This is a genomic window from Glycomyces algeriensis, from assembly GCF_027622855.1.
Classification (GTDB): Bacteria; Actinomycetota; Actinomycetes; order Mycobacteriales; family Micromonosporaceae; genus Glycomyces; species Glycomyces algeriensis.
This window is the reverse complement of record NZ_JAPZVR010000020.1, coordinates 1-40,553: the sequence shown is the minus strand read 5'-3', so window position 1 is coordinate 40,553 and position 40,553 is coordinate 1. Positions and strand designations below refer to the sequence as shown.

Annotated in this window: 37 protein-coding genes; 24 read left to right on the top strand and 13 right to left on the bottom strand. The window is 70.5% G+C overall.

What is annotated here, in order from left to right; all coding sequences use genetic code 11:
• Nucleotides 1–196: 196 nt before the first annotated feature.
• The 8 genes from O2L52_RS22900 (at nucleotide 197) to O2L52_RS22865 (ending at nucleotide 9,407) form a co-directional block, all read left to right on the top strand.
• On the top strand, nucleotides 197–946 hold the full coding sequence (locus tag O2L52_RS22900; RefSeq protein WP_270116065.1) for a LytR/AlgR family response regulator transcription factor: 750 nt from the start codon (nucleotides 197–199) through the stop codon (nucleotides 944–946).
• Nucleotides 943–1,293: a hypothetical protein gene (locus O2L52_RS22895; RefSeq protein WP_270116064.1), complete on the top strand. Its 351-nt coding sequence runs from the start codon at nucleotides 943–945 to the stop codon at nucleotides 1,291–1,293. The genes O2L52_RS22900 and O2L52_RS22895 overlap by 4 nt, the downstream gene beginning before the upstream one ends.
• Nucleotides 1,293–2,837, top strand: a complete 1,545-nt coding sequence (locus tag O2L52_RS22890) for a sodium/solute symporter (RefSeq protein ID WP_270116062.1) — start codon at nucleotides 1,293–1,295, stop codon at nucleotides 2,835–2,837. Before O2L52_RS22895 ends, O2L52_RS22890 begins: the two co-directional genes overlap by 1 nt.
• Nucleotides 2,838–3,033: 196 nt before the next feature.
• Entirely contained in the window at nucleotides 3,034–3,852 is an 819-nt protein-coding gene (erm, locus tag O2L52_RS22885; protein WP_270116061.1) for an ErmE/ErmH/ErmO/ErmR family 23S rRNA (adenine(2058)-N(6))-methyltransferase, read from the top strand.
• Between the two features lie 84 nt (nucleotides 3,853–3,936).
• On the top strand, nucleotides 3,937–5,025 hold the full coding sequence (locus tag O2L52_RS22880; protein ID WP_270116060.1) for a DNA-binding transcriptional response regulator: 1,089 nt from the start codon (nucleotides 3,937–3,939) through the stop codon (nucleotides 5,023–5,025).
• A gap of 105 nt (nucleotides 5,026–5,130) precedes the next feature.
• Nucleotides 5,131–6,822, top strand: a complete 1,692-nt coding sequence (locus tag O2L52_RS22875; RefSeq protein WP_270116058.1) for an ABC transporter transmembrane domain-containing protein — start codon at nucleotides 5,131–5,133, stop codon at nucleotides 6,820–6,822.
• Nucleotides 6,819–8,609, top strand: a complete 1,791-nt coding sequence (locus tag O2L52_RS22870) for an ABC transporter ATP-binding protein (protein WP_270116056.1) — start codon at nucleotides 6,819–6,821, stop codon at nucleotides 8,607–8,609. Before O2L52_RS22875 ends, O2L52_RS22870 begins: the two co-directional genes overlap by 4 nt.
• Before the next feature lie 24 nt (nucleotides 8,610–8,633).
• Nucleotides 8,634–9,407, top strand: a complete 774-nt coding sequence (locus O2L52_RS22865) for a protein phosphatase 2C domain-containing protein (protein WP_270116055.1) — start codon at nucleotides 8,634–8,636, stop codon at nucleotides 9,405–9,407.
• A 38-nt stretch (nucleotides 9,408–9,445) separates the two neighbouring features.
• Here O2L52_RS22865 and O2L52_RS22860 read toward each other — a convergent pair whose 3' ends face one another.
• Nucleotides 9,446–9,811, bottom strand: a complete 366-nt coding sequence (locus tag O2L52_RS22860; RefSeq protein ID WP_270116054.1) for a nuclear transport factor 2 family protein — start codon at nucleotides 9,809–9,811, stop codon at nucleotides 9,446–9,448.
• Between the two features lie 126 nt (nucleotides 9,812–9,937).
• On the opposite strand from O2L52_RS22860, the gene O2L52_RS22855 reads away from it, so the two are divergent.
• A complete protein-coding gene (locus tag O2L52_RS22855; protein WP_270116052.1) occupies nucleotides 9,938–10,723 on the top strand; it encodes a helix-turn-helix domain-containing protein in 786 nt (261 codons plus the stop codon).
• 12 nt (nucleotides 10,724–10,735) lie between these two features.
• Here O2L52_RS22855 and O2L52_RS22850 read toward each other — a convergent pair whose 3' ends face one another.
• A complete protein-coding gene (locus O2L52_RS22850) occupies nucleotides 10,736–11,323 on the bottom strand; it encodes an alpha/beta fold hydrolase (protein ID WP_270116050.1) in 588 nt (195 codons plus the stop codon).
• Between the two features lie 378 nt (nucleotides 11,324–11,701).
• On the opposite strand from O2L52_RS22850, the gene O2L52_RS22845 reads away from it, so the two are divergent.
• From O2L52_RS22845 to mgtE, 6 genes are all read left to right on the top strand, one after another.
• A complete protein-coding gene (locus O2L52_RS22845; protein WP_270116048.1) occupies nucleotides 11,702–13,456 on the top strand; it encodes an ABC transporter ATP-binding protein in 1,755 nt (584 codons plus the stop codon).
• Nucleotides 13,453–15,360, top strand: coding sequence for an ABC transporter ATP-binding protein (locus O2L52_RS22840; protein ID WP_270116047.1), 1,908 nt, complete (start codon nucleotides 13,453–13,455; stop codon nucleotides 15,358–15,360). Before O2L52_RS22845 ends, O2L52_RS22840 begins: the two co-directional genes overlap by 4 nt.
• A gap of 353 nt (nucleotides 15,361–15,713) precedes the next feature.
• Nucleotides 15,714–16,013, top strand: coding sequence for an Asp-tRNA(Asn)/Glu-tRNA(Gln) amidotransferase subunit GatC (gatC, locus tag O2L52_RS22835; protein ID WP_270116045.1), 300 nt, complete (start codon nucleotides 15,714–15,716; stop codon nucleotides 16,011–16,013).
• A 41-nt stretch (nucleotides 16,014–16,054) separates the two neighbouring features.
• Entirely contained in the window at nucleotides 16,055–17,521 is a 1,467-nt protein-coding gene (gene gatA, locus O2L52_RS22830) for an Asp-tRNA(Asn)/Glu-tRNA(Gln) amidotransferase subunit GatA (protein ID WP_373897071.1), read from the top strand.
• A gap of 4 nt (nucleotides 17,522–17,525) precedes the next feature.
• Nucleotides 17,526–19,013: an Asp-tRNA(Asn)/Glu-tRNA(Gln) amidotransferase subunit GatB gene (gene gatB / locus O2L52_RS22825; protein WP_270116043.1), complete on the top strand. Its 1,488-nt coding sequence runs from the start codon at nucleotides 17,526–17,528 to the stop codon at nucleotides 19,011–19,013.
• A 340-nt stretch (nucleotides 19,014–19,353) separates the two neighbouring features.
• The gene (mgtE, locus tag O2L52_RS22820) at nucleotides 19,354–20,700 is read left to right on the top strand and encodes a magnesium transporter (protein ID WP_270116042.1); all 1,347 of its coding nucleotides are present in this window, start codon (nucleotides 19,354–19,356) and stop codon (nucleotides 20,698–20,700) included.
• 130 nt (nucleotides 20,701–20,830) lie between these two features.
• Here the strand turns inward: mgtE and O2L52_RS22815 are convergent, their stop codons facing one another.
• The 5 genes from O2L52_RS22815 to O2L52_RS22795 all read right to left on the bottom strand — a co-directional run bounded on the left by O2L52_RS22815 (nucleotide 20,831) and on the right by O2L52_RS22795 (nucleotide 26,866).
• Nucleotides 20,831–22,429, bottom strand: coding sequence for a CotH kinase family protein (locus O2L52_RS22815; protein ID WP_270116041.1), 1,599 nt, complete (start codon nucleotides 22,427–22,429; stop codon nucleotides 20,831–20,833).
• A 2-nt stretch (nucleotides 22,430–22,431) separates the two neighbouring features.
• Entirely contained in the window at nucleotides 22,432–23,115 is a 684-nt protein-coding gene (locus O2L52_RS22810; protein ID WP_270116040.1) for a DUF4956 domain-containing protein, read from the bottom strand.
• Nucleotides 23,116–23,134: 19 nt separating this feature from the next.
• A complete protein-coding gene (locus O2L52_RS22805) occupies nucleotides 23,135–23,986 on the bottom strand; it encodes a polyphosphate polymerase domain-containing protein (protein WP_270116039.1) in 852 nt (283 codons plus the stop codon).
• Nucleotides 23,987–24,094: 108 nt separating this feature from the next.
• Complete coding sequence (locus O2L52_RS22800) at nucleotides 24,095–25,672, bottom strand: metallophosphoesterase family protein (RefSeq protein WP_270116038.1); 1,578 nt, start codon at nucleotides 25,670–25,672, stop codon at nucleotides 24,095–24,097.
• 42 nt (nucleotides 25,673–25,714) lie between these two features.
• Nucleotides 25,715–26,866, bottom strand: coding sequence for a PQQ-dependent sugar dehydrogenase (locus tag O2L52_RS22795; RefSeq protein ID WP_270116037.1), 1,152 nt, complete (start codon nucleotides 26,864–26,866; stop codon nucleotides 25,715–25,717).
• A 153-nt stretch (nucleotides 26,867–27,019) separates the two neighbouring features.
• On the opposite strand from O2L52_RS22795, the gene O2L52_RS22790 reads away from it, so the two are divergent.
• A complete protein-coding gene (locus tag O2L52_RS22790) occupies nucleotides 27,020–27,931 on the top strand; it encodes a 2-hydroxyacid dehydrogenase (protein ID WP_344473142.1) in 912 nt (303 codons plus the stop codon).
• Here O2L52_RS22790 and O2L52_RS22785 read toward each other — a convergent pair.
• Entirely contained in the window at nucleotides 27,928–28,383 is a 456-nt protein-coding gene (locus O2L52_RS22785; RefSeq protein ID WP_270116034.1) for a hypothetical protein, read from the bottom strand. The two genes, O2L52_RS22790 and O2L52_RS22785, sit on opposite strands and share 4 nt — an antisense overlap.
• A 130-nt stretch (nucleotides 28,384–28,513) precedes the next feature.
• Here O2L52_RS22785 and O2L52_RS22780 point away from each other — a divergent pair, with 130 nt between their 5' ends.
• Nucleotides 28,514–29,026 (top strand): hypothetical protein, encoded by a 513-nt coding sequence (locus O2L52_RS22780; RefSeq protein ID WP_270116033.1) that lies wholly within the window; start codon nucleotides 28,514–28,516, stop codon nucleotides 29,024–29,026.
• Between the two features lie 117 nt (nucleotides 29,027–29,143).
• On the top strand, nucleotides 29,144–31,129 hold the full coding sequence (locus O2L52_RS22775) for a beta-galactosidase (RefSeq protein ID WP_270116032.1): 1,986 nt from the start codon (nucleotides 29,144–29,146) through the stop codon (nucleotides 31,127–31,129).
• Between the two features lie 11 nt (nucleotides 31,130–31,140).
• Here O2L52_RS22775 and O2L52_RS22770 read toward each other — a convergent pair whose 3' ends face one another.
• From O2L52_RS22770 to O2L52_RS22755, 4 genes are all read right to left on the bottom strand, one after another.
• Nucleotides 31,141–31,641 carry a hypothetical protein gene (locus tag O2L52_RS22770; RefSeq protein ID WP_270116031.1) on the bottom strand — a complete coding sequence of 167 codons (501 nt, stop codon included), beginning with the start codon at nucleotides 31,639–31,641 and terminating at the stop codon, nucleotides 31,141–31,143.
• Nucleotides 31,638–31,829 (bottom strand): hypothetical protein, encoded by a 192-nt coding sequence (locus O2L52_RS22765; protein ID WP_270116029.1) that lies wholly within the window; start codon nucleotides 31,827–31,829, stop codon nucleotides 31,638–31,640. The genes O2L52_RS22770 and O2L52_RS22765 overlap by 4 nt, the downstream gene beginning before the upstream one ends.
• A 21-nt stretch (nucleotides 31,830–31,850) precedes the next feature.
• Complete coding sequence (locus O2L52_RS22760; protein WP_270116027.1) at nucleotides 31,851–32,531, bottom strand: Crp/Fnr family transcriptional regulator; 681 nt, start codon at nucleotides 32,529–32,531, stop codon at nucleotides 31,851–31,853.
• Nucleotides 32,532–32,634: 103 nt separating this feature from the next.
• Nucleotides 32,635–33,318: a DUF3159 domain-containing protein gene (locus O2L52_RS22755; protein ID WP_344472999.1), complete on the bottom strand. Its 684-nt coding sequence runs from the start codon at nucleotides 33,316–33,318 to the stop codon at nucleotides 32,635–32,637.
• A gap of 111 nt (nucleotides 33,319–33,429) precedes the next feature.
• On the opposite strand from O2L52_RS22755, the gene O2L52_RS22750 reads away from it, so the two are divergent.
• Nucleotides 33,430–34,440: a TY-Chap domain-containing protein gene (locus O2L52_RS22750; protein ID WP_270116025.1), complete on the top strand. Its 1,011-nt coding sequence runs from the start codon at nucleotides 33,430–33,432 to the stop codon at nucleotides 34,438–34,440.
• A 42-nt stretch (nucleotides 34,441–34,482) separates the two neighbouring features.
• Here the strand turns inward: O2L52_RS22750 and O2L52_RS22745 are convergent, their stop codons facing one another.
• Nucleotides 34,483–35,745 (bottom strand): MFS transporter, encoded by a 1,263-nt coding sequence (locus tag O2L52_RS22745; protein WP_270116023.1) that lies wholly within the window; start codon nucleotides 35,743–35,745, stop codon nucleotides 34,483–34,485.
• Nucleotides 35,746–35,828: 83 nt separating this feature from the next.
• On the opposite strand from O2L52_RS22745, the gene O2L52_RS22740 reads away from it, so the two are divergent.
• The 5 genes from O2L52_RS22740 (at nucleotide 35,829) to O2L52_RS22720 (ending at nucleotide 40,305) form a co-directional block, all read left to right on the top strand.
• The gene (locus O2L52_RS22740; protein WP_270116021.1) at nucleotides 35,829–36,383 is read left to right on the top strand and encodes a TetR/AcrR family transcriptional regulator; all 555 of its coding nucleotides are present in this window, start codon (nucleotides 35,829–35,831) and stop codon (nucleotides 36,381–36,383) included.
• A 39-nt stretch (nucleotides 36,384–36,422) separates the two neighbouring features.
• Nucleotides 36,423–37,430 (top strand): threonine aldolase family protein, encoded by a 1,008-nt coding sequence (locus tag O2L52_RS22735; protein WP_344473140.1) that lies wholly within the window; start codon nucleotides 36,423–36,425, stop codon nucleotides 37,428–37,430.
• 123 nt (nucleotides 37,431–37,553) lie between these two features.
• On the top strand, nucleotides 37,554–37,739 hold the full coding sequence (locus O2L52_RS22730) for a (2Fe-2S)-binding protein (protein WP_270116018.1): 186 nt from the start codon (nucleotides 37,554–37,556) through the stop codon (nucleotides 37,737–37,739).
• Nucleotides 37,740–37,930: 191 nt separating this feature from the next.
• Nucleotides 37,931–38,413: a bacterioferritin gene (gene bfr, locus O2L52_RS22725; protein WP_270116017.1), complete on the top strand. Its 483-nt coding sequence runs from the start codon at nucleotides 37,931–37,933 to the stop codon at nucleotides 38,411–38,413.
• A gap of 290 nt (nucleotides 38,414–38,703) precedes the next feature.
• Complete coding sequence (locus O2L52_RS22720; protein ID WP_270116015.1) at nucleotides 38,704–40,305, top strand: endo-1,4-beta-xylanase; 1,602 nt, start codon at nucleotides 38,704–38,706, stop codon at nucleotides 40,303–40,305.
• Nucleotides 40,306–40,553: the final 248 nt, after the last annotated feature.

Below are 40,553 nucleotides of genomic sequence, written 5' to 3'. Positions count from 1 at the left end.
ACGCGAACGCGAACGCGAACGCGAACGCGAACGCGAACGCGAACGCGAACGCGAACGCGAACGCGAACGCGAACGCGAACGCGATTCGTGCTCAGTGGGCGGGGGACCGCACTAATCACTCCCGCCTCGTTCGCATTGCGGCCCTTCCCTCCCGCCCGGTCCGCACTGCGACCCTGCTCCTGAACCGGAGGCGCTGATGAGCCTGCTGCGCGTGCTCGTCGTCGAAGACGAGCCCTCCACCCGCGTCGAACTGGCCGGGCAGCTCGCCGAGCTGCCCGCCGTCGGCGAGGTCGTGGCCGCCGCCGGCGGCGACGAGGCCGTGCGCCTCCTCGGCTCCGGCTCGTTCGACGCCGCGTTCCTCGACATCGCGATGCCCGGCCTCACCGGCATGGACGTGGCCCGGATCCTCCGGCGCCTCTCGGACCCGCCCGAGATCGTGTTCGTCACCGCCTACGACAACCACGCGGTGGAGGCCTTCGGCCTCGGCGCCGCCGACTACCTTCTCAAGCCCTTCCGGCCGGAGCGCCTCGCCGAGGCCGTGGCCCGCATCGGCGGCCGCCGCTCCGGACCCGTGGTGGGGGACAAGTCCGACGACCTCGCCGTCGTCCAGGTCGAGCTCGCCGGGCGCACCGTGTTCGTGCGCCGTGACGACATCGCCTACGCCGAAGCCCACGGCGACTACGTGCGCCTCCACTCCAGCCAGGGCTCGCACCTCCTCCGCCAGTCCCTCACCTACCTCGAACAGGTATGGGACGCAGCGGGTTTCGTGCGCGCGCACCGCTCCTTCCTCATCAACCTCGCCCATGTCACGGAACTGCGCGTGACCTCCACGGCCGGCCTCGTCGCCGTCACCGAACCCGGCGAGGTGCCAGTCAGCCGCCGCCACTCCCGGCTCCTGCGCGAACGGCTCCTCCAGGCCGCCAGGGAAGGCGGCGCGCACCGGTGAACCAGCGCGTGCGCGTCACCAGCCCCCAGACCCGGCTCGCCCTGCGCCGCCGGTCCGACGCCACACGCCGCCTCAGCCGCCTCGCGGGCCGCCCGCCGGTGGGCCGCAGCGCGATCGACCTCGACGACGCCGAACGCGCCCTCCGCCGCCAGCGCCGCCTCGCCGCCCGCACCGCGACCCTGCTCCTGCTCGCCCTCGCCGCCCTGCTCACCGCCGCCGCGATCACTCCGGGCCGCCTCGGCTGGGCCGTGCTCTTCTTCGCGCCCTACCCGGTCCTGCTGCTCCTGGCCGCCGTCCACGTGCGCCGGGCCGAGGCCATCGAAGCCGACTACCGGGAAGGCAGCTGATGCTCGGCCTGGCCGCCATCAGCCTGGTGCTCGCCTCCAGCGTCGTCATCGGCGTCTGGGGCGTGCGCGCCGCACGGTCCACACCGGACTTCCTGGTGGCCTCCCGCAGCATCGTGCCCGGCTGGAACGCCCTCGCCATCGCGGGCGAGTACGTCTCCGCCGCTTCGGTACTGGGCCTCGCCGGGCTGATCGTCAAGAACGGCGTGGGCGCGATGTGGTACGCCGTGGGCTTCACCGCCGGGTACGTGCTCGTCGCCGCGCTCGCGGCCGGGCCGATGCGCCGCAGCGGCGCCTACACGGTGCCCGACTTCGCCGAGTACCGCCTGGGCTCGCCGCGCATCCGCCGCATGTGCGGCCTCGTCGTGCTCGTCATCATGCTGCTCTACCTGCTGCCGCAGTTCAAAGCGGCCGGCGTCGTGCTCGAACTCGTCTCCGGCATCCCCTACTGGGTCGGCGTCGTCGGCGCCGGGCTCGTGGTCTCCTCCACCATCGCCGTCGGCGGGATGCGCTCGGCGACCTACGTGCAGGCCTTCCATTACCTGGTGAAGCTCGTGTTCATCGCCGGCCCCGCGGTCTTCCTCATCGCCCTCGCCGGGCCCGAACGGCGCGAGGCGGCCCTCGACCCGAGCGCCGACGCGGACTGGTCCCGCCCGCTCCTGGACCTCGACGGCTCCGGGCACCCGCTGCTGGCCACCATCTCGGTCCTGGTCGCGACCACCTTGGGCGCCATGGGGCTCCCGCACGTCGTGATGCGCTTCCACACCGTCGCCGGGGCCCGCGCGGCCCGCCGGGTCGCCGTCTCGGTCATCGTTCTGCTCAGCCTGTTCTACCTGTGGCCGGTCGTCTACGGCCTCCTCGGCCGCGTCACCACGCCCGAACCCGAGGAGACCGACGTCGTCCCGCTCCTCGTCCCGGGCGCGATCGTCCCCGGCACGGCCGGCGCGGTCCTCACCGCACTGGTCGCCGCCGGCGCGTTCGCCGCATTCCTCTCCACCTCGTCCGGGCTGCTCCTCGCGCTGGCCGGGGGCCTCTCGCACGACCTGTTCGGCGGCTCGCTCTCACGGCTGCGCCTCGGCGTCGTCGTCGGCACGGCCCTCGCGGTCGCGCTCTCGCTCCCGGCGGCCGATGTGGACATCAACGTGCTCGTCGGCTGGGCCTTCGCGGTGGCGGCCTCCACGTTCTGCCCGCTGCTGACCCTCGGCATCTGGTGGCGCGGCCTCACCGCGACCGGGGCGACGGCGGGCCTGCTCGTCGGCGCCGCCACCTCCACCGGCGCGGCGCTGGCCTCCGTGGTCCTCGACCTCGAACCCGGCATCGTCTCAGTCCTCCTCGCCCAGCCAGCACTGTGGACGGTGCCGCTCGCGTTCGCCGTCATGATCGCCGCGTCCCGCCCCGGATCCGTCCCCGACTGGGCCAGCGAAGCGGTCCTGCGACTCCACGTGCCCGGCCGCTACTCCTCGGGCGGCGGCGCCCACAACGACACCGGTGCGATCCCGCGCGCGCGGCGCGAGAACCGGGTGGACGCCCCGGGCGAAACCGGATAGCCTCGCGGGCATGTACGGGTCACCGGGGCAGTTCGCGTCCACCGCGTCCTGCCCGTGCTTCATGCGGCTGCGCGCGGCGGCCTAGGCCTCCCGCAAGCGCTCCTATCCGACCGCTGCGTCTCGCAGCGGCTGCGCCCCTGCGCGGGCCTAGGCGAATCGATCGTCCTGATTCGACTCGTCCTCATGGAGTACTCCCATGTCCCGCAGCCAATTCCCGCGTGCCCGAGCTCCGCACACCAAAAGCGCACGCGACCTCTCGAACCGCAAAGCCCTGTCCCAGAACTTCCTGCGCGACGCGCACACCGCCCGCGCCTTCGTCGACGCCGCCGACGTCCGCCCGAACGACCACGTGATCGAAGTCGGCCCCGGCGACGGCATGGTCACAAGAGCGCTGCTCGACCGCGCCCGCCGCGTCACCGCCTACGAGAAGGACCGCCACTTCGTCGAACGACTCCACTCGCGCCTCGGCCACCACGAGCACTTCCGCTGCCACCAGGCCGACTTCCGCGACGTCACACCACCGCAAGCACCCTTCAGCGTCGTCGCCAACGCGCCCTTCGGAATCACCACCGACATCGTCCGGTGGTGCCTGCGCGCCCGCACCCTCACCTCGGCCGCACTGATCACCCAGCTCGAGTTCGCCCGCAAGCACACCGGCGACTACGGCCGCTGGAGCCGCCTCACCGTCGCGCACTGGCCCGAGTTCGACTTCGAACTCGGCATGCGCCTCGACCGCCGCGAGTTCCGGCCCGTCCCGCAGGTCGACGCCGCCGTGCTGCACCTGCACCGCCGCACCAGGCCCCTGCTGCCGCCCGACGCCATGGTCGACTACCGCGACCTCGTGGACCTCGGCTTCTCCGGCATCGGCGGCGCGCTCGCCGCGTCCCTGTGCCGCGTCGTCCCCAGGCGCGTCGCGCACCAGGCCTGCGCCGAAGCCGGCATCGCCCGCGACCAAGTCGTCGGACTCGTCCCGCCTGACCGCTGGATCTCCCTGTTCCACGCCCTCACCCGGTGAGACGCCTTGCGGTACCGGGGCCATGGCGTCGGCCGTTTAAGGTAGAGATGCCCGGCCCCGGTACCCCCTTCTTTGGAGCCCACGATGAGCGAAGCCATCTGGATCGAACTGATCAAGGTGCTCCCGGCCTTCCTCTGGGTCGGCTTCGGCTTCATCGCGCTGGCCATCGCCAAGCGGCTCTTCACCGCCCAGGCGCCGCGCATGACCAAGGTCGAGACCCCTTGGGTCACAGTGGAACTCGCCCAGCAGGCCATCGAACAGGCGGCCGTGCGCGACGCCGTGCAGCTCCAGCCGCCGCCCGCCGAGACGGACTGGACCGCGCTCTACCCGCTGCCGACCCAGCAGGTCCGGCCCGGCAACGGCGTGGTCTACAAGATCGGCACCGACCCGCAGTCGCCACCCGCGAAGGACGCCACGGACGACGAACCGGCGGACGACGACGAGACCGTCCACACCGAACCGCCCGCCGAGGCGAAGCCGGACCTCCTCGCCACCCCACCCGTCGACGGGCCCGCCGACACCGCGCAGCCCGAGCCCGACCCCTACGCCACGGTGACCGCCCCCAACCAGCAGATCCCCAACATCCCGCCCACCTATCCCGTTCCCGCGGGCCGGCCCGGCGAGGGTGGCGCCTACTACCCGAACCGGCCCGCCCCCTACTGGGCCCAGCCCGTCCAGCCGGCGTACCGGCATCCGCTCGGGCACCAGTCCCGGACCCAGAGCCTGCGCGCCGCCACGAAACTCGTGCTCGCCGCCTTCGAACTGCGGGGCGGCTCGATCCTGTGGGTCGACGACAATCCGGACGGGAACGACATACTGAGCGGGCTCTTCCGCGCTGTCGGCATCACCGTGGAGCCGGTGCTCTCCACCGATGAAGCCATGCGCGCCTTGGCGAAGCACCCCTACGACCTCGTCATCACCGACATGCGCCGCGAGTCCGAACCCGACGGCGACGCCGCCGGGAGCCGCCTCCTCGACCGCATGGTCGCCTCGGGCATTCCCACGCCCGCCGTGCTCTTCTCCGAGCACCCGAGCGCGCACGCCGCGCTCCACCCGCGCGCGGTCGCCGCCACGGACAGCCCGGAGCAACTGGTGGACGTGGTGGTCGAGTACGTCGGCGACCGCCGCGAGCGGCAGTCCCCGGGCTGGCTCGAACGCCTGACCGGCAACTGAACCCCGCTCGCCGAGCGCCACCGCCGCACCGCTGCTGTCGTCTCATGTCGACTGCACGCTGTTAAACGCTTGCCGATCTGCAGCGGGCGTGGCTACCTTGGCCCTGTGTCACTCCTCCGCGCACCCGAACTGCCCGTAGACGACCCCGGCGAACCCCCGACCACCTCCTGGCGCCTCTTCACCTGGCTCGCCACCCGCCGCAAGGGCCTCGCCGCGGCCGTCCTCGTCTCCGCGGTCTTCTCCCTCGGCCTCGTCCCCGTCATGCCGATCTTCCTCACCGGCGCCGTCGACGACGGCATCCGCGGCCGCGACTGGGGCGCGCTCCTCGCCTGGGCCGGCGCCCTCACCCTCGCCGGATCCGTTGCGGCCGTGAGCATCGTGCTCCACCACCGCCTCACCGTCTGGTGGCGCCACGACGCCCAGTACCGGGTCCTCCAGCTCGCCACCCGCAAGACCGCCCGCCTCGGCTCGCGCCTGCGCGGCCAGACCACCACCGGCTCGGTCGTCAGCGTCGGCGTCACCGACGTGGTCTCCATCGGCCGCGCCATCGAATCGCTCGCGCCCACCGTCGGCTGCGTGACCGGGATCGTCGCGGTCGCCGTGCTGCTCTTCGGCATGTCCGCGTCCCTCGGCCTCACCGTCTTCATCGGCGTCACCGCCGTCGCCGCGATCACCGGCCCGATGCTCCGCCACCTCCATGCCCGGTACGGCTCCTACCGCCGCGACATCGGCGCCGTCACCGAGCGCGCCGCCGACATCGTCGCCGGACTCCGCGTCCTGCGCGGCGTCGGCGGCGAAGCGCGCTTCAACGCCGCCTACCGCCGCGACTCCCAGCACCTCAAGCGCTCCGGCTTCGGCCTCGCCGCCCCGGGCGCCTGGATCGACGCGATCTCCGAAGGCGCCCCGGCGATCCTGCTCGGCGCGGTCGTCTGGATCGCCGCCCGCCTCGTGGCCGCCGACGAGATCACCGTCGGCCAGATGGTCGCCGCCTTCGGGTACACCGCCGCGCTGCTCATGCCGGTGCGCTGGCTCCTGGGCACCGCCATGACCATCATCCAGGGCGAGGTCGCCTGCGCGAAGGTCTGCGAACTCCTCGCCCTGCCCGAGCGCGAGGCACCGCGGGACCCCCTGCAGGGGCCCGAGCGCGGCGCCGAACTCCACGACCCCGAATCCGGACTCACCCTCACGCCCGGCCTGACCGCCGTCGCCACCGCCGACACCGACACCGCCGCCGCGATCTTCGACCGCCTCGCCGGCCTCGCACCCTCCGAAGCCGTGTTCGGCCAGGTCCCCGTGGCCCGCATGGCATCCGAGGAACTGCGCCGCCGCATCCTCCCCGGCGACCACGACGCGTACCTCTTCGCCGGCACCCTCACCGCCGTCATCGGCGGACGCGACGCGAAGGCCGCCGTCACCACGGCCGCCGCGGACGACGTCGTGGACGCCCTCCCCGGCGGCCTCGACGCCGAGATGGACGACCAGGCCCGCACCCTCTCCGGCGGCCAGCGCCAGCGCCTGCGCCTCGCGCGGGCCCTCGCGGCCGACCCCGAGGTCCTGCTCCTCCTCGAACCGACGTCCGCAGTGGACTCCCATACCGAAGCCCGCATCACGGAGCGGCTCACCGGGTTCCGGCACGGCCGCACGACCGCGGTCGTGAGCGCCTCCCCGCTCTGGCTCGGCCGCGCCGACCGGGTGGCCTTCGTCCAGGACCGCAAGGTCGCCGCCACCGGCACCCACGCCGAACTCACCGCGTCCCGCCCCGACTACCGGGCCCTAGTGAACCGGGAGCTCTCATGACCACCGGCCTCCGCACGACATCCCCGGACTCGAAGACCCAAGGCGCCGAGGCGGACTCGACCGAGCTGCCGGTGGCCGAGCCCGACCGGGTCCGCCGGGCCTTCGTCGCACTCCTGGCCTCCGAGCGCTCCCGCGTCGGGGTCGCCGTCGCGCTGCGCGTGGCCGCCGCGGGGGCCTCGACCGCCGCACCGCTCCTGATGGGCCGCATGATCGACGCCCTCACCGCGGGCGAGGGCATCGCCGACATCGACCTCCTCGCCGCCGGCATGGCCGCCGCGATCGCCGCCGCGGTGGCGCTCACCTGGCTCGCGAGCTTCACCGCGAACCGCGTGGGCGAACGCCTCTCGGCGCGGCTGCGCGAGCGCTTCGTCGAGCAGTGCCTGCGCCTGCCGCTCCACACCGCCGAGCGGGCCGGCGCGGGCGACCTCATGACCCGCGCCTCCGTGGACGTCCCGCAGTCGGGCAACCTCATCCGCGACTCGCTCCCGCGCGCGGCCGTCGCGATCCTGACCGCGATCGTCTACATCGGAGCGATGGTCTGGGTCAACGCGCTCCTCGCGCTGTGCATGGTCCTCGCCGTCCCGCTCATCGCGGTGGGCGCGCGCTGGTACCTCAAGCGCGCCCGCGAGGGGTACCTGACGCAGGCCCGCACCGAGTCCCGCTCGGGCGAGGCCCTTGCGGCGACCGCCGACGGCGCCCGCACCGCCGAGCTGTACCGCCTCGAAGCCGACCGGATCGCTCACGGCGACAACACGATCGGTGAGCACTGGGCCGCCAGCAGGTACACGCTGTACCTGCGCAGCGTCTACTTCCTGACGCTCGAGAGCTCCTATGTGCTCCCCGCTTCGGCCGTGCTCGTCCTCGGCGGCGCGATGTACTTCCACGGGACGGTGAGCCTCGGCGAGGTCGCCGCGTGCGCGGTGCTCTCGCGCCAGATCATGACCCCGATGAACTTCCTGCTCATGATGGTCGAATGGCTCCAGCGCGGCTTCGCGTCGTTCGCCCGGGTCGAAGGCGTCGCGGCCATCGACACGGACGAGGCGGCCACCGCCGCGGCCGTCCCCGCCGACGGCACGGTGGCACTGCGCGCGGTCCACTTCTCGTACCCGACCGGTCCCGAAGTGCTCCACGGCGTCGACCTTGTGATCCCCGCGGGCGAACGCCTCGCGGTCGTCGGACCCAGTGGCGCGGGCAAGTCCACCATCGCGCGGCTCGTCTCCGGCGTCGACGCCCCGGACTCGGGTCGCGTCACTGTCGGGGGAGTGGACGTGGCGTCGCTCCCGCTGGGCGAGCGACGCGGCCACGTCACCCTCGTGACCCAGGAGCACCACGTTTTCACCGCGACGCTGCGGGACAACCTCACCCTCGCCAAACCGGACGCCGACGACGCGGAACTGCGCGAGGCGCTCGCCACGGTCGGCGCCGCCTGGGCCGACGACCTCGACACCGAACTCGGCGGCACCGCGAAGGAACTCGACCCGGCCGCCGCGCAGCAGATCGCCCTGGCCCGCATCATCCTGGCCGACCCCGACGTGGTGATCCTCGACGAGGCCACGGCGATGCTCGACCCCCGCGCCGCGCGCGACACCGAGCGCGCCCTCGCGGCGGTCCTGGAGGGCCGCACCGTCATCGGCATCGCCCACCGCCTGCACACCGCGCACGACGCCGACCGCATCGCGGTCATCGAGGACGGCGTCCTCGCCGAGCTCGGCAGCCATGACGCACTCCTGCAAGCGAACGGGCCCTATGCTCGCCTCTGGAACACCTGGCACGGCACCGGTGTCTGACAACATGAGGGAGCAGCGTCCGGCATGACCTTCGAAGCGAAGCACGGCACCGCGATCGGGTCCGGAGCGGAGAACCAGGACCTGGCGCTGACCGGCGCGGACTGGGCCTTGGTCCTCGACGGCGCGAACCCGCCTGCGGGCGTCGACACCGGGTGCTCGCACGGCGTCGCCTGGATCGTCGACCGCCTCGGCGCCCACCTCGGCGCCGGCCTGGACGGCGCAGGCACGCTCGCGGCGATCCTGCGCGAGGCCGTCATCGCCACGGTCGCCGACCACGGACCGGGTTGCGACACCGCGCATCCGCGTTCGCCCGGCGCCACGGTCGCCCTCGCCCGCCTGGTCGGCGACGACCTGGAATGGCTGGTACTCGGCGATGCCGCGATCCTCTTCGAGGACACGACCGGCCGCGTTGCGGTCGAGACCGACCTGCGCGTCAACGAGCTCCCCGAGCCGCCGGACACCGCCGAAGGCCTCGAGGCGTTCATCGCCCGGTACCGCAACCAGCCCGGCGGGGCCTGGTTCGCCGGCGCGGTGCCCGAAGCGGCCGATCACGCCTTCACCGGTCGGCAGCCGATCGCCGAACTTCGGCGGATCCTGCTGTGCACCAACGGCATCACGCGCCTGACCGGCCGGTACGACTACCGCGACGCGGACCTGATGACCCTCGCGACCACCAACCGCGGTCCCGAAGCGCTCATCGACGCCGTGCGCGGCGCCGAACTCACCGACCCCGACCCGCAACGGTGGGAAGGCAAGCGGCACGACGACGCCACCGCCGTCGTCGTCGACCTGCACTAGCTCGCGGGGGCGGGTCGGCGCCCGCCCCCGGGCACCGGCTAAGCGGCGGGCACTTTGTCGAGGAAGCCGAGCACCTGGCCGATGCGGCCCTCGCCGTCGACCACGACCACGTCGAAGCCCACGACCGGCGGCTCCACGCCCTCGGGGCCGAGGCCCCAGCTGAAGCGGGCCTGCTGGCCGTGGCCGTCGACCGGGCCGATGAGGGTGAAGACCCAGCCGGGGAACTGCTGGTGGGCGCCGGCGATGAAGGCGTTCACGCCCTCGTGGCCCTCGACGTCCGCCATGGGGTCGATGTAGCTGACGTCGGCGGTGAACAGGTCGGCCACGAGGCGCTTGCGCTCGGTCTCGTCGGTCGCGTTGAAGGCGTCGAGGTAAGCGGCGGCGATGGCGTTGAAGTCGGTCATGTCGTTCCCTGTCTCTCGGTGTCCCGGCGTCTCCCGGGAACGACACCAGCTTCGCCCGGTTCGCGCCGCCCGTCGATTACCTTGGAGGTAATGAGCGGCGCTACCTGTGGGTTTAGGCTGGGCCGCATGGCAGTACCGCTCTCCGACACCGCAGCCCGCCGGACCCCGGGCGACCTCGTCCGGCACTGGCGCGCGCAGCGCCACCTGACGCAGCAGGAGCTCGCGATCCAGTGCCGCATCTCCGCGCGCCACCTGAGCTTCATCGAGACCGGCCGCTCCAAGCCGACCTCCGCGATGGTCCTCAAGATCTGCGAGGAACTCGACGTTCCCCTGCGCGACCGCAACGACATCCTCATGGCCGCGGGCCACGCCCCGGCCTACACCGAGTCCACACTGGACCAGCCTTCGATGGCGAGCATCGGGCAGGCCCTCATCCAGATCCTCGACGGCCACATGCCCTACCCCGCCGTCGTGGTCGACCGGCAGTGGAACATGGTCGACGCGAACACCGCGATCGACAAGCTCATCGCCGGCAGCGCGCCCGAACTGCTCGAACCGCCCGTCAACGTGCTGCGGCTGAGCCTGCACCCGCAAGGGGTCGCCCCCCGCATCCGGAACCTCTCGCAATGGCGCGCCCACCTCTTCTCCCGCCTCGACCACCAGATCCGGGCCACGGGCGACCCCGAACTGGTGCGTCTGCGCGAGGAGCTGCGGGGCTACCCGGGCGGCATCGACCCCGCCCCGAAGCACAGCCTCGTCATCCCGCTGCGGATCGACACCGGCAGCGGTGTCCTCTCCTTCTTCAGCGCCACAACCGTTTTCGGCACCCCCATGGACGTCACGGTCGCCGAACTCGCCATCGAGTCCTTCTTCCCCGCCGACCCCGAGACCGCCGCGGCTCTGGCCGCCTAGCCCGTTCCCGCGTCAGGCGGCGATGGCCCTGATGTCGTCGGTGAAGCGGTCGGGGTCGCTCAGGTGCGGGTGGGCGCCTTCGGTCCGGTAGCTGGTGCAGGCGGCCCCGGGGATGCGCTCGCCGAGCCAGTCCGGGTAGTGCGGCTGCGGGTCGCCGGCGAAGATCGCCAGGTAGCGGCATCGGAGTAGGCGAGGGCCCGCGGTGATCTCGTGGAGGGCGCGCTCGGTGTCGGGGTCGTGGTGCGGTTCGTCAAGGCGCTGTTCGATGTTGACCACGGCGTGCGCGAGGTAGCGGGCCGCGAACAGGGAGGCGACGAGGGCCGCGGGGCCGTGGCCGGCGATGACCGGGGCGCGGGTGCCCATGGCGGCGACGTAGGCGGCGAGGGTCTCGGCGCGGGAGGTGAGCGAGCGGCTCGGGGAGAGGTCCAGGACCGCGACGGCGTGCTCGTCGGCGAGGCGGGCGGCGACGGGCCACCAGGCCGAGCGGTCGGCGCCCTCCTCGTTGAGGAGGAGTACCGGGCGGCCTTCGGCGCCCCAGCGGTCGCCGTCGTGCTCGCGGTCGGGGTCTTGGAGGAGGTCTTCGAAACGCAGCGCCGGCATGGCGGAGGCTCCTGTCGGATGGTCGGCGAAAAGGTCCTGGGCGGTGTCGTCGGCCGGGCAGGGCAGGGTCAATCGCACCGCAGGTGTTGCGGTGCAAGCGAAAGGGAGCGATGTCGCGATCGGCGGTCCGCCGTCAGCGGTCCGTGGGGGCCGGGCTGATGCAGGATGGCGGTCCTCCTCGTCGGTAGCCGGTACCGGTGCGACGCCGAGAGTCTACGAGTCGATGTGAGGCAATTTCCCGGTGGGTCCGATTCGTCCCTCGCGCTGGGAGATCTCGGTCTCCCACGAGCCGCGACGCACGGTGAAAACGGCTGGTAGGCACCCGTTCGGGGGGTTAATCGATTGCCGGATGTCGGACCCTCCCTTTACGCTCGGCTAGTGAGGTTCCTCCGCGCCCCCGAACTGCCATTGGACGACCCGTTGCTCCCGGAAGGGACGAGGGGCGACCCGTCGTCCCCAGGAACAGCCGAGCCGCCACCGGGCACGCCCTGGCGGCTCCTCATCTGGCTCGCCACCCGCCGCAAGGGCCTCATGCTCGCGGCGCTCATCACCTCCGGGATCGCGCTCGGCTCCCTGCCCGTGCTCCCGTTCTTCCTGACCGGCGCCGTCGACCACGGTCTGCGCGAACGCGACTGGAACGCGCTCGCGTTCTGGTCGCTCGGCATGGTCCTCGCCGGGTTCGCCACCGCCGCGATGATCGTCTGGTCGCACCGGCTCACCGTGTTCTGGCGCGCCGACGCCTCCTACCGGGTCCTGCAGCTCGCCACCAGGAAGGTCAACCGGCTCGGCGACGACCTGCGGAAGAAGGTCACCACCGGCGAGGTCGTGAGCGTCGGCGCCACGGACATCAACCGCATCTCGTGGGCCGTCGACTCGCTCGCCCCCACCGCGGGCTGCCTCGTCGGCCTCATCGCGGTCGGCGTGCTCCTGTTCAACACCTCGGTCGCCCTGGGCCTCACCATCTTCATCGGCGTGTTCGCCGTCGGCCTCGTCACCGGCCCGCTCCTCACCCGCCTCCAGGACCGCCAGGAGCAGTACCGCGAACGCGTCGGCGACATCACCGAGCGCGCCTCCGACATCGTCTCGGGCCTGCGCGTGCTGCGCGGCATCGGCGGCGAGGCCCGCTTCAACGCCTCGTACCGCCGCGACTCGGACGCCCTGCGCTCCGCCGGATACAAGGTCGCCGGCCCCACCGCCTGGCTCAACTCTCTCGGCGAGGGCACGCCCGCGATCCTCCTCGGCGTCGTCATCTGGATCGCCGGACGCCAGGTCGCCTCCGGGGACCTGACGCCGGGCCAGATGGTCGCCGCGTTCGGCTACACCGGCGCGCTGCTGCTGCCCGTGCACTGGCTCATCGGCTGCACCTACCGGATCATCGAGGGCCGCGTCGCCGCCGGCAAGGTCTGCGAACTGCTCAACACCCCCGAGCGCGAGACCGCCGCTGAGATCCTGCCCGGACCCCGCGAAGGCGCCGAGCTCCACGACCCCGAGTCCGGTCTCACCGTCGCCGGCGGCGAGCTCCTCGCCGTCGCCTCCTCCGACTCCGAGCAGGTCGCCGCCGTCTTCGACCGGCTCGGCGGGTTCACCGAGTCCGAAGCCCGCTTCGGCAGTGTGCCTGTGGCGCAACTGGACCGGGACGAACTGCGCCGCCGCGTGCTCGTCGCCGACCACGACGCCTACCTCTTCGCGGGCACCGTCGCCGCCGCGGTCGCCGCCCGCGAGGGGATCGACCGCGTGGAGGCCGCCATCGAGGCCGCCTCGGCGCACGACGTCGTCGAAGCCCTCCCCGAAGGCCTCGACACCGAGGTCGAGAACCAGGCCCGCACCCTCTCCGGCGGCCAGCGCCAGCGCCTGCGGCTCGCCCGCGCCATCGCGGCCGACCCCGAAGCCCTGCTCCTGCACGAGCCGACCTCCGCGGTCGACTCCCACACCGAGGCCCGCATCGTCGAGCGCCTCGCCGAGACCCGCGGCGGCCGCGCCACCGCCATCGCGACCACCTCGCCGCTGTGGCTCGGCCGCGCCGACACGGTCGCGTTCGTCCAGGGCGGCAAGGTCGTCGCCCGCGGCACGCACCGCGAACTGGTCGCCGCGCACTCCGACTACCGCGCACTCGTCACCCGGGGAACCGAATGAGCACCACTGCCACGTCCGAAAAGCGGACGAACCAGCTGCCGATCGCCGACACCCGGACGGTCCGCCGCGCCTTCTTCCGGCTCCTCGCCTCCGAGCGGCGCCGCGCGATCGTCGCGGTCAGCCTCCACCTGGTGGCCGCCGTCGCCGCGGCCGTCGCGCCGATCCTGCTGGGGGACATGCTCGACGAGCTGACCACCGGCTCCGGCGCGGCCGAGATCGACCGGCTCGCGCTCGGCATCGTGGCCGCGATCGTCGTGGTAGTCGCCTTCACCTGGGCCGGCACGTACGTGTCCTACCGCCTTGGCGAACGCCTCTCGGCGCGCATGCGCGTCCAGTTCGTCGAACGCGCCCTGCGCCTCCCGATGCCGGTGGTCGAGCAGGCCGGCTCCGGCGACCTCATGACCCGCTCCTCGGCCGACGTCCCCGAGGCCGGCGTCCTCTTCCGCGACGGCCTCCCGCAGGTCACCGTCTCGATCCTGAAGGTCCTGGTCTTCTTCGGCGCCATGCTCATCGCGAGCCCGCTGCTGGGCCTGTGCATGCTCGTCGTCGTGCCCCCGCTGTGGATCGGCACCCGCTGGTACCTCAAGCGCGGCCGCGACGGCTACCTCGCCGAGCGCGCCGCCGAGTCGGCCATCGGCGACACGATCGGCGCCTCCGCCGACGGCGCCCGCACCACCGAGGCCTACCGGCTGCGCGGGCAGCGCGACGCCGCCGGCGACGCGACCGTGGCCAAGCACTGGAAGGCCGCCCGCTACACGCTCTTCCTGCGCAGCGTCTACTTCCCGTTCCTCGACGGCGCGTACGCCCTCCCGACCGCGGCCGTGCTCCTGGTGGGCGGCGCGTTCTACTTCGACGGCACGGTCTCCCTCGGCACCGTCGCGTCCTGCGCGGTCCTGACCCGCCAGATCATGTTCCCGATCGACCACATCCTCATGTGGGTCGAGAAGGTCCAGCGCGGCTTCGCGGCCATGTCCCGCATCGAGGGCGTCGCCGAAGCCGAGGACGCGGAAGCGGACGCCACCACCGAGCGCCCGGCCGACGGCACCGTGGACCTCACCGAGGTCCGCTACGCCTACCCGACCAGCCCCCGCGACGTGCTCCACGGCGTCACCCTGAGCGTCCCCGCCGGGCAGCGCCTCGCCGTCGTGGGTCCTTCCGGCGCAGGCAAGTCGACGCTCGCGCGACTCATCTCCGGCTCCGACGTGCCCCGCGAGGGCCGCGCCGCGATCGGCGGCGTCGACGTCGCCGCGCTGCCTCTCGACGAGCGCCGCAAGCGCGTCACCCTGGTTACCCAGGAGCATCACGTCTTCACGGCCACCTTGCGCGACAACCTGATCCTCGCCAAAGCCGAGGCCCAGGACGACGAGCTGCAGAGCGCCTTGGCCGCGGTCGGCGCCGACTGGGCCTTCGATCTGCCCGAAGGCCTCGACACGCCGTTGGGCGGCAAGAACAGGGAGCTGGACGCGGCGAGCGCCCAGCAGATCGCGCTCGCGCGGATCATCCTGGCCGACCCCGATGTGGTGATCCTCGACGAGGCGACGGCGATGCTCGACCCGCGCGCCGCCCGCGACACCGAGCGCGCGCTCGGCGCCGTCCTGGAGGGCCGCACCGTGATCGCGATCGCGCACCGGCTCCACACCGCGCACGACGCGGACCGCATCGCGGTCGTGGAAGACGGCCGGGTCGCCGAGTTGGGCAGCCACGACGAGCTGATCGCGCTCGACGGCCACTACGCCGCGCTGTGGCGGGCCTGGCACGGCGAGGACACGAGCCGTAAATTTGCAGAGCACGGCGAGGACACGAGCCGTAAGTCTGCAGAGCACGACACGAGCCGTAAATCTGATGGGAATGCGGCTGAGTCGGCTTCGGAGGGCGAGTTCGCCGCTGCAACGAAGACCTTGTAGCACAAAAAGAACCAGGCCCCGGGCTTCCGCCCGGGGCCTGTACTGGCTCGAGAACACCACCACAAGTCGGAACACCCACCGACTCGTTCTTAGCAAGGAAACAGAAAGGAAACCAGGAAACCCGTTCCGAACCAGTGACGAAAGAGTATCACGTCACATCTCCAGTGGCTAGGGGGCTGTTTCAGGCTCACACCCCCGGTGTCGATCGATTTTCGCGATCCGTCCGTCACACCCATCGGCAACCGCTGAGCAGATCGCCCCACACTGGGCGGTGCCCGCCTCGGGCGCCGACCGCGCACAGCCTAGACTCGACAGGTCTTCCCGCAGCTAGTAACCGTTAGGAAACACCTGTCGTGAGTACGATTTCACGCGAGGAAGTCGCGCACTTGGCGCGACTGGCCCGCCTCGAAGTCACCGATGACGAGCTCGACGCCTTCGCGGGCCAGCTGGACGTCATCCTCGAATCGATGAAGACGCTCGCCGAAGTGAACACGGACGGCGTCCAGCCGACCTCGCACGCGGTGCCGCTGGTGAACGTCTTCCGGGAAGACCAGCCCCAGCCGTCCCTGCCCCGCGACGCCGCACTCGCGGGCGGACCCGACACGTACGAGGACCGCTTCCGCGTTCCGCGCATCCTGGACGAGGAGGCCTAGCCATGACCGGACACCGCGCCGTCGATCAGACCGCCGCCCACATGGCCGAGGCCATCCGCGAAGGCCGCGCCACCTCCTACGAGATCACCGAGGCCCACCTCGACCGCATCGATGCGATCGACGGCACCGTCAAGGCCTTCCTGCACGTCGACCGCGAAGGCGCCCTCGCCACCGCGCGCGAGGTGGACGAGGCCATCGCCCGCGGCGAGAAACTCGGCCCGCTCGCCGGCGTCCCGATCGCCGTCAAGGACGTCGTGGTCACCAAGGGCATGCCGACCACCGCTGCCTCCAAGATCCTCGAAGGCTGGATCCCGCCGTACGACGCGACCATCGTCGAGCGCATCAAGGCCGCGAAGATGCCGATCCTCGGCAAGACGAACATGGACGAGTTCGCCATGGGCTCCTCCACCGAGTACTCCGCCTTCGGCGCGACCCTGAACCCGTGGGACACCGGGCGCATCCCCGGCGGCTCCGGCGGCGGCTCGGCCGCGGCCGTCGCCGCGAAGATGGCCCCCCTCGCGATCGGCACCGACACCGGCGGCTCCATCCGCCAGCCCGGCGCGGTGACCGGCACGTTCGGCGCCAAGCCCACCTACGGGTCCAACTCCCGGTACGGCCTCATCGCCTTCTCCTCCTCGCTTGACACCCCGGGTCCCGTGGCCCGCAACGCCCTCGACGCCGCGCTGCTCCACGAGGTCATCTCCGGGTACGACCCGCGCGACTCCACCGCGATCGACGCGCCCGTACCGCCCGTGGTCGCCGCCGCCAAGGCCGGCGCCACCGGCGACCTCTCGGGCCTCAAGCTCGGCGTCGTCAAGGAGTTCGCCGAAGGCGCCGACGCCGCCGAAGCCGGCGTCATCGCCGCCTACGAGGCCGGCGTGGAGCAGCTCGTGAAGCTCGGGGCAGAGATCAGGGAGGTCTCCTGCCCGTCCTTCTCCTACGCGCTGCCCACCTACTACCTCATCGCCCCGTCCGAGGCCTCCTCGAACCTGGCCCGCTACGACGGCGTCCGCTACGGCCTCCGCGCCGGCGACGACGGCAAGCACTCGCTCGAAGAGGTCATGAGCCTCACCCGCGAAGCCGGCTTCGGCCCGGAGGTCAAGCGCCGCATCATCCTCGGCACCTACGCGCTCAGCGCCGGGTACGTGGACGCGTTCTACGGCAAGGCCCAGCTCGTGCGCACCCTCATCAAGCAGGACTTCGAGAAGGCCTTCGAGCAGGTCGACGCCATCATCAGCCCCACCACGCCGTTCATCGCCTTCAAGTTCGGCGAGCGCACCGGCGACCCGTACCAGATGTACCTCGCCGACCTCTACACGATCCCGACCAACCTCTACGGCGGCCCGGGCGTCTCGGTCCCCGTCGGCCTCTCCGAGGGCATGCCCGTCGGCCTGCAGGTCATGGGCCCGGTCATGGGCGACGACATCACCTACCGCGTCGCGGCCGCCCTGGAGTCCACCCAGGACACCCTGCTCGCCGACACCGCGCCCGAGATCGAAGGGAACTAGCGTCATGACGAAGCTGAACGACTACGACAAGGCCGTCGAGACCTACGAGCCCGTCCTCGGCCTCGAGACCCACATCGAACTCGACACGAACACCAAGATGTTCTGCGGCTGCTCCACCACCTTCGGCGCCGAGCCCAACACGCAGACCTGCCCGGTCTGCCTGGCCCTGCCCGGCGCCCTCCCGGTCGCCAACAAGGCCGCCATCGAGGCCACCATCAAGATCGGCCTGGCCCTCAACTGCCACATCGCCGAGTGGACCCGCTTCGCCCGGAAGAACTACTTCTACCCGGACATGCCGAAGAACTTCCAGACCAGCCAGTACGAGGAGCCGCTCTGCGAGAACGGCTACGTCGACGTGGTCGTGGAGGGCAAGGAGTACCGCATCGAGATCGAGCGCGTGCACCTCGAAGAGGACACCGGCAAGACCCTCCACGTCGGCGGCGCCACCGGCCGCATCCACGGCGCCACCGAGTCCCTCGTGGACTACAACCGCGCCGGCATCCCGCTCGTGGAGATCGTCACCCGCCCCGTGCCCGGCACCGGCGCCCTCGCCCCCGAGGTCGCCCGCGCCTACACCGCCGAACTGCGCGACATCGTCCGCTCACTCGGCGTCTCCGACGTCCGCATGGAGCAGGGGTCGCTCCGCTGCGACGTCAACCTCTCGCTCAACCTGCCGGGCGCCGAATGGGGCACCCGCACCGAGACGAAGAACGTCAACTCCCTCCGCTCGGTCGAACGCGCCGTCCGCTACGAGGTCCGCCGCCAGTCCGCGCTCCTCGACGCCGGCGAGCGGATCTTCCAGGAGACCCGCCACTTCCAGGAGACCACCGGCGAGACCCGCGCCGGACGCTCCAAAGAGGAAGCCACCGACTACCGGTACTTCCCCGAACCCGACCTCGCCGTCATGGAGCCGTCCCGCGAATGGGTCGAGCAGCTCCGCTCCGAGCTCCCCGAGCCCCCGCGCAAGCGCCGCGAACGCCTCCAGGCCGAATGGTCCCTGGGCGACAAGGAGATGCAGTCGGTCGTCAACGCCGACGCCATCGAACTCATCGATGCCACCGTCGCCGCCGGCACCACGCCGTCCGGCGCCGTCAAGTGGTGGCTCGGTGAACTCTCGCGCCGCGCCAACGAATCAGGCGAGGAACTCGCCGCGCTGGCGATCACGCCCGCCCAGGTCGCGCAGCTCCAGGGCATGGTCGACGACGGACGCCTGAACGACAAGCTGGCCCGCCAGGTCATCGACGGCGTCATCGCCGGTGAAGGCGACCCGGCCGACGTCGCCGCCAAGCGCGGCCTCGAGGTCGTCTCCGACACCGGCGCGCTCGAGACCGCCGTCGAGGAGGCCATCGCCGCCAACCCGGCGGTCGCCGACAAGATCCGCGGCGGCACCCACGCCGCCGCCGGCGTCCTCATCGGCGCGGTCATGAAGGCCACCAAGGGCCAGGCCGACGCCGGCACGGTCCGCCAGATCATCCTGGACAAGCTGAGCTAACACCGAACGAGCAAAGGGCCGGACGAGCACGTCCGGCCCTTTCGCGTTCACTGTCCGTTCAGTACCGGTGTGAGCCGCGAGTCTTTGGGCACCCCAGTAAGCGATGTTGTTCACAGATGATTGCTACCCTTGACCGCGCAAGGCTCACCCGCGACCGGAGGAGGTGAGGGCCATGGGCGACGACCCCGGATCTAGTCGAGATACCGACGTGTTCTTCCCATTTCCCTTTTACCGTGCTCCGCGTCCTCTTACATTGAAGCGGGCAGCCTGACCTGCGGCGAACGCGCCGCTGCATGAGGTCGGGGCACGGCCCTTTCCTCATGTAATGGAGGTGGCTGCTATGGCTCAGATCATTCAGCCCATTTCGCCCGCGGCGGTAGACGAGCTCGCGGCGCTCCGACTGGAACTCGCCGACACCTCGACCGTCGTGCTCGCCGAAGAGCTGCCCCGCATGGACCTGGCCGAACAGGCCCTGCGGTTCCGGCTCCTCCCCAAAGACCGCGCGCTCGCCGTCTTCGAAGAGCTCGACACCGTCCACCAGCAGGAGCTCATCGACGGGCTCAAGACCGACACGGTCCGCGAGCTGCTCGACTCGATGGAGGCCGACGACCGGGCCAAGCTCTTCGACGAGATGCCCGCGAAGGTCGCCACCCGGTTCCAGTCCCAGCTGAACGCCGCCGACCGGCGGATCACCGCGCAGCTCCTCGGGTACGAGCCCGAGTCGGCCGGGCGCATCATGACGCCCGACTACGTGTCGCTGCGCGCCTCGATGTCCGCGGCCGCCGCGATCGAGCGCATCCGGCACCTGCGCGAACGCCCCCGGAACATCGACGTGCTGCCGGTGACCGACGGGCACCGCAAGCTCCTCGGCACCGTCACGCTCGCCGACCTCGTGAGCGCCGACCCCGACCTCCCCGTCAGCGACCTCATCGCGGACGAGCACTACCAGGTCTCCACCGACACCGACCAGGAAGAGGCCGCCCGCCTCATCCAGGAGGCCAACCTCATCGCGCTCTCGGTGGTCGACCACGAGGACCGCCTCGTCGGGCTGATCACCTGGGACGACGCCATGGAGATCCTCGAGGCCGAGGACACTGAGGACGCCGCCCGCGCCGGTGCGGCCGAGCCGCTCGAGCGGCCGTACCTCTCGGCCGGCGTGTTCATGCTGGCGCGCAGCCGCGCCGTGTGGCTGCTCATCCTGGCCGTCTCCGCCTCGCTCACCGTTACGGTCCTCAACTACTACGAGGCCTACCTCGCGAACGTCACCGTGCTCGCGGTGTTCATCTCGCTGCTCACGGGCACCGGCGGCAACTCCGGTTCGCAGGCGTCGGTGACGATCATCCGCGCCATGGCGGTCGGCGAGGTCCGGTTCTCGGACGCCTTCAGGATCACCTGGCGCGAATCGCGGGTGGGCTTCCTGCTCGGCTCGATGCTCGCGGCCGTCGGCGGACCGGTCGTCGGCTTCGTGTACGGGTGGGACATCGGGCTCATCATCGCGGTGACGCTCCTGGTCATCTGCACCTGGTCGACGTTCGTCGGCTCGCTGCTGCCGCTCCTGGCGAAGAAGGTCGGCATCGACCCGGCCCTCGTCTCCGCGCCGATGGTCTCCACCCTGTGCGATGCGACCGGCCTGCTCATCTACTTCTCGGTCGCGGCCCTGGTCCTGGGCCCTGCGTTGACCGGTTGATTCCCAAGGAAAAGGCCCCGAAACCGCGCCGTTTCGGGGCCTTCGGCTTGCCGGAGCCCGCGCCTCCCCCAAGGCGCGGGCCCGCACGGGGAACGGGCAGAACGGTGGGAACCGCCCGCTCCCCGTGTGATCACTCCGCAGTGGAGGCTTCGTCGAGCTCCTCGGCGAGGAACTCGGTCCGCTGCTGAATGACCGCTTTGAGCGACTCGGCCGCATCGGCGACGTCGGCGCCGTTCAGCTCGGCCGCGGTCTGCGCGGTGTCGACCGCTTCGAGGGCGGCACCGGAGGCGAACAGCGTCTCGTAGAGCTCGTTGTACGCCGCCATGTACTCGTCCTGGAAGGCCTCGGACGCCAGGAAGCGCTCCTTGAGCTCGTTGCCGCCCATGCCGCCTCCCATGCCCTCCGGCATCTCCATGCCTTCGGGCATCTCGCCGCCGCCGGGCGTCTGGCCCGGCGGCTGCGCTTCCCCGGTCTCGCCGGCCGCCTCCTGCTCGGGAGCCGTGCCGCCGCCGCCCATGCCGCCGCCGATCGAGGCGGTCTCGTCCGGGGCGAGGTCCGCGGTCTGGAGCGTCAGATCGACGTCCCAGGTCACGACACTGATGAGGCCGGTTTCGTAGTCGTACCAGAGGTAGTAGTTCTTCCCTGGGCCCGCCATGTCGTCGCCGTTGGCGAGCAGGTTCTGCAGTGCGGTGTAGTTCGCGAAGGACGCGATGTCGACCCAGTCGCCGAGTTCGGCGTCGAAGGTCGCGTCATCGGCCTCGCCGAGCCACTCCAGGAAGTCCACGAGCGGCTGCACGTCGGCCGAGCCCTCCATGGTGACCTGCTTGAAGTCGTCCTCGTAGTCGTCCGGGTCCTCGCCCTGGTACGCGAAGGTCCCGGTGGAGAGGGCCTTGTAGAGCACGCCGGAGTCCGCGCCGTACTCCTCCCCGGCCCAGGTGACGTCCATGATGTCCACGACCCGGCGGGTGACGCCCTCGGAGCCGTTGACCGACACCGTGGCGTAGTTCCAGTCGTAGGCCGCCTCGCCGCTGGCCTCGATGAGCTCCAGCGCGACGGCCTCGTTCAACGTCGACCCGCCGCCCATCCCGGATTCGACGCGCAGGCTGATCTGCTGGTTGCCCTGGTAGACCTGGCCGTCGACGTACTGCGAGAAGTCGATGAGCCACGGCAGGCCCTCGGGGGAGTCGAAGCTGATCGAGCTTCCGGAGCCGCCGCCCATGCCGCCGGGCATCTCCATCCCGCCCGCGTCCGCAGGCATCTCCATGCCCTCAGGAAGTTCCAAACCCTCGGGCATCTCACCGCCGCCGGGCATCCGCCCGCCTTCGGCCCCTTCACCGTTCGACGTGCCGCCGCCGAGCGCCGAGAGCGTCGAGTTGCCCTTCAACCGGATTCCCACGTCCGAGATCGTGACGCCGTCGATGGTGATGTCGGCTTTGATCCACGACTTCTCGCCCGAGTCCTCGAAGGCCTCCCGCATCTCCGCGAAGTCCGCGTCGCTGTAGGAGAGGCTGATCTCGTGCGCGACCGCGGTGTCGAACAGGTCGACCGTGCCCTGGATGTCGTTGGTGACCACGAATCCCTCGTTCGCGTCCGAGTACACCAGGGCCGTGGCCCGCACCGTGCCGACCACGAGGGTGAGCACCGCGATGAGCCCGACCGAGCCGGCGATGAGCTTCCAATGGTGCCGGAGGCTCACCGGGATCCGGTGACGGATGCTTCTGGCCGCCATGGCTACAGGTCCGTCTGGTCGTAACCGGTCAGGACCGTCACCTGCTGGCCCGAGGTCACGTCGCGCAACTCGCCGAGCAGCCCGGACGGGTTCCTGCCCTTCTTGAGCCGCACGGTGTACGTCATCTCGATCAGGGCGCCGCCGCGGATGGTCTCGATGCTGACCTGCTCGAACTCGTCGGTGTTGCGGATGAGCACGTCGTCGATGCGGTCGGTGTAGTCCTCGTCCGCCGGGACGTGGACCTTGACGACCTGGCGCTGCACGTTGTGCGCGAACCAGTCGAAGCGGTGCATGATGAGCAGCACCAGGCAGACCACGACGGTGGCGATGACCGCCAGCAGGTAGAAGCGGGTCCCGCAGGCCATGCCCACGCCCATCACCAGGAAGATGTACCCGACGTCGCGGGTCTCCTTGAGGGCGTTGCGGAACCGGATGATGGAGAGGGCGCCGACGAGTGCGAACGCGCGCGCCACGTTGGAGCCGACGATGAGCATGATCACCGCGATGACCACGCCCATGATGATGAGCGTCTGCACGTACGACTGGCTGTACGAGACGTTCTGGTGCGTGCGGCGGTAGACGATGCCGATCACGCAGCTGAGCAGGAACGACAGGGTCAGCGAGATGGCGATGTCCGCCACGCTGAACTCGGCCGAGAGGTCGTTGAAGTTCGTCAGGAAGTCCATGGCTGCTTTCTCAGAGTGTTCAGACGGAGGCGGTGCGGGGTGCGGGGTTCGCGCGGACGCGGTAGTCGTCCGCGACGGGCAGGTGGAACACCGAGCGCGGGGCCAGGCCGTGCGCCTCGATGCTCTGGCAGTACTTGGAGATGCGCACGACGGACATGCCGAGGCGCGCGGCGGTGTCGGTGACCCAGTACGGGACCCGCTCGTTGGCCTTGACCTCGACGACCGCCTTGTGGGGCGGGATGATGAGCCGGTTCTCGACCTCGGCGCCGAGGTGGAAGTCGCGGTCGCGTCCGCGCACCCGGTGGTCGATGGTGACGCGCAGTCCGAGGTCGGCGTCCGCTCCCAAGTAGGCCTCGCGGTTGTACGCGGTGATCGCGGTGGGCCGCAGCCCGTGCCCGTCGACCAGGCCTGCGACCTCCTCGAGGAACGGCCGCTGCTCGGGGGAGTGGTCGACCAGTTCGGCGCCGTCGCACAGCCGGCGCGCCGCGCCGTACGGGATCTTCATGCGCCGCTTCTGGGTCACCCGGTTGACCCGCTGCTTGATCTCGACGAACACCGGGGAGTCGTCGCGCAGCTCGTGCCGCTCACCGTAGGCGCGCACCCGCAGCTTGCGGCGGAACCGCAGGCCCTCGATCTTCTCCCAGTAGTACCGCAACGACGCCGAGTCGTAGTAGAGGCTCGTGACCGGGTACCCGCCGCGCGTCGTGAACGGGTCGGCCACCATGCGCGCGGCCAGCTCCTCGCGCAGCCGCGGCACCTCCTCGTACGAGAGGAGGTACTTGATCTCGAACCTGTTGAACGAGTGCAGTGCGCTCGCGGTGCGGCGCAGCTGACCCGATGCGGTGCCAGGCGGCATGCCCGTTTCGCTCATCGGCGCTCCTATTCGTAGGGAACGCGATGAGTGAAACCGGGGCGGCTCGAACTGAACCCCGAGTTAACTCAAGAAGACCTCAAAGTGTCGCCGGGGCCGGAGCAGTGCTCAGTCCCGCTGCGGCGCAGCGGGTTCCGTGCTGCCCTGTATCTCGGCCTCGTTGACCTGGTCCTCGGTCGGGATCACCGTGCGGTCGAGGGTCACGTCCGTCTCCGTGCCCGACCCGACCGAGATCGAGTCGTACGCGGTGAGCGCCTTGGTGACCGGGTCGAAGTAGAGGACGTCCATCTCCATGCGCATCGGGTCGTCGGACTGGAAGTTCCGCAGCCCGGCCGCGCCCGTGGAGCCCTCGACCATGAGCGTGGTGCCGTCGCCGAGGTCGTGCACCGCCCGCTCGTGCGTGTGCCCGGCCAGGACCAGCGGCACCACTCCGGCGAGCGGGTCGGCCATCGCCGGTTCGTGCACCATCGCCACGTCGGCCCCGCCCGCGTCGGTGATCGTCTGCGCCAGGCGCTCTCCGGACTCGGTGAGCATCTGCTGCGCGTACTCGCTCGAGGGCTGCGCGCCCTTGTCCGGCGTGAACCGCGGGTCGGCGACCCCGCCGAAGTTCAAGCCCGCGATCTCCCGCACCTCGCCGTCGAGCACGACCACGTTGTCGTAGGCCGAGAGCGCCGCCACGGTCGTCACCGAGTCGTGGTTGCCCTTCACGAACACGTACGGCACGTTGATCTGCTCCACGCCCTGCGAGAAGATCTCGGCCTCCTGCTCCGAGCCCCAGTCGTTCATGTCGCCGGTGTCGGCCACCGCGTTGATGTCGAACTGGTCGACGACCGACTCCATGAGGTGCCAGGCCGAGGGGTTCAGGTGGATGTCGGAGACGTGCAGCACCCGGATCGAGTCGTCCTGGATGCCCAGCTGCGGCATGTCCATCGCCAGCGCGTAGAACTCGGAGATGTTCGTGACGAACTTCTGCAGGTTCGCCACGTACTCCTCGTAGTTCACGGCGATGTCCTCGGCGTTGCCGACCACGCTGGGCGCGTAGGCGAGCAGGCCTTCGTAGCGGGGCTGCGAGATCGACTCGGTGCGCAGGGTCGTGGCCGCGTACCCCATGAGCGAGGCCGTGACCGCGAGCGAGGTGACGCCGGTGAGGAGCGTGCGCCGCATGGTGCGGAACGCGAGTGCGCCGACGAGGAGGCCGCAGAGGGTGACGATGGCCAGGGCTTCGACGACGACCCGCACCACGGCGTCGGTGACGTCGGAGGCGAGGCTCTTGGAGGCGCTGGTGACGCCGCCGGGGGTGTTGATGATGTCCTGCGCCTCGTTGGGGTCGACGGAGTCGAGGCTGAGGTTGAGGCCGACGGGCCCGTCGTGGCTGTCGAAGATGACGTCGCCGAGGGGCGGGATGGTCACGACGGTCTCGCCGGAGAGGTCGGGGTGGAGCGAGACGGTGGTGTCGAACGGCCCGATGTCGGCCTTGGTGCCGCCCACGAGGGCGAGGCCGCCGGCGGCGGCGCCGGTGCCGACGAGGAGGATCGCGGCGACGACGGCGAACTGCCTGGCACGGTCGGAGCGCCGCAGTCGCGACCAGCCCGCTCTCGATCTGCCCCACAAGGACTTGACGCGCCTCCCGGCGGATCGGGCGGCGTCCTCGGTGCGGTGCAGTGCGGCGGCGAGCCGGTCGTTCATCTAGTGCCTTCCTGGCGGTGGGCTGGTCGGGTGGGTTGCGGCTCAGACCCTTCCCTGGGCCGCGTAGCCGGTGGCGAACCGGATGATCCGGTCGTCGGTGTCGTGGGGGGTGCAGCCGCGTTCTTCGGTGCATTGGCCGTCGCGGTTCGAGGTGGTCACCCAGAGCATCCCGTCCGGACCCATGGTGACCGATCGTAGTCGACCGAATTCGTTGACGGCGACGGCTTGCGGCTCGCCTGCGGGCGTGCCGGAGGCGTCGAACTGGACGGTCCAGAGGCGCTGGCCGCGCAGGCAGGCGGTGACGAGGGTGTCGTCGAGGAAGACCGCGCCGGCGCAGGAGGCCTCGAAGGGCTCCCAGGTGAGGACGGGGTCGGTGTAGGCGTCTTCGGTGTCGGCGCCTTCGAAGTGGGGCCAGCCGTAGTTGCCGCCGGGTTCGATGAGGTTGACCTCGTCGGCGACGTCCAGGCCGATCTCGGTGGCGTAGAGCCGGCCGGCGGCGTTCCAGGCGAGGCCTTCGACGGTGCGGTGGCCGAGGGTGTAGACGGGGGAGTCGGGGAAGGGGTTGCCGGGGGCGGGTTCGCCTTCGGGGGTGATGCGGAGGATCTTGCCGCTCAAGGACTCCGGGTCCTGGGCGGCCATGCCGTCGCCGGCGTCGCCGGTGGCGGCGTAGAGGAAGCCGTCGGGGCCGAACTCGAGGGCGCCGCCGTTCTGGTCGGGTCCGGCGGGGATGCCGGTGAGGATCGGTTCGGGGGCGGCGTCGGTGCTGGTGTCGATCTTGGCGATGCGGTTGTCGGTGGGGGTGGTGTAGTAGGCGTAGACGGTGGTGTCGGTGTCGTACTCGGGGGAGACGGCGAGGCCGAGGAGGCCGCCTTCGCCGAGGTCGTCGATGTCGACGGTGCGCAGTTCCTCGGGTTCGCCGGCGGTGCCGTCCTCGGCGAGGGGGATGGTGAGGAGGCGTCCGGTGGTGCGCTCGCCGACGATGGCGGTGCCGTCGGGGAGGAAGTCGAGGCCCCAGGGGGCTTCGAGGTCTTCGGCGACGACGTCCATGAACGAGGTCTGCTCCTGCGGTTCGCCGGTGGGGGTGGGGAGGTTCGGGGGCTCGCCGGTCTCGGGCTCGGGGGGCTCGCCGAAGGAGCATGAGGCGAGCGTGAGGGCGGCGGCCGCAGCCGCCGCGGCCGAGAGCAACCTGCGCATGGCCCCAAGAGTATAGGTCGGTGCCGGCGGGGCGGCGGCGCAGTTTTCCACGCCCCACGGTTCCCCGATCGGGGGCGCGGCTAACCGCTTTCAGGCCTGAGACCTATATCCTATAGGATACGGACGGTCGATCGGGAGGACGTGACTGTGGCCGTGAAGGTTTGGATCGCACACGAGGAGGGCCGCGCGCTGCTCGGCCCGCTTCCCGAAGGCGTCGAGGTCGAGGTCTACGACGGGCGCGGCGACTACCCCTCCGATCCGGCGTCGCTCGACTTCTGGGTGCCGCCGTTCCTGGCCCAGTCGAAGGTCACGACCCCGCTGCGGGACATGGCCTCGCTCAAGGCGATCCAGCTCCTGAGCGCCGGGGCCGAGGTCTGGGTCCCGGCCGTCCCGCCCGGCGTGCAGCTCTGCGACGCGCGCGGTGTGCACACCGGCGTGACCGCCGAGTGGACGATCGGCGCGGTCATCGCCTCCATGCGCGGCTTCGACGTGTTCGCGCGCAAGCAGTCCCGCCACGAGTGGAAGGTCGAGTGGACGACCACCGTCGTCGGGAAGCGCGCGCTCGTCGTGGGCGCGGGGGACATCGGCGAGAAGGTCGCCGAGGTGCTCACCGTGCTCGGCGTCGAGGTCGAGAAGGTGGCCCGTCGCGGACGGCCGGGCGTGCACCCGATCGACGCGATCGAGACGCTGCTGCCCGAGTTCGACGTGGTGGTCCTGATCCTGCCGCTGACCGACGCCACACGCGGCCTCGTGGACGCGAAGTTCCTGTCCCGCATGAAGGACGGCGCGCTCTTGGTCAACGCCGCCCGCGGCCCGATCGTGGACACGGACGCCCTCGTCGCGGAGGTCGCGTCCGGGCGGCTGCGCTGCGCCGTCGACGTCGTGGACCCCGAGCCGCTCCCGGCGGACCACCCGCTCTGGGACCTCGAGGGCGCGCTCATCACCCCGCACGCGGGCGCTTCGGTGGACGGCACCCTCGACCGCGCCTATGCGCCGATCGGCGCGCAGATCCGCCGCTTCGCGGCGGGCGAGCCGCTGGAGAACGTGGTCAGCGACGGCTACTAGCCGGCTTCGCCCTTCCGGAGCTCCTGGCCGCCGATGGCGAGCACCTGGGGCAGGTTCTCGGGCTTGAGCGGGTCGAGGCGCACCTGGGACTGGTCGTCCAATATGGCCGCCACGCCCTCGTTGCCGTGCGCGAACCCGTCGATGTGCTTCCAGGCGATCGTGCGGCTGGAGAACAGGCCGCGGATCGCGATGCCTTCGCGGGTGACGTCGATCCCCGAGCGCCACGCCCACATGGAGACCGCGACCGGCACGAGCATGAGCGCGAGGCCCGCCGCCACCGAGAACGCGCCCCAGAACGGCCGCTCGACGATGAGGGACACGGACAGCGGCAGCACCGTCAGCCAGGCCACGAAGGCCGCGCCGGTGACCGCCGCCGGGCGGCGGACCCGCAGCCTGCGGCCGCTGCGCGGGCCGGCGAGGATCGGACCGGTGGAGGCATCGGTACTCGTCATGGCACCAGCCTGACACACCCGGGCCCGGGGTACGCAAAGTGGCCGGTCCGGTTTCTGTCGGATTGTCGCTTGACGTGCCCGCGGAACGTGGCACGATCAGCTGTACAGGAGCGGCACAAGCCTGGTGGGGGTGGACGTGGCCGTCAAGATCACATTTCGACCGACGACGCGCCAGGTGCTCGGTCGGGCGCTGTTCCTCTCCGGCCTCTCGCTGTTCGCCGCCCTCGTCCCGGCCGTGGCGTACATGCTCGCCGTCGGCCACTGGTACCACTACACGCTGCTGGCGCTGTTCCTCTTCGCGATCGGCGTCGCGCTGGGAGCGGCGTACGCGGGGGCGCGCGGCCGCGGCGTCGTGCTCGACGAGCGCGGCATCCACCCGCTCAAAGCCGTTGCCTCCCAGAAGCACACTGAGCGCTTCGCCGCGTGGACGGACATCGCGGACATCCGGGCCGAGCGGCGGGCCAGCCGCACCGTGCCCGTGGTGTACCTCCTCGACCCCGAGCAGAAGCCGTGGCGCCTGCAGGCCCCCTACTCGGGCCGCGTGCTCTCGACCGACGACGAGCTCGACGAGAAGATCTTCGTGATGCGCAGCATCTGGGACGCGTACAAGCGCGGCCTGCCGCCGTACCGCCAGGCCCCTTGACCGGTCACTGAAGCCGCCCTTGACTTGCGGAGCCACGAAGGGCAGAATCGCCCCTTGGAAAGCGCTGTCACATCGGCGGCGACCCTCCCGAACGCGGCGAACCCCGAAGGACCACTCGTGGCACCAAGGAACACCGACATCATCCCCACGGTCGAGGGCCTCGCCTTCGGCGGCGACTACAACCCCGAGCAGTGGCCCCGCGAGACCTGGGACGAGGACCTCCGACTCATGCGCGAGGCCGGGGTCAACCTGGTCAGCGTCAACATCTTCGCCTGGGCCGGCATCAATCCCGGCCCGGGGGAGTGGGACTTCACCCAGCTCGACGCCATCATGGACCTCCTCGCCGCGGGCGGCGTGCAGGCCGACCTCGCCACGTCCACCGCCTCACCCCCGCCCTGGTTCTCCCAGGCCCACCCCGAGACCCTCCCCGTCAACCCGGAGGGCGTCAGGCTCAACTCCGGCGCACGCGCCGAGTACTGCCCGCACGCGCCGGTCTACCGGGCGGCCGTGGTCGACATGGCCTCCCGCCTCGCCGAGCGGTACGCGGACCACCCCGCGCTCGCCATGTGGCACGTCGGCAACGAGTACTACCGCTCCTGCACCTGCGACTTCGCCGCAGAAGCCTTCCGCGCCTGGCTCACCGAGCGGCACGGCGACCTCGACGGCCTCAACCGCGCGTGGGGCACCACGTTCTGGTCCCAGACCTACAGCGACTGGTCCCAGGTCCTGCCCCCGCGCATCTGCGCCGAGACCCCCAACCCCGGACTGCTCCTCGACTTCCGCCGCTTCTCCTCCGACGCGCTCCTCGCGCTCTTCCGCTCCGAAGCCGAAGCGATCGAAGCCCACAGCCCCGGCAAGCCGATCACCACCAACTTCATGGTCACCGGCAACTTCACCGGCGCCGACTACCACCGCTGGCGCGAGCACACGACGGGCCCGAACCGGCTCGTCGCCTCCGACCACTACCTCCTCCCGGACGACCCGATCGGCTGGCCCGCGCAGGCCGCGTTCGGCGCCGACGCCACCCGCGGCCTCGCCGACGGCGACCCCTGGCTCCTCATGGAGCAGTCCACGAACTCCTCCGCCTGGCGCCGCGGCTACTTCGCCAAGCGCCCCGGCGACCTCCTGCGCCACTCCCTGTCCTATGTGGCCCGCGGCTCCGAAGGCGCCATGTTCTTCCAATGGCGCGCCTCCCGCTACGGCGCCGAGCGCTACCACTCCGCGATGCTGCCCCACGGCGGACCCGACTCTCGGGTCTTCCGCGAGGTCAAGCAACTCGGCGCCTGGCTCAAGCTCCTCGGCGAGGTCAAAGGCTCGACAGTGGACTCCCGCGCCGCGATCCTCCTCGACTTCAACTCCTGCTGGGCCGCCGACACGCCCGGTCAGCCCTCCTCCGACATGACCACCTACCCGGAACTGCGGCGCTGGCACGCCGCCCTCTGGCGGCGCGGCGTCACCACGGACCTGGTGAACCCCGAATGGGACCTGAGCCGCTACACGCACGTCTTCGCGCCGCACCTGTACCTCCTCGACGACGACGCGAACCTGCGCGCCTACGTGGAACGCGGAGGCACCCTCGTCGTCGGCCCCTACTCGGGCATCGTCGACAGCAACGACCACGTCCACCCCGGCCTGCCGGGCGCCCTCGGCGGCCTCATGGGCATCCGCGTCGAGGAGTTCGTCCCGGTCCCCAAGGGCGACAAGGTCGCCCTCGACAACGGCTGGGAAGGCGAGACCTGGTCCGAGGTGACCCACGCCCTCGACGCCGAGGTCGTCGCCGACTTCAAGGACTACCCCGGAACCGGCGCCGTCTTCCGCCGCCGGCTCGGCGACGGCGAGGTCTGGTACCTCGCCACCCGCATCACCGACCTCGACCCGCTCCTAGCGGCCGTCGGCGTCACGGGCGAGTTCCCGGAAGCCCCCGAGAACCTGGAACTGGTACGCCGCTCCCATGAGGACGGCCGCAGCTACCTCTTCGCCATCAACCACAGCGACGCCCCCGCCAACGTCCCCGCCGCCGGCCGCGACCTCCTCACCGGCAACCCATGGGCCCCGACCCGCCCCCTCGAACCCGGCGAATGCGCGGTGATCCGCGAAGACTGAACGTAAGGAGTTCACCGCCTGACCGGCTCGAACCCGGTGCCGTAGCCGAAACCAGCGAGCACCCGCAGGTCCGCATGGTCCTTCGGGCGGTTCAGGTACCGCTTGTACGCCACGACATCCGCGACCGTCAGGTAGCGGAAGCCGTCGAAGACGTCGGCGTGGTCGATGAGCTCGTGCGTGTCGCTGCCGGGCAGCACCCACTTGTCGCACACCTCGACGACCCCCGCGTAGAGCCGGGCGATCTTGTCTCCCGAGTAGTCGCTCACGCGCAGCGGCTCGTCCAGGAACACCGGTGCGTGGATGAACGCGAGTTCCTTGGCCCGCCGCCAGGTGTCGCTCCCGGGCCGGGCCAGGAGGTCGAGATCGGACAGATGCCTGGTCACGCCGCCGACCCACAGTCGCGCGCTGCCCGCGATCACGAAGTCGTCCGGATTGAAATCCTGCGGAACATGGTTGCGGAGCAGTTCTATCAACTTGAACCCGTTGAAGATCTCGCCCCGGACTCGGTTCACTGCGGTGGTTTCCCATCTGCCGATTGCTTCGGGTGGTTCGAGGGTTCCTGGACGGCCTGATCCTTCTGCTTCGTCTCCAGTTCGAGCTTCACCGCCTTGAGCTGGATCACGGCACTGGTCACGGCGGCCCCCGCCGCGACAGAGCCGACGATCGCGGTCATGAGCTCGATGACGTTGAAGTCCGACATGGCGATCATTCCATTCCGGGGCTAGATGAGGGAGCGGTCCCGGCGCATGGCCAGCGCCTCGATCGCTGCAGTGTCGCGGATGGTGAATCTGACGCGTCCGGTCGCGATGGTGCCGCGGGTCTTGAACTGCCGGATCACCGCGGAGACCGACTCCCGCGAGATGCGGGCGAGATCGGCCAGGTCGTCCTGGGTGAATCCGGCGATCACCAGTCCGTTCTCGCCTTCCTTGCCGATGCCCGAATCGATGATCCGGAGCATCGCCCGGGCGAGACGGCGTTCGCTCGTCATGAACGACTCCTCCTGGACCTCGCTCATCTCGCGCACCCGCTTCGCGAGCCGCTGCGTCACCGCGAGGTGGGTCTGCGGATTCACGAGGAGGAACTTGATGAACCTGTCGCCGGGGATGTGCAGCACGTCGATCGGCGTCAACGCGACCAGGTCCGCCGAGCGGGGCTCGCCGGTGAGCGGGGCCAGGTCGCCGAGGACCGAGCCGGGGCCGTGGATGCCGAAAATCGCCCGCGGGTCGCTCGTACAGGACTTCACATGGCCCGAACGGAGGTAGACCACGTAGTCCGAGTGCTCGTTGATCTTCATGAGCGTCGCGCCCTTCGGGTACGAGACCGTGTGCGCCTCCGGCTTGAGTGCGTCCTGGTCCTCATCGCTCAGTAGCGGATCCCACAGAGCTTGAGTGCTGCGTTCCATGTTGTTGAGTGTATGGCTGCACACAAGGAGATCGGGTCAGCGAAACGCGCACTGTCGGAAAACCGACCGGAATTCGTTTCGCTTGGGGCGGAAGGGGATCGCGTTACGGTGCGGTCTTCTCCGGGGCGGGGGACTCGGCCGGATCCAGGGGGTGGCGGATGCCCGGGTGGTCGTCGGGGAGGACCGCGCGGATGACCCAGCCGCTCGCGATGAGGCAGAGGACGAGGAGGGGCCAGGAGAGCGCGACCTGGGCGACGCCGCCGGCGACGACGGCGAGGCGCTCCTCGTCGCTGTTCCAGAACGGGGTCAGGATCGCCACGCGGAGCGCGTACATCGCCACCCACACCCAGGACGCCGCGCTGTAGGCGCGGAGGAGGTGCGGGTCGCGGCGCCAGCGGGTCTTCTGGCCCAGGAGGCCGCCGACGATGAGGCCGAGGAGCGGGCGGCGGAAGACGATGAAGCCCGCCCAGACGAGGGCGCTGGCGGCGTTGGAGACGATGCGGGGGAGGAGGATGTCCTGCGCGCGTCCGGTGTAGAGGACGATCAGGCATGCGACCGCGACGCTCAAGAGGCCGAGGACCACCGCCCGCGGCTTCTGGCGCTGCTTGAACCGGACGAATGCGATGACTCCTGCCGAAAGGAGCGAAGCCCCTGCGGCCCAAGCGATCGAGTTACCGGAGACCATCCAAGTGAGGATGAACACCACCACCGGAGCGGTGGCGTCGAAGGCTCCGCGCCTGCCGCCTAGTAGGCTGACAAGCGTGTCTTGCCGCACAGTATCGGACAACTGCCAACCCTCACCTCTCGACCCGCTACCGCAGGCAAGGCTACCCTAACCGCAGTGGCACGCCGGGCTTCGCCCGCAGCCCCACCTACGGACGGATTGGCACGGTAACGGATGCTCGGCACACACCGGATCAGTGAAGCGCAGCTTGTAGACCTGCTCCGCCGGGCCAGAAAGACCGACTTCGGGCGCTGGAACAAGGCGGACCTGCAGCGTGCCATGACCGACCTCGGCTGGCAGGTGCGCTCCGCCGAGGTCGACATCGGCATGTGGCGCGCGGAGACCGGCTACGACACCGGCAACGCCATCGCCGACTCCGTCCCGCCCCAGACCCCGGTCGCCGGACGCGCCGACTTCTACTCCATCGAGGTCATGGTCCTGCGCTCCGCCGAACGCGGCCGCCAGGGCGAGCAGCACCGCACCCTCATCTTCCGCGAAGTGCTGCGCACCATGATGAGCGAACTCGGCGCCCCCGAGATCCGCGGCGGCGACGGCGGCCCCTGGATCCGCTGGTACCGCGACGGCCTCATCTTCGAACTGCACCTGCGCCGCTTCCACGGCGGCGTCACCCTCCGCCTCCTCTCGCCCGAGCTCTTCGAGCAGCTGGAGGCGCACGCCGTCGGCAAGGGCGACGTCTCCGGCTGGGCCGCCTACGCCCGCACCGGCCAGCGCCCGCCCGAGCCCGCCTGCCAGGACATGGGCGAGTTCACCGAGCGGCTCTCGTCCCTGCTGGCCGACATGGCCGCCGACGTGCCCGTGGTCGACACCGCCGGCACCGTGCTCCTGCGCACCGGCGACTGGTCGGCGCGGTACGTCGCCGCGTTCGTCGACGGAGGCCTGCGCGTCGAGGCCAGCGCCGCCGTGAGCGGCTCCTGGCGCTCCGGCCTCTCGAACCTGCCGAGCATGGGCTTCCGCGCCCCCAGCGGCACCCAGCCGAACTGGTCGCGCAGCTTCAACTCCACCGACCGCACCGCCACCAACCAGGCCGCGCACATGATGGTGGACGCCCTGCGCGCCTTCGGCATCCAGGACCTGTTCGACATCGTCTACGACGGCTTCACCGCCGACGGCGAGCGGATGTACCTGCCGGTGCTCGGCATCGGCAACGGCGACAACCCGTACTAAGAGGCCGCTAGACCGCCGCGGCCTCCGGCTGCGGGGCTCAACTCAGTTACGGCTCGCAAGCGTCGCCAAGGGCAGCATGCTCGCCCGCCGGAACGCCGGGAGCTTCCAGCCCACGACCGCCACGCCGGCGACGCACGCGACGCCGCCCGCCAGGATCGCGCCGCCGAGTCCCAGCGGCCCCGCGAGCGCCCCGGCCTGCAGGTTGCCGAGCGCCGGCGACACCGTCGCCTGGGCCAGCCACAGGCTGGTGACGCGTCCGCGCAGCCGGTCCGGCGTGTGGTTCTGCAGCAACCCCGTGCGCAGCACCTCGGAGACGAGGTCGCTCGCCCCGGAGATCGCCAGGAACACGAGCCCCAGTGCGAGCCAGGGCGACAGCGCCAGACCCACCATGGCCGCGCCCCACATGCTCGCCGCGATGATGACGACGAAACCGGGCCTGGCGGCCTTGGTGACCTTCCCGCTGAACGCGGCGGCGAGGAACGCGCCGACGCCGGCGGCCGCCGAGAGCAGCCCGAACGCCACCGCCCCGCCGTGGAACTGCTCGGTCGCCAGCGCCGGGAACAGGCCCTTCGGATACGCGAACAGCATCGGCATGATGTCGATGAGCAGCACCCCGGCCACGATCTTGTTGCGCCGCACGAACGCGAACGCGTCCTTGAGCGAGTACGAGCTCGACGCCTCCTCGTCTTCGCCGCCGTGGTCCGGCGGCATCGGCCCGACGAAGGTCATCGCCACCGCGAAGACCACGAACCCGACCACGTTGAGGCCGTAGCACCACTCGGTGCCGCCAGCCGCGATCACCACGCCCGCGAGGGCCGGCCCGGCGATGCCGGCGAGCTGGCCCGTGAGGCCGTTCAGGGCCGAGGCGCTGGCGACGTTCTCCTGGCCGACGAGAGAGGGCACGGCCGCGAAGGAGGCGGGGATGCTGAGGCCGGCGAGGAACGTGTCGGCGATGACGGCCGCGAACAGAAACCACAGCAGCGGCTCGTCCTGGAGGGCGTTCACCAAGAGCGCCAGCGCGACGAGGAGTCCCGGGACGCGCACGGTGACGAGGATGCGGCGCCGGTCGAAGCGGTCGGCGAGGACGCCGCCGACGAGGAGTCCGGCGACGATGCCGATGCCGCCCGATGCGGCGGCCGCGCCGACGGCCAGGTTCGAGCCGCTGAGCTGGTAGATCTGCCAGATCAGGGCGGTCTCGGTGAGCATGGCGCCGACCAGGAGGCCGGTGCGGCCGATGTAGAGCCAGCGGAAGTCGCGGCTGATCCGCAGGGGGGTGGTGTCGACGAGGTGGTTCCGAAGGGACATGCGCTGATGATACCGACCGTTCCAATCGGTGCAACACGGTGTTTCATGGGATGATGGCGCGCGACGCACACGGAAGGACCACGATGGACGAGAAGCTGCTGGCCGCCGCCACCGACGTGCTCGGGTCGACCGGCTGGGACCGGCTCACCATGGGCGACGTGGCCGACCGCGCCGGCGTCTCCCGCGCGACCCTCTGGCGCCAGGTCGGCGGCAAGGAAGAGCTGCGGCGGGAGCTCATCCGGCGCCTCCTCCTCGACTACCGGGACTCACTCTGGCCCGTGCTCACCGCCACGGGGACCGGCCGCGTGCGGCTCCGGCAGGCGCTCGAGGCGATGTGCGGGGTCTTCGATCGCCATCTCGCGCTGCTGTCGGCGTTCGACACGGCCTTTCATGAGACCGGCCTGTTCGAAGAGCCTCTCGAGGACGTCGTCGCCCCGCTCGTGCGGCTCCTCCTCGACGGGGCCGCCGACGGCTCGCTCGCGCCGCAGGCCGACGCCGAGGAGGCGGGCGACCTGGTCTTCAACACCGTCTGCTGGCCGTACGTGCACCTGCGACGCCACCACGACTGGGAACCCGAACGCGCCCAAGGCCTCCTGCTCGACCTCGTGCTCGACGGGATGTCCACCGAACCCGCCTGACCGCGTCCCGAACACTGGCCGCAGTAGGGTCGGCCCATGATCGTCGATCTCCGCTCCGACACCGTGACCCGGCCGACCGCGGCCATGCTCGAGGCCATGACCAGCGCCGACGTCGGCGACGACGTGTACGGCGAGGACCCGTCCGTCAACGCCCTCGAGGCCGAGGCCGCCGCGCTCTTCGGCAAGGAGGCCGCGGTCTTCACCCCGACCGGCTCCATGGCCAACCAGATCGGCCTGCAGCTCCTGGTCCGGCCCGGCGACGAACTCCTCTGCGACGTCAAGGCCCATGTCGTCAACTTCGAGATGGGCGCCGCCGCCGCGCTCGGCGGCATCAGCTCGCGCACCTGGACCTCCGCGAACGGCCGCCTCGACACCGCGCTCGTCGAGCCGATGATCAACCGCCCGCACCCCTACTCGACCACCACGCGCGCGATCGCCGTCGAGAACACCCACAACATGGGCGGCGGCACCGTCCAGCCCATCGAGGAACTGCGCGCCCTCCGGGCCCTCGCGGACGCCCACGACCTGGGCCTGCACTTGGACGGCGCCCGCATCTGGAACGCCCACGCCGCCAGCGGTGTCCCGCTCAGCGAGTACGGCGCCCTCTTCGACACCGTCTCGGTCTGCCTCTCCAAGGGCCTCGGCGCCCCCGTCGGCTCGCTCCTCATCGCCGACGCCGAACGCATCGAACGCGCCCGCGTCATCCGCAAGCGCCTGGGCGGCGGCATGCGCCAGGCCGGGTTCCTCGCCGCGGCCGGCCGGTACGCGCTCGCCAACAACATCGAGCGCCTCGCGGACGACCACGTCCGGGCGCGGCACCTCGCGCGCTCGCTCGAGCCCTTCGGGGTCTGCGAGGCCGCGCAGGTCGAGACCAACATCGTGCTGCTGCGCGTCCGCGACATCGCCCAGGTCGCGCGCGCCGCGGCCGAGCAGGGCGTGCTGGTCTCCGTGCTCGGGCCCGACTGGGGCCGGATGGTCACCCACCTCGACGTGGACGACGCCGGCATCGAGCACGCCGTGAAGGTCCTCGGCACCCTCGTCCGCTGACCGCGGCGGGTCGCCCGTTCGGGTGCGGGTGATCCACCGGTCGGGGGTTGCCGATCGTCGGAAGCGCAGGGTAGGTTAGGCATGCCTTCATTAGTCAAGCCTTACCTGCCCGGAGGTCGGTGCATGTACGCCTGCATCTGCCATGCAGTCCACGAGAACGAAGTCCGTGACTGCATCACCGCGGGCGCGCACACCGAAGAGGCCATCGGCGAGGCCTGCGACGCCGGCACGAGCTGCGGCACCTGCCATGAACGCCTGGTCGACATGATCGAGAGCTATTTCACGTCCTCGGTGCCCGCCGCGGCCTGAGCGCGGCTCCAGAAAAGCCCGGCCTGAATCGCCGGATTCTACGGAAATGACGGACGCTTTAGGTTGTCCTCCGTTAGGATAGGTTGTCCTATTTTAGGCATTCCTGGCTGGAAATGGGCCCCCACCTGGTCCTAGTCTGAGACCGTCGGACACGGAGCCGGCACTTGGCGGACCGCGAAGGACGGATTGCAATGCAGGGCGACAAGCAGGTCATCGAATTCCTCAACGAGCAGCTGACGGCGGAGCTGACCGCGATCAACCAGTACTTCCTGCACGCGAAGATGCAGGAGAACTGGGGCTACACCAAGCTCGCGAAGTACACCAAGTCCGAGTCGATCGACGAGATGCGCCACGCCGAGGTCCTGACCGACCGGATTCTCTTCCTCGACGGCATGCCGAACTACCAGCGGCTCTTCCCGCTGCGCATCGGCCAGTCGGTCAAGGAGATCTTCGAGTGCGACCGCCTCATCGAGGTGGAGGCGATCGACCGCCTCAAGCGCGGCATCGAGCACATGGAGTCGGTCAAGGACTACGTCTCGCGGGACCTCTTCAAGGGCATCCTCGAGGACGAGGAGCACCACATCGACTACCTGGACACGCAGCTCGAGATCATCGAGAAGATCGGCGAGTCGCTGTACATCCAGACGCTCATCGAGCAGCCTGAAGGCGCTTAGGGAGCACTACAGTGATGAGGGGACCGGCCTTGCGGCCGGTCCCCTTTCTTCATTGCGGCAGAGCCCCTCACATCTCCGCCACAGTGGTGGGTCGGCGCCTTGACAGCCCCGACGAGAGGATCGTAACATATCAATACTTTGAATGAAAGTTTCCGAGAGTTTCGGAATTCAAAGCAGCCTCCGGCCGCTGCGGACCGGTAAGCACGGCTTCGCCGCGCTCACAAGTCCGCTGCTCTGTTCGACCCCGTGATGGAGCGGCCGGACCCCTCACTCCAGAAGGAGCGCCCTCAATGACGACCACCTCCTCCACGCCTGCCGCGAGCCGCCGTACGGTGCTCTCGGCCGCTGCCGCCGCCGGCGGCGCGGCACTCCTCCCGGCCGGGTTCATCACCCTCGCCGCGAGTCCCGCGCACGCCGACGACCTGCTGCTCTCCACCGACTTCTCGTCCGGCACCACCGAAGGCTGGGCCGGCCGCGGCGCCGCGACCGTCGCCGTCGACCCCGAGCAGCGGCTCCTCATCACCGGCCGCACCGCCACCTGGAACGGCGCCGCCATCGACATCACCACGCACATCGAAGTCGGCGTCCGATACCAGCTCAAGGTCTACCTGCGCCTGCCCGAAGGCGAGGCCGCCGCGGACCTGCGCACCACGGTGCAGCGGGACGTCGGCGGCGTCTCGAACTACGAGGGCGTCAAGTGGAACACCGCGGTCACCGACGCCGCCTGGACCGAGTTCTCCGGCACGTACTCGATCAGCCAGGCCGCCGACCGACTGCAGTTCTACGTCGAATCCGCCTCGAGCCTCGCTCCGGTCCTCCTCGACGCCTTCACGCTCACCCGCATCGCAGAACCGGAGATCCAAGACTTGCTGCCGCTCAAGGACTTCCTCGCCGACGACTTCGTCTTCGGCTGCGCCGTCGAGCCCCCCGAGGTGGTCGGCAAGCCCGCCGAACTCCTCGCGAAGCACTTCGCGCAGGTCACCACGGGCAACCAGATGAAGCCTGAATCGATCCAGCCCACCGAGGGCGTCTTCGACTTCAGCAAGGCCGACCAGATCGTGGACTTCGCCGAGGCCAACGGCATGAAGATCTGGGGCCACACGCTGCTGTGGCACAACCAGACCCCGGCCTGGTGGTTCCTCGACGAGAACGGCGAGCCGCTCGTGAAGAGCCGCGCGCACCAGGCACTGCTGCTGCAGCGCTTGGAGACCCACGTCAAGGCGATCGCGGCGCACTACGGCTCCCGCATCTGGGCGTGGGACGTCGTGAACGAGGTGGTCGACCCCGAGCAGCCCGACGGGCTGCGCCACTCGCGCTGGTACGAGGTCTTCGGCGGCCCCAAGTACATCGAGAAGGCGTTCAAGATCGCCCGGAAGGCCTTCCCGCGCAAGGTGAAGCTCTTCATCAACGACTACAACACCGAGTTCCCGGACAAGCGGGAGGCGATGTTCAACCTGGTGCAGCACCTCAAATGCGAGGGGGTGCCGGTCGACGGCATCGGGCACCAGGCGCACGTGGACTACCGGCGCGACCCGGCCCTGCTGGGCGAGTCGATCGACCTGTTCCGGGAGCTGCGGGTGCTCCAGACGATCACCGAGCTCGACGTCTCGGTCTCGAACGAGATGACCGAGAGCCTCCCCGCGACGCCGCCCGAGCGGCTGATCGCGCAGGGCTGGTACTACAAGGAGCTCTTCGACGTGCTGCGCGAGCGCGCCGACGACCTCGAGTCGGTGACGATGTGGGGCCTGTACGACGCGGTCTCGTGGCTGCGGTCCTGGCCGGTGTCGCGCCCGCACGAGGCGCCGCTGTTCTTCGACGACCGCCTCCAGGCGAAGGCCGCGTACTGGGGCGTGGTCGACCCGACCAAGCTCGAGCCGATGCCCGAGGCATAACGGCGACGAGGCGTCCGGGAGCGGAATGTTAGATCCGGGATTCCGCTCCCGGACTTGTCACTCGAAAGAGTGAGTGACACGCCGGAGAAATTGTCGTACTCAGCGCATACAGTTGTGCCCTGCAAATTTACGGCTCGCAAGCTTCGCCGAGACCGGGTCCCTAAGGGGGGATATATCCGTTATTCCGGACCTGATGGGTTTCGCATTGCGGGGCGGCGCATCTCGATGTGCATGATGCCGTCCTCGTC

Bases quoted from the DNA above. Each gene is read 5' to 3' on its own strand.
- mgtE (WP_270116042.1), top strand. From the start codon at position 19,354: ATGGCTCAGATCATTCAGCCCATTTCGCCCGCGGCGGTAGACGAGCTC.
- O2L52_RS22855 (WP_270116052.1), top strand. From the start codon at position 9,938: ATGGCAGTACCGCTCTCCGACACCGCAGCCCGCCGGACCCCGGGCGAC.
- O2L52_RS22745 (WP_270116023.1), bottom strand. From the start codon at position 35,745: ATGTCCCTTCGGAACCACCTCGTCGACACCACCCCCCTGCGGATCAGC.
- O2L52_RS22840 (WP_270116047.1), top strand. From the start codon at position 13,453: ATGAGCACCACTGCCACGTCCGAAAAGCGGACGAACCAGCTGCCGATC.
- O2L52_RS22850 (WP_270116050.1), bottom strand. From the start codon at position 11,323: ATGCCGGCGCTGCGTTTCGAAGACCTCCTCCAAGACCCCGACCGCGAG.
- O2L52_RS22720 (WP_270116015.1), top strand. From the start codon at position 38,704: ATGACGACCACCTCCTCCACGCCTGCCGCGAGCCGCCGTACGGTGCTC.
- O2L52_RS22785 (WP_270116034.1), bottom strand. From the start codon at position 28,383: ATGACGAGTACCGATGCCTCCACCGGTCCGATCCTCGCCGGCCCGCGC.
- O2L52_RS22740 (WP_270116021.1), top strand. From the start codon at position 35,829: ATGGACGAGAAGCTGCTGGCCGCCGCCACCGACGTGCTCGGGTCGACC.
- O2L52_RS22900 (WP_270116065.1), top strand. From the start codon at position 197: ATGAGCCTGCTGCGCGTGCTCGTCGTCGAAGACGAGCCCTCCACCCGC.
- erm (WP_270116061.1), top strand. From the start codon at position 3,034: ATGTCCCGCAGCCAATTCCCGCGTGCCCGAGCTCCGCACACCAAAAGC.
- O2L52_RS22750 (WP_270116025.1), top strand. From the start codon at position 33,430: ATGCTCGGCACACACCGGATCAGTGAAGCGCAGCTTGTAGACCTGCTC.
- O2L52_RS22800 (WP_270116038.1), bottom strand. From the start codon at position 25,672: ATGAACGACCGGCTCGCCGCCGCACTGCACCGCACCGAGGACGCCGCC.
- gatB (WP_270116043.1), top strand. From the start codon at position 17,526: ATGACGAAGCTGAACGACTACGACAAGGCCGTCGAGACCTACGAGCCC.
- O2L52_RS22890 (WP_270116062.1), top strand. From the start codon at position 1,293: ATGCTCGGCCTGGCCGCCATCAGCCTGGTGCTCGCCTCCAGCGTCGTC.
- O2L52_RS22880 (WP_270116060.1), top strand. From the start codon at position 3,937: ATGAGCGAAGCCATCTGGATCGAACTGATCAAGGTGCTCCCGGCCTTC.
- O2L52_RS22860 (WP_270116054.1), bottom strand. From the start codon at position 9,811: ATGACCGACTTCAACGCCATCGCCGCCGCTTACCTCGACGCCTTCAAC.
- O2L52_RS22760 (WP_270116027.1), bottom strand. From the start codon at position 32,531: ATGGAACGCAGCACTCAAGCTCTGTGGGATCCGCTACTGAGCGATGAG.
- O2L52_RS22730 (WP_270116018.1), top strand. From the start codon at position 37,554: ATGTACGCCTGCATCTGCCATGCAGTCCACGAGAACGAAGTCCGTGAC.
- O2L52_RS22810 (WP_270116040.1), bottom strand. From the start codon at position 23,115: ATGGACTTCCTGACGAACTTCAACGACCTCTCGGCCGAGTTCAGCGTG.
- gatA (WP_373897071.1), top strand. From the start codon at position 16,055: ATGGCCGAGGCCATCCGCGAAGGCCGCGCCACCTCCTACGAGATCACC.
- O2L52_RS22865 (WP_270116055.1), top strand. From the start codon at position 8,634: ATGACCTTCGAAGCGAAGCACGGCACCGCGATCGGGTCCGGAGCGGAG.
- O2L52_RS22765 (WP_270116029.1), bottom strand. From the start codon at position 31,829: ATGTCGGACTTCAACGTCATCGAGCTCATGACCGCGATCGTCGGCTCT.
- O2L52_RS22805 (WP_270116039.1), bottom strand. From the start codon at position 23,986: ATGAGCGAAACGGGCATGCCGCCTGGCACCGCATCGGGTCAGCTGCGC.
- O2L52_RS22870 (WP_270116056.1), top strand. From the start codon at position 6,819: ATGACCACCGGCCTCCGCACGACATCCCCGGACTCGAAGACCCAAGGC.
- bfr (WP_270116017.1), top strand. From the start codon at position 37,931: ATGCAGGGCGACAAGCAGGTCATCGAATTCCTCAACGAGCAGCTGACG.
- O2L52_RS22795 (WP_270116037.1), bottom strand. From the start codon at position 26,866: ATGCGCAGGTTGCTCTCGGCCGCGGCGGCTGCGGCCGCCGCCCTCACG.
- O2L52_RS22815 (WP_270116041.1), bottom strand. From the start codon at position 22,429: ATGGCGGCCAGAAGCATCCGTCACCGGATCCCGGTGAGCCTCCGGCAC.